The 55746-nt window shown below is 52.6% G+C and carries 41 protein-coding genes and 1 pseudogene (1 of these 42 cut by a window edge); 22 read left to right on the top strand and 20 right to left on the bottom strand.

Going from position 1 to position 55746, the window contains the following annotated elements:
• Nucleotides 1-341 (top strand): hypothetical protein (locus M3087_RS09320; RefSeq protein WP_249095228.1); only part of this gene is annotated, 341 nt, incomplete at its 5' end.
• Between the two features lie 358 nt (nucleotides 342-699).
• Here M3087_RS09320 and M3087_RS09315 read toward each other — a convergent pair.
• A pseudogene (locus tag M3087_RS09315) lies at nucleotides 700-987 on the bottom strand (transposase); the annotation flags it as partial.
• 341 nt (nucleotides 988-1328) lie between these two features.
• Between M3087_RS09315 and M3087_RS09310 the strand changes: the two are divergent.
• The gene (locus M3087_RS09310) at nucleotides 1329-2012 is read left to right on the top strand and encodes a tetratricopeptide repeat protein (RefSeq protein ID WP_249095222.1); all 684 of its coding nucleotides are present in this window, start codon (nucleotides 1329-1331) and stop codon (nucleotides 2010-2012) included.
• Between the two features lie 4 nt (nucleotides 2013-2016).
• Nucleotides 2017-2820: a hypothetical protein gene (locus M3087_RS09305; RefSeq protein ID WP_249095219.1), complete on the top strand. Its 804-nt coding sequence runs from the start codon at nucleotides 2017-2019 to the stop codon at nucleotides 2818-2820.
• Nucleotides 2821-2996: 176 nt separating this feature from the next.
• On the opposite strand, the gene M3087_RS09300 is transcribed toward M3087_RS09305, so the two are convergent.
• Entirely contained in the window at nucleotides 2997-3557 is a 561-nt protein-coding gene (locus M3087_RS09300; RefSeq protein WP_249095216.1) for a flavodoxin, read from the bottom strand.
• Between the two features lie 1387 nt (nucleotides 3558-4944).
• Here M3087_RS09300 and M3087_RS09295 point away from each other — a divergent pair.
• Genes M3087_RS09295 through M3087_RS09270 form a run of 6 tightly spaced genes read left to right on the top strand, consistent with a single transcriptional unit; the run spans nucleotide 4945 to nucleotide 17970 of the window.
• Complete coding sequence (locus M3087_RS09295) at nucleotides 4945-8070, top strand: SusC/RagA family TonB-linked outer membrane protein (RefSeq protein ID WP_249095213.1); 3126 nt, start codon at nucleotides 4945-4947, stop codon at nucleotides 8068-8070.
• Nucleotides 8071-8082: 12 nt separating this feature from the next.
• Nucleotides 8083-9984 (top strand): RagB/SusD family nutrient uptake outer membrane protein, encoded by a 1902-nt coding sequence (locus M3087_RS09290; RefSeq protein WP_249095209.1) that lies wholly within the window; start codon nucleotides 8083-8085, stop codon nucleotides 9982-9984.
• A gap of 34 nt (nucleotides 9985-10018) precedes the next feature.
• On the top strand, nucleotides 10019-12862 hold the full coding sequence (locus M3087_RS09285; protein WP_249095206.1) for a SusC/RagA family TonB-linked outer membrane protein: 2844 nt from the start codon (nucleotides 10019-10021) through the stop codon (nucleotides 12860-12862).
• Between the two features lie 20 nt (nucleotides 12863-12882).
• The gene (locus tag M3087_RS09280) at nucleotides 12883-14658 is read left to right on the top strand and encodes a RagB/SusD family nutrient uptake outer membrane protein (protein WP_249095204.1); all 1776 of its coding nucleotides are present in this window, start codon (nucleotides 12883-12885) and stop codon (nucleotides 14656-14658) included.
• A gap of 45 nt (nucleotides 14659-14703) precedes the next feature.
• Nucleotides 14704-15708, top strand: coding sequence for a DUF5627 domain-containing protein (locus tag M3087_RS09275; protein WP_106625736.1), 1005 nt, complete (start codon nucleotides 14704-14706; stop codon nucleotides 15706-15708).
• 39 nt (nucleotides 15709-15747) lie between these two features.
• Nucleotides 15748-17970: an endo-1,4-beta-xylanase gene (locus tag M3087_RS09270; RefSeq protein ID WP_249095202.1), complete on the top strand. Its 2223-nt coding sequence runs from the start codon at nucleotides 15748-15750 to the stop codon at nucleotides 17968-17970.
• Nucleotides 17971-18597: 627 nt separating this feature from the next.
• Here the strand turns inward: M3087_RS09270 and M3087_RS09265 are convergent.
• The 6 genes from M3087_RS09265 to fic form a co-directional block, all read right to left on the bottom strand.
• Nucleotides 18598-19041, bottom strand: a complete 444-nt coding sequence (locus tag M3087_RS09265) for a hypothetical protein (protein WP_022383690.1) — start codon at nucleotides 19039-19041, stop codon at nucleotides 18598-18600.
• An 87-nt stretch (nucleotides 19042-19128) separates the two neighbouring features.
• The gene (locus M3087_RS09260) at nucleotides 19129-20130 is read right to left on the bottom strand and encodes a DUF6340 family protein (protein WP_249095200.1); all 1002 of its coding nucleotides are present in this window, start codon (nucleotides 20128-20130) and stop codon (nucleotides 19129-19131) included.
• Nucleotides 20131-20259: 129 nt separating this feature from the next.
• Nucleotides 20260-23562 (bottom strand): preprotein translocase subunit SecA, encoded by a 3303-nt coding sequence (secA, locus tag M3087_RS09255; RefSeq protein WP_022383692.1) that lies wholly within the window; start codon nucleotides 23560-23562, stop codon nucleotides 20260-20262.
• Between the two features lie 126 nt (nucleotides 23563-23688).
• On the bottom strand, nucleotides 23689-25263 hold the full coding sequence (locus tag M3087_RS09250) for an alkaline phosphatase family protein (RefSeq protein ID WP_022383693.1): 1575 nt from the start codon (nucleotides 25261-25263) through the stop codon (nucleotides 23689-23691).
• Nucleotides 25260-26438: a DUF4105 domain-containing protein gene (locus M3087_RS09245; RefSeq protein ID WP_022383694.1), complete on the bottom strand. Its 1179-nt coding sequence runs from the start codon at nucleotides 26436-26438 to the stop codon at nucleotides 25260-25262. Before M3087_RS09245 ends, M3087_RS09250 begins: the two co-directional genes overlap by 4 nt.
• 93 nt (nucleotides 26439-26531) lie before the next feature.
• Nucleotides 26532-27086 carry a protein adenylyltransferase Fic gene (gene fic, locus M3087_RS09240; RefSeq protein WP_249095199.1) on the bottom strand — a complete coding sequence of 185 codons (555 nt, stop codon included), beginning with the start codon at nucleotides 27084-27086 and terminating at the stop codon, nucleotides 26532-26534.
• 891 nt (nucleotides 27087-27977) lie between these two features.
• On the opposite strand from fic, the gene M3087_RS09235 reads away from it, so the two are divergent.
• The 11 genes from M3087_RS09235 (at nucleotide 27978) to M3087_RS09185 (ending at nucleotide 38169) form a co-directional block, all read left to right on the top strand.
• A complete protein-coding gene (locus M3087_RS09235; RefSeq protein ID WP_249095198.1) occupies nucleotides 27978-28316 on the top strand; it encodes a hypothetical protein in 339 nt (112 codons plus the stop codon).
• A 149-nt stretch (nucleotides 28317-28465) separates the two neighbouring features.
• Nucleotides 28466-28687: a DUF3791 domain-containing protein gene (locus M3087_RS09230; protein WP_022383698.1), complete on the top strand. Its 222-nt coding sequence runs from the start codon at nucleotides 28466-28468 to the stop codon at nucleotides 28685-28687.
• 9 nt (nucleotides 28688-28696) lie between these two features.
• Nucleotides 28697-28927, top strand: coding sequence for a hypothetical protein (locus M3087_RS09225; protein WP_249095196.1), 231 nt, complete (start codon nucleotides 28697-28699; stop codon nucleotides 28925-28927).
• Nucleotides 28928-29094: 167 nt separating this feature from the next.
• The gene (locus M3087_RS09220) at nucleotides 29095-29643 is read left to right on the top strand and encodes an STM3941 family protein (protein ID WP_249095194.1); all 549 of its coding nucleotides are present in this window, start codon (nucleotides 29095-29097) and stop codon (nucleotides 29641-29643) included.
• A gap of 379 nt (nucleotides 29644-30022) precedes the next feature.
• Nucleotides 30023-30772: an Abi family protein gene (locus M3087_RS09215; RefSeq protein WP_249095193.1), complete on the top strand. Its 750-nt coding sequence runs from the start codon at nucleotides 30023-30025 to the stop codon at nucleotides 30770-30772.
• Nucleotides 30773-31154: 382 nt separating this feature from the next.
• Nucleotides 31155-31883: a type III pantothenate kinase gene (locus tag M3087_RS09210; protein WP_022383702.1), complete on the top strand. Its 729-nt coding sequence runs from the start codon at nucleotides 31155-31157 to the stop codon at nucleotides 31881-31883.
• Complete coding sequence (locus tag M3087_RS09205; protein WP_249095190.1) at nucleotides 31870-33207, top strand: hypothetical protein; 1338 nt, start codon at nucleotides 31870-31872, stop codon at nucleotides 33205-33207. Before M3087_RS09210 ends, M3087_RS09205 begins: the two co-directional genes overlap by 14 nt.
• A gap of 15 nt (nucleotides 33208-33222) precedes the next feature.
• Nucleotides 33223-33984, top strand: coding sequence for a hypothetical protein (locus M3087_RS09200; protein WP_249095188.1), 762 nt, complete (start codon nucleotides 33223-33225; stop codon nucleotides 33982-33984).
• A 26-nt stretch (nucleotides 33985-34010) separates the two neighbouring features.
• Complete coding sequence (gene lptC, locus M3087_RS09195; protein ID WP_410796988.1) at nucleotides 34011-34634, top strand: LPS export ABC transporter periplasmic protein LptC; 624 nt, start codon at nucleotides 34011-34013, stop codon at nucleotides 34632-34634.
• Between the two features lie 6 nt (nucleotides 34635-34640).
• Nucleotides 34641-35903, top strand: coding sequence for a hemolysin family protein (locus M3087_RS09190; protein WP_249095184.1), 1263 nt, complete (start codon nucleotides 34641-34643; stop codon nucleotides 35901-35903).
• Nucleotides 35904-36072: 169 nt separating this feature from the next.
• A complete protein-coding gene (locus M3087_RS09185) occupies nucleotides 36073-38169 on the top strand; it encodes a peptidylprolyl isomerase (RefSeq protein ID WP_249095182.1) in 2097 nt (698 codons plus the stop codon).
• Between the two features lie 121 nt (nucleotides 38170-38290).
• Here the strand turns inward: M3087_RS09185 and M3087_RS09180 are convergent, their stop codons facing one another.
• The 12 genes from M3087_RS09180 to M3087_RS09125 all read right to left on the bottom strand — a co-directional run bounded on the left by M3087_RS09180 (nucleotide 38291) and on the right by M3087_RS09125 (nucleotide 55312).
• Nucleotides 38291-39871, bottom strand: a complete 1581-nt coding sequence (locus M3087_RS09180; protein ID WP_249095180.1) for a hypothetical protein — start codon at nucleotides 39869-39871, stop codon at nucleotides 38291-38293.
• Nucleotides 39872-40382: 511 nt separating this feature from the next.
• A complete protein-coding gene (ric, locus tag M3087_RS09175; protein WP_022383709.1) occupies nucleotides 40383-41117 on the bottom strand; it encodes an iron-sulfur cluster repair di-iron protein in 735 nt (244 codons plus the stop codon).
• A gap of 131 nt (nucleotides 41118-41248) precedes the next feature.
• A complete protein-coding gene (locus M3087_RS09170; RefSeq protein WP_249095177.1) occupies nucleotides 41249-41983 on the bottom strand; it encodes an HAD-IA family hydrolase in 735 nt (244 codons plus the stop codon).
• Between the two features lie 21 nt (nucleotides 41984-42004).
• Nucleotides 42005-44041, bottom strand: coding sequence for a patatin-like phospholipase family protein (locus tag M3087_RS09165; protein WP_249095176.1), 2037 nt, complete (start codon nucleotides 44039-44041; stop codon nucleotides 42005-42007).
• Nucleotides 44042-44173: 132 nt separating this feature from the next.
• Nucleotides 44174-45520 (bottom strand): glucose-6-phosphate isomerase, encoded by a 1347-nt coding sequence (locus M3087_RS09160; RefSeq protein ID WP_249095173.1) that lies wholly within the window; start codon nucleotides 45518-45520, stop codon nucleotides 44174-44176.
• A gap of 13 nt (nucleotides 45521-45533) precedes the next feature.
• A complete protein-coding gene (locus M3087_RS09155) occupies nucleotides 45534-46535 on the bottom strand; it encodes an NAD(P)H-dependent glycerol-3-phosphate dehydrogenase (RefSeq protein WP_022383713.1) in 1002 nt (333 codons plus the stop codon).
• 10 nt (nucleotides 46536-46545) lie between these two features.
• The gene (gene lysS / locus M3087_RS09150) at nucleotides 46546-48273 is read right to left on the bottom strand and encodes a lysine--tRNA ligase (protein WP_022383714.1); all 1728 of its coding nucleotides are present in this window, start codon (nucleotides 48271-48273) and stop codon (nucleotides 46546-46548) included.
• A gap of 1571 nt (nucleotides 48274-49844) precedes the next feature.
• Complete coding sequence (locus M3087_RS09145; protein WP_022384774.1) at nucleotides 49845-51200, bottom strand: dipeptidase; 1356 nt, start codon at nucleotides 51198-51200, stop codon at nucleotides 49845-49847.
• Between the two features lie 125 nt (nucleotides 51201-51325).
• Entirely contained in the window at nucleotides 51326-52405 is a 1080-nt protein-coding gene (gene aroC / locus M3087_RS09140) for a chorismate synthase (protein ID WP_022384775.1), read from the bottom strand.
• 238 nt (nucleotides 52406-52643) lie between these two features.
• Nucleotides 52644-53408, bottom strand: a complete 765-nt coding sequence (locus M3087_RS09135) for a porin family protein (protein WP_249095172.1) — start codon at nucleotides 53406-53408, stop codon at nucleotides 52644-52646.
• Complete coding sequence (locus M3087_RS09130) at nucleotides 53405-54559, bottom strand: PCMD domain-containing protein (protein ID WP_106484385.1); 1155 nt, start codon at nucleotides 54557-54559, stop codon at nucleotides 53405-53407. Before M3087_RS09130 ends, M3087_RS09135 begins: the two co-directional genes overlap by 4 nt.
• A 132-nt stretch (nucleotides 54560-54691) precedes the next feature.
• Nucleotides 54692-55312: a peptidylprolyl isomerase gene (locus M3087_RS09125; protein WP_249095169.1), complete on the bottom strand. Its 621-nt coding sequence runs from the start codon at nucleotides 55310-55312 to the stop codon at nucleotides 54692-54694.
• 87 nt (nucleotides 55313-55399) lie between these two features.
• On the opposite strand from M3087_RS09125, the gene M3087_RS09120 reads away from it, so the two are divergent.
• Nucleotides 55400-55624 carry a hypothetical protein gene (locus M3087_RS09120; protein ID WP_249095167.1) on the top strand — a complete coding sequence of 75 codons (225 nt, stop codon included), beginning with the start codon at nucleotides 55400-55402 and terminating at the stop codon, nucleotides 55622-55624.
• Nucleotides 55625-55671: 47 nt separating this feature from the next.
• Nucleotides 55672-55746 carry the 5' portion of a hypothetical protein gene (locus M3087_RS09115; RefSeq protein ID WP_022384779.1) on the top strand. Its footprint extends 297 nt past the window's final position, so 75 of the gene's 372 nt are visible here — the first part of the coding sequence; the start codon lies at nucleotides 55672-55674; its stop codon lies off the right edge, out of view.

Below are 55746 nucleotides of genomic sequence, written 5' to 3'. Positions count from 1 at the left end.
TATATCTTAAGAAAATAAGGGAAAAGCGAATTAAAGCTATATGCAATGACAAGTGCAAAGATTTTGTATTGAAAGCATTATCTTTAGCTAAAGATGATATATTTCAAATATCTATTAAACCTAAGATTCGCAAAATAAATCCTGATGAAATTTATGTATCCCTCGGAGATTCAATTAAAAAATTTTCAGAATTAGCTCACGATAGTTTTACTGTTATGGAAGAACCATCTATATTCTGTTATTGGTATGTAAATTTAGAAAATGTGAAAGGAGATGATGATACAGATAAGTGTAAAAAAATTATAGATGAGATCAAAAATTACATACGAAATATTTTCTGATATGTAAATTCATATCATCCATTTCTATTTCAAATTATTTCTATACTTTTGTAATAGGAAATCGACTCCGCAAGATACTGCAAAATATTGCAAGAATCCGGTGGAGCAATAGCGGGAGATTACTTCTTTAGCTAAGAGATACATCAAAGATATTCAGCCACTTATCGTTAGATTACGATTCCTGGTGGCACCACTTTGAAAGAAACGCTAATCGCTTAGAATATAAGATGATTAGCGTTTTTCTTTTGTTCCAAGGGTTCCGAATTGGGGGCACAAACTGGGTTCAGTTTGTTTTCTATTACATTACCCAAATCTGTAATAAAAGGGCTCAGTTTGTTTTCCTGGGGATTTAACAATTTCAAGCAAAAAGTTTCGCCAGTCTAAAGAGGAAGAATTTAGTATCTGCCACCCCTCTAAATGTAGCTCTGAGCTGTTTGATTTTCGCGTTAAAAGCTTCAGCGGCTGCATTGGTCAGTCTCTCATCAAAGAAGTTCAATATTCTTTCATGGTGGTTGGAAAAAGTCTTGATGATGGTATTAAATTGTGGATATTCCCATTTCTCAACCTGGTTGAACCATAATGCCATTTTGACTCTTGCCACATCCTTTTCATACGGAGTAGAGTAAATTCTACCGAGCTGCAAGGAGAGGTAATAAAACGGATAACCGGATACATAAAGGGGATAAGGTAACCATCGGAGGAGATAACTTCAATGCGCAGAACGTAGACAACCGAACGGTTACAAATACCAGCAATACGACTATCAACAATATTAATAATATTGTAGACGAAGGTCGTAAGGTCGTGCAATGCGAGCTGTCCGGCAAAACGGTACAAATCATTGACACCGTAGTATGTCCCAAGTGTAAAAGACGTATTTCAAAAGAATACTATGTAGAAAATGCCTTGATGTGCCGTGAGTGTTACCAGAAAAGGATAAGTGAGGGACAGAAAGCAGGCATTCCTCCTTTGGCTCCGGGAAACAACATGACTTCTACTGAAACGACAGGCTCAACAAAAACGGCAGTAGAACCTATAGACCCCAATACCACATCCAAGCCCGTTAACAAAGGACTTCTCATTTACGGAGGTATTGCAGTTGGCGTAGCTTTAATAGCCGGATTGATATTTTGGGGAAATGGCAGAGATGATTCCAAGTCGGAACCGGACTTGAAGCCTGTGGAGATGCAGCAGACTCCCCCTCAAAAAGAGACGCCTCCTGCAACGACGGTCCAACCGAACCTGGAGACAACATCAAGGGGCGCAAGCAAGACAACGGAAAAGGCTGAAAAAACAGTGGAGACTCCCAAGCCAACACCCAGCCAACTGGAACTCGGACAGAAAGCTTATGCTGCAGGTGAATATACAAAGGCTTCACTCTATCTGGAGAAAGCCTTGCAGGGAGGAAAGGCGGAAGCTGCTTATTATCTGGGCATGATGTACAAGCAGGGGAAAGGAGTCACCAAGAATGTCAGAAAATCTTTTTCGTATATGAAACAGGCTGCGGAAGGTGGAGCTTCAGATGCCTTTTATGAGCTGGCTGAAATGTATCGTCTGGGACAGGGCACCGAGTCCAACCGTACCCTGGCTAAGAAATGGTATGAAGAAACGATAACCTCCAATGCCTTGAATGCAGATAAAGCAGAGAAGGCCTTAAGCAGATACAGATAAGGTTATGGGAAACTTCTTTAAAGATTTACTTCACCAGTCTTATGGAGAACGGATGCGGGACGAGCAAGTCAATCCGTTCTCTAATCCATTTTCTACAGAAGATGTGTTCAGTGTATCTGCTGAAGACCACTCTGACTGTTTGGCACAGGAAGGGGTATTCCAGTGTTCTTTGATTATTATCGAAGATTCACAATGGACAGACCGACGTGTGAAGGTAGACCCCCGAATTGATGAAAAATCAAAACTCATCCTGAAAACATTCAATGAGATGCTGGTGAAGATTTATCATCCGAATATGTCCCAGAATGTACGTTTGCTGTCATACGAAAAGAGAGAATCCTGCGATTGCTGGGATTTCTCGGCACTCATCAGCAGCTTGTCCAGAGTACTTGAAATCGAGCTGAATAATTCGATTGTACAGTGGATACGCCGCCAAAAAGGAATCGAAATGCCCCGCTATTATAATCGAGTCAAGCCAGGACATAATGCCAGGATTTCCGACAAGATTGATTTGAACGAAGCGGACAGGGAGCATAACAATGAACTCCGCACACAGACTCTCGGAAACATAAAGTTCCTGATGGAAGGTTTCCAAAAGCAAATGCCGGAGTCGTTGGCAGCCATCGCTTCCGGATTATGTAAAAAATGGGAGGAAATCCGGGAGGCACGCAACATGTCATCCCATACATCCGTTACGGATGAAAAGGCTTTTCTAAACTTCTACAAGGTATTTTGCATGATTATGGAAAGAGGATGGTTTACGACCTTGATGGACCTGAAGCTAGATTTGAGAGGAGATCATTCATGAGGTGTGACAATAAAGAGCTCTTACAACCTCATTTTCCCAACAGCGAGACGCACGCAAGTCCCTGTTCAGCCATGGCGCAGATGATTTTCACATCTCAATCAATATCCCCCAAAACAGTATTGCCACAGACTGACGACGGAACTTGACATGCGTCTCCATGCTTTCATCCGAAGCCGTCACTTCAGACTTTCCACCCACTGCTGGAGGGTGGCACGGTCTGCGCGGTTCAGCAACTTGCCGTCCTTCCAGTTCAGGTCGGGATAGCTCTGTTTCAGCTTAGCCACACTGTTGCCTATCCCGCTGCTGCCCGAAGTGGCAAAGGGGACCAGCGTCTTGCCCTTCAGGTCGTGACTCTCGATAAACGTGTTGATGACGCGTGGTGCCTGGTCCCACCAAATGGGATAACCGATAAACACCACCTCATAAGCCGAGAGGTCTGTCCCGGATGCTTTCAATGCCGGACGGGACTTCGGGTCATTCATTTCCACACTGCTGCGCGACTGCTGGTCGTGCCAGTCGAGGTCGGCAGACGTGTAAGCCTTCTCGGGAACAATCTCATGGAGCGTGCCGCCCGAGACCTCGGCAAGCGCCTTGGCAGCCCTGGCTGTCGTCCCTGTAGCCGAAAAATACGCTACCAATGTTTTACGTGTTTCCATAGACTGATTGTCTTTCTTTTGGGCGCAAGCGGTGAAGCCGAATGCCACGATTGCCGCAAGCGTCAGTAATAACTTGTTCATAGCTGTAGATTCTTGTTCGATAGCAAAGATAAATCCTTTCAAAAAATACGGACGTATCCAAATTACGGACATTCCTACCTTCTTTACAGATGAAGGCGGCACAACAGCTGCACACCATCCTTGAAACACACCGACGATGAAAATCAAAATGTCAAAGTGTCAAACGAATCGCCTGAGAGTACCCTTCCTCGCGTCCAAATACGAGTTGGAACGCAGAACAGGCATTCTCAGGCGATTCGCCAAACACACATTGACACCACTCTCCCATCCTCCCTACCCTATTGAGCGACATATCCCAATACATCCATCATTTGGAAGGCATATTCACCCCATAACATTCCAAAATAACACTTCCCGAATCACCATCTTCTGACGCTAACTAGGAGTAAATGAATGTTAAGCGGAAGAGGTATTTGTTAAATCAAAGAACAATCTTGACATTCAGGTGCCAAACACAAGTGTTTGACGAGTCAAACAATATTGTTTCACCCGCCAAACAATATTGTTTGGGAGTGTTAACGATATTGTTTGGGAGGTTGAGCACTTGTGTTTGAGTGCATAAATATGTATGTTTCCCCTTCAGAAGGAATATCCATGCAGTTCGTTTTGCATGGATATTCTTAAAAAAACCTGCTTTGCGCGTTTTTACAAAATAACGCGTTAGCCGAAATCCTCCTTTTTGATTGTTTTGTCAAGCAAAAGGAGAAATATTGCATCATTTTGTTCCGCAGAAGCCGGATGAAAAGCGGACGGGAACCTCCTCACGCCGACGATGTGCTCCTGAAGTGCTTCCGCCGAACAGCCTGGAGGTATACAAAAAGATGACAACAACCCCGGTGCCTGCCCCCGGAGAAAGAGGTTCTTTTCTGCCCCGTCACAGGTGCAAATTTTGACATTCCGACTTGTCACATCGCCCGTTGTTAAGAGTCTTCAGTCTTCTTTTCCTCTTTTTTCTTAAGAATATCCGTTATAAACATTCAACTATTTCTATAATAAATATTTACATAATTCTCATGTATCACAATCAAAGAATTTTGAAACATAGAGAAAGTATATAGTAATAAATATGTAACACTGGCGAAGTTTTACGTTACATGTTCTTTATCTTCTTTAACATCCAGTACGTAATTTTAGGGTCAGAAAGAGCGGCGTGGATGTAGTCTTCGAGACAAAACATACACGAAGCTCTACGTGCCTGTTTATGGCGCATTGAAAACATACTTGATTATTCACTCCTTAATAATCGCAACCATGAAAGCAAAAATCAACGACGACGGGTAGACACCTTCCTCACGGAAACATTCCTCGCTGCAAGAGGGAGGATTTGAGTAAATCAATCGGACACGGTTGAAATGAATTATTGGTTTAATCTCTAAACTAAAGATTAATGAAAAATGTTAGTAACAAACTGAAGAAATTTCCTGCCTTGTGCTTATCCCTGTTGTTTTGCAGCACAACAATGTGGGCGCAGCAACAACGAACGGTGAAGGGTACGATTTTGGACGATAACGGAGAACCCATCATCGGTGCTTCCATCATAGTAAAAGGCAACAATCAGATCGGAACTATTTCCGACATCGACGGTAACTTCACCCTGAAGGTTCCCGAAGACAACTCTCTCCTTGTCATTTCATTCATCGGCATGCAGTCGCAGGAACTGCGTATCCCGAAAAACGGTGTGATGAAAGTCGTGCTCAGCGACAACACCGAGCTCCTCGATGAAGTGGTCATCGTGGGTTACGGTCAGCAGAAGAAGGCTTCGGTCGTGGGTGCCATCACACAGACCAACGCCAAGGTCCTGGAACGTACGGGTGGTGTGTCCGACCTGGGTTCGGCATTGACCGGTAACCTGCCGGGCGTCATCACCATGTCCAGTACGGGTATGCCGGGTGAGGAAGACCCGCAAATCGTCATCCGCGGCATCAGTACGTGGAACAACTCTTCACCGCTGATTCTCGTCGATGGTGTGGAACGACCCATGAGCGGCATCGACGTGAACTCGGTCGAATCGATTTCCGTGCTGAAGGATGCATCGGCAACCGCCGTCTACGGTGTGAAGGGTGCCAACGGCGTCATCCTGATTACCACCAAGCGCGGACAGGAGGGCAAGGCAACCATTGACGCGTCGGTGAGCATGGCCATGAAGATGCCCTCGAAGCTCCCCAACAAGCTGGACTCGTATGATTCTTTCGACCTGCGCAACCGGGCTGTGGAACATGAGTTGGGACTGACGCCCGACTCCTGGCAGTACATGATGTCGCAGAGCGAGATGGACAAATACCGCCATCCTGCCAACCTTGCCGAGGCAGAGCGTTACCCCAACGTCGACTGGGCGGACTGGATGTTCAAGGATGTGGCCTATTCGGAGAACGCCAACGTGAGCATGAGCGGCGGTACGTCGTTCGTGAAGTATTATGCCTCCATCGACTACCAGCACGAGGGTGACTTGTTCAAGGAGTATGACAATGGACGGGGTTACCAGACGACCTACGGCTACGACCGTGTGAACATGCGCAGCAACCTCGACTTCCAGCTGACGAAGACGACCTTGCTGAAGACCAACCTCTTCGGTTCCTACGGCGTCAAGCAGGGTCCGCGCACGGACTATGAATACAACATCTGGGGCAGTGTGTACACCACGCCGCCCAACGCCATGATGCCGCAATACTCCGACGGTACCTGGGGCTACAGCCCGGACAACGACAACAACTCCGTGGCACAGCTTGCCCTGGCTCCGCAGAACACACGGACCACGACCCGACTGACCACCGACTTCATCCTGGAGCAGAAGCTCGACTTCATCCTGAAGGGACTGAGCGCCCGGGCATCCATCTCCTGGGACAACGTGTTCCTGGAGAGCAACCGTGGAGCCAACACGACAGACAAAGCCGACTACAAGTACATCAACCCGGATACGGGAGAAGAGAGTCATCAGAACACCGAGGGTACCCACAACTTCGACTTCTTCCCGACGAACAACTGGAAGGCTGAAGGCGGAACCGTGGACAACAACGCCACCGAGCGCCACCTTTATTATCAGGCTCAGCTCGACTGGGCGCGCCAGTTCGGCGACCACAACGTGACGGCGATGGGACTCTTCAGCCGTCAGGAGCGTACACGAGGCAGCATCGTGCCCCACTACCGCGAGGACTGGGCATTCCGTGTGACCTACAACTATGCCGACAAATACTTCTTCGAGTACAATGGCGCCTACAACGGTTCTGACAAGTTCTCCAGCGACCACCGCTTCGCCTTCTTCAACTCCGGCGCCATCGGCTGGATGATCAGCGAGGAGAAGTTCATGAAGCCGCTCAAGTTCATCGACCTGCTGAAGCTCCGCGCTTCTTACGGTGAAATCGGTAACGACGAAATCGGCAACGAGTGGGATGCCAACTACCGCTGGCTCTACATGACACAGTGGGAGACGGGCGGAAACATCCTCACGGGTCTCTACAACGCCGCCAGCCCCTATACGTTCTACCGCGAGAAGACCGTGGGCAACCCGGACATCCACTGGGAGGTAGTCCGCAAGTTCAACTTCGGTATCGACTACTCGTTCTTCGGCGGCCTGCTTGCCGGTAACGTCGAAATCTTCCGCGACCGGCGCACCGACGTCCTGCTCCAGGGTGCCAACCGTGCCACTCCGTCGTTCTTCGGCGGCATCACGCAGGCTCCGTGGGCAAACCTGGGAACCATCGACAACAAGGGTTACGAATTGGAGCTGCGCATCAACAAGACCTTGCGCAACGGACTCCACCTCTGGGGTAACTTCAACATGACCCACGCCATCAGCGAGGTTGTCGACGGCGACGACGCACTCTACAAGCCGTACTATCAGAAGAAGGAGGGCAAGCCTGTCAACCAGACCTACACCTATGTGGACCATGGCTACACGCAGACCATCGACGACCTCTACGGCAGCACCGCCTTCGAAGCGCTCGATGACCAGAAGTTGCCGGGCATGTACCAGATTATCGACTACAACGGCGACGGTGTCATCAACAACGAGGACAACATCCCCTACGGCTTCTCCAGCAACCCGCAGAACACCTACAGCGGTTCAGTCGGCTTTGACTACAAGGGATGGAGCTTCTTCATGCAGTTCTACGGCGTGACGAACGTGACCCGTCAGGTGGTGTTCAGCACGTTCGACCAGAAACGCCTGATTGCCTACGACGAGGGTTCCATCTGGTCAAAGGACAACCCGCATCCCGACGTGCCTACGCCCCGCTTCGGCTCCTCGGTCAACAGCTACTTCCATGGCAGTCGTTACTTCTACGACGGTTCGTTCATCCGTCTGAAGAACATCGAGCTGGCATATACGTTCACCGACGGCTGGATCCGCCATCTGGGTCTGTCGAGCCTGAAGCTCTATGTCAACGGCAACAACCTCTGGGTACACACCAAGATGCCGGATGACCGCGAATCGAACTTTGCCGGAACGGGCTGGGCTTCGCAAGGCGCTTACCCGACGGTGAAGCGTGTGAACTTTGGTCTTAAATTCACCTTATAAACTAGAGACACCATGACGATAAAGAATCACTTACGTACCTTATTATATACAGGGCTCCTGACTGCGTCCTTCGGTCTGACTTCGTGTGAAGACTACCTGGAGAAGACCCACGAGAGCACTGTTTCGGAAGAAGATGCCTTCAAGACCTTCCGCACCTTCCAGGGTTTCACGGAAGAGCTGTACTACTGCCTCCCCGACCATGCACACTGCTACTGGCAGAACTCCTTCAACTGGGGCGAGGACGAAATCATCTCCTTCGGTAAAGACTATTTCATGGGCTACAAGATCGACTTGGGCGACTTCTGGGGCTGGCAGTCGGGTTTCGACGGCTGGGGCTGCTGCTGGATGGATGGCAGCGATGTTTCGTCGACCTCGACCAACCGTATGCAGAAGAAGTTCTGGCCACTCGCCTGGTATGGCATCCGCAAGACGAACGTCGGCCTGGCAAACCTTGACAAGCTCATCAACGCCACCGACGAGGAGCGCAACCTCATCGAGGGACAGCTCTACTTCTTCCGTGGCTGGTTCCACCTGATGCTCATCGAGTACTTCGGCGGCATGCCTTACATCGACACCGTGCTGTCGGCATCCGAACCGCTGAGCAACCCGCGTCTCAGCTACCAAGAGTGTGCTGACCGCATTGCCAAAGACCTGCGTCGGGCAGCCGACCTGCTCCCCATCGACTGGGACAAAACGACCGCCGGAGCTGCCACGTTGGGCAACAACCAGCAACGCATCAACAAAATCATGGCACTGGCATTCCTCGGCAAGAACTACCTCTGGGCAGGCAGTCCGCTGATGAACTACGCGTCCCAGGGCAGCCGCACCTACAACGCCGACTACTGCAAGAAGGCAGCCGACACCTTTGCCGAGTTGCTGAAGCTGGTGGAGAGCGGACAGACACAGTACGCCCTCGTAGACTTCGACCACTACTCGGACATCTTCTATACCTATCAGCAGAACGCCATGAACCCCGGTTCGACGGAAGCCATCTTCCAGAGCCCGATGTACGACTGGTGGATGGGTTCGGGCTGGAGCCTCGGTCCTCAGTTTGTCGGTTCCAACCAGTCGGGAGAAACGAACTCCACGCTGTTCACGCCGACCGCCAACTATGTGAACTACTTCGGTATGGCTAACGGACTTCCGCTCGACGACCCCGACTCGGGCTTCGACCCTGAATATCCGTGGCGTGACCGCGACCCCCGCTTCTACAACGACTTCATCTATGACGGCGTGCAGACCATCGAGAACCTGAGTGCCCTGAGTGCCGACCAGCGCGACAACCAGAAAATCCAGTATGCCAACCTCTACACCGGAGGCAACTACCGCGACGAGGTGAACGAGAGCCGTACGGGCTATCTGTTGCGCAAGTTCACTCCGCTTGCAGTCAACTACTACGACCAGGGTATCCGTGACTACGGCGACGCCCTGACCATCCAAATCAGCTGGATGCGTCTGGCAGACGTCTACCTGATGTACGCCGAAGCTGCCGCCAACGGCTACGGTTCGGCAACCAGCTCGGCTCCGGGCTTCAGCCTGACAGCAGTCGACGCCATCAACCGCATCCGCGAACGTGCCGGCGTGGCTGACGTCAACAGCAAGTACACCGGCAACCTCGACGACTTCAACAGCGAAGTCCGCCGCGAACGTGCCGTGGAACTCGCCTACGAGGGCTTCCGCTTCAACGACCTGCGCCGCTGGCTGCTCCTCACCGTCTACCCCTACAACATCAAGACCTCACAGGAGTTCGACCGTGTAGAGCTGAACACCGACGACCCGACGCAAAGCCGCGTAGCCAACTGGCGCGAGGAAGAAATCCTGCGACGCAACCTCTCGGAGAAGCACTACTGGATGCCTCTGAAGACCAACGACGTGACCATCTATCCCGAGTTCTACCAGAACCCCGGATGGTAATCGGTGAGTATGAACGACTAAAAACACAAAGAAGATGAAACACATACAAATAAGACCTGTTTTATGTATGACCTTTGCCGCCGCCTTCATGTACGCGCAGGCTCAGGAAGCCGAGACCGCCGCACCGGTCGCCCAGCTCGACTCACTGACCGCCAACGCCGAAGGTGAGCAGGTGCAAGTGGCCTATCGAAAAGTCAATCAGAACGACTTGCTGGGAGGTGTCTCGTTCGTCAACGTGGAGAAGCTGATGGAGAAGAACTACATCGGCAGCTACAGCTTGACAGACATGCAGAGCTACGTCAGCGGATGGAACGGCAGCAACCTCTGGGGCATGGACAGCTATCTCGTGCTGGTGGACGGTGTACCCCGTGACGCCAACAACGTGTTGCCGTCTGAAATCGCACAAATCTCCTTCCTCAAAGGTGCACAGGCTGTGGTCCTCTACGGAAGCCGTGCCGCCGACGGTGTGATCTACATCACCACCAAACGGGGACAGGCAGGCAAGACCCGCATCGATGTGCGGGGCAACACGGGCTTCCACGTGCCCATCAGCTATCCGGAGTACCTGGGTGCAGCCGAATACATGACACTCTACAACGAGGCACGCCTCAACGACGGACTGGACCCGACCTACACGGACACCCAGATCTATCACACGGCGAACAAGACCAATCCTTTCCGTTACCCGGACGTGAACCTCTACTCGGACGAGTACCTGAAGAAGGCCTACAACGAGTCGGACGTGACGGCGGAAATCTCCGGCGGCTCGCAACGCGCCCGCTTCTACACGAACATCAACTTCTACAACATCGGTTCGCTGGTGAAGTTCGGCGAGGCGGACAACGACCATACTACCCGCTTCAGCGTCCGTGGTAACATCGATGTTGACCTGGGCGAATACGTACAGGCTTACGCCGACGCCAACGCCACATTCTATGACGGACAGGGCGCACGCGGCAACTTCTGGACGGCAGCCGGCTCGCTCCGCCCCAACCGCATCACCCCGCTCATCCCCATTGACATGCTGATGCCCAACGACAAGACGGCATGGGACTATGTCAACTCATCGATGTACCTCATCGACGGCAAGTACCTCCTGGGTGGTACGTCGCTCGACCAGACCAACGAGCTTGCCAACCTCCTCGTGGCTGGAACGAACACCTACACCAGCCGTCAGTACCAGTTCGACCTGGGTGTGAACGTCGACCTCTCGATGGTGCTGAAGGGACTTTCGTTCAAGACGATGTACGCCATCGACTACGCCACGACCTACAACCACTACTACGGCAACAGCTACGCCACCTACGAGCCGCAGTGGGGTAACGTCAACGGCAAGGATGTCATCATCGGACTGACCCAGTACGGACAGGACACCCACGACGGAACGCAGCACGTCGCTGACAGCTACGACCGCCAGACGATGACCTTCTCGGCACAGTTCGACTACCAGAACCGCTTCGGCGACAACCACAACGTGGCTGCCAGCCTCATCGCAGCCGGATGGCAACGGGGCGAGACTGCCGTCTATCACAAGACCAGCAATGTCAACCTCGGTCTCCAGCTCGACTATAACTACCAGAACAAGTACTACGCCAGCTTCGGCGGCGCACTGGTGCACTCCGCCCGTCTGCCGAAAAACAACCGCAACGCCTTCTCGCCCTCGCTCACCCTGGGTTGGCGTCTGTCAAAGGAGAACTTCCTGAACGACTCGCCCGTGGTGGACGACCTGATGCTGACGGCTTCCGCCTCCATCCTGAACACCGACCTGGACCTCACCGATTACTACATGTATGAGTCAACCTACGACTCGTCCAACGGTTCCTGGTGGACATGGGCTGACGGTAACCAAAGCCAGGCTACCGAATCACGCCGCGGTGCCAACCCGAACCTGGACTTCATCCAACGGAAGGAGGTCAGCGTCGGTCTGCGCGGCTCGCTGTGGAACAAGATGGTGTCGTTCGACGCATCGTTCTTCATGAACAGCGTGGAAGGTCTGCCCGTACAGGCACGCAACGCCTTCCCCAACTACTTCTTCTCCTACTGGCCTGAGAATACTACGCTGATTCCCTATGTCAACTACAACAACAACTCGCGCACCGGTTTCGACTTTGCCGTCAACTACAACAAGAAGTTCGGTGAGGTGGACCTGAGCGTCGGCCTGACGGGAACCTACTACACCAGCGAAAACACCAAGGTCGATGAGATGTATGAAGAGGCTTACCGCTACCGCGAGGGCAAACCGACCGACGGTATCTGGGGCTACGTGACCGACGGCTTCTACAAGGACGAAGCCGACATCGCCAACTCCCCCGAATCGACCTTTGGCGAAGTGAAGCCGGGTGACCTGAAGTATGTCGACCAGAACGACGACGGCGTCATCGATGACAAGGACGAAGTCTACCTGGGCGAAGTGTGGGGCTCCCCCTTCACCTTGGGTCTCAACTTTACCGTGAAATGGAAGAACTTCACCCTCTTCGCAGCCGGCAGCGGCTATTTCGGCGCAGCAGCCATGAAGAGCAGCGAATACTACTGGGTATATGGTGACCGCAAGTACTCCGAAGTGGTGCGTGGACGCTGGACACCGGAAACGGCATCGACAGCCACCTATCCGCGCCTGACCACCCAGAACAACACGCACAACTTCCGCAACTCGGACTTCTGGATGTACAAGAACGACCGCTTCAACCTCTCGAAGCTCCAGCTGACCTATGACCTGCCCAGCTCGCTCTTCCAGGGCTCGGTGGTACGCAGCCTGTCGGTCTATGCATACGCCAGCAACGTGTTCACCATTGCCAAGGAACGCAAGCTCTTGGAACTGAACACGAGTGCCGCCCCGCAGAACCGCTTCTACAACATCGGTTTCAAAATTGGTTTTTAACTGATTAATCACTTAGATTCATGAAAAAGACATTATTCATATGCTTGGCGGTTGCCGCCCTGACAGCCGGATGCGACGATCTGTTCACCCCTGCCGTTGAGAACATCAAGCAACTGGAAGACGGACGGACAGACCCTCAGTTTGCCGAGGGTATCCTGGCCAATGCCTATACGCGCAACCCCTACAACGCACAATCGTTCAATGACGTCGCTACCGACGATGCCGTGACCAACCAGACGGACAATACCTACCTGCTGATGGCGACCGGCTCATGGACGGCGAACAACAACCCCGTGAACCAGTGGGACGGCTGCAAGGCTGCCATCCAGTACATCAACATGTTCCTGAGCGAAGTGGAACAAACCAGCTTTGCCAAGGACTCCACCATAAACCGCCTGTTCCGCAACCGCCTCAAGGGAGAAGCCTACGGTCTGCGCGCCATGAACATGTTCTACCTCCTCCAGGCACATGCCGGCTGGACTGACGACGGACGTCTGCTGGGCGTCCCCTTAGTCAACGAGATGGAGACTGCCACGAGCGACTTCAACCGCCCGCGCAACACCTTCGACGAATGTATCCAGGCCATCTATGACGACGTTGCCGCCGCCGTAGAAATCCTGCCGCTCGACTATCAGACCCTGTCGTCTGACGAAGAGATGCCGGAGTACTATCAGAAGATGGGTGTCTCGTTCTATGACTTCAACCGTGTCTTCGGCAACGAGTTCAAGACCCGCATGAGCGGACGCATCGCCATGGCATTCCGTGCCAAGGCTGCCCTGCTGGCTGCCAGCCCTGCCTTCGCCTCGGGCACAACCGTAACCTGGGCAGACGCCGCACGCTACAACGGCGAACTGCTCAACCTCATCGGTGGCGTGTCGGGACTGTCGGCAACCGGTAACACCTGGTACAAGAACAGTTCGGAAATCGACGGACTGGGTGCGGGTGAAAATCCGCAGGAGATGCTCTGGCGTCAGGGCAAAGTCACCAATGACTACAGCCTGGAGCTTAACCAGTTCCCGCCCAGCATCCTGGGAGGCGGACAAATCAACCCGACGCAGAACCTCGTGGATGCCTTCCCCATGGCGAACGGCTACCCCATCGACGACCCCAACAGCGGCTATGACGACCAAAACCCGTACGCGAACCGCGACCCTCGTCTGAGCCTCTACATCGTGTACAACGGCAGCACCATGGGCAACAACAACACTGTCATCGACACCAGCGTCGACAACACCTCGAACAACGACGGTCTGAACCGCGAACAGGGTCACTCCACCCGTACCGGATACTACCTCCGCAAGCACCTGCGTGAAGATGTCGTGCTCAACGCCAGCGGTAGCCACAACGGCCAGACACACTACGTGCCCCGCATCCGCTACACCGAAATCTTCCTCAACTATGCCGAAGCCGCCAACGAGGCATACGGTCCGCAGGGAACCGGTGAATACGGCTTCTCCGCTTACGATGTCGTGAAGGCCATCCGTCAGCGTGCCGGCGTGGGAACCGACAACGGCGATGCCTACCTGGAGAGCATCAAGGGCGACAAGGACAAGATGCGTGAGCTCATCCGCAACGAACGCCGCCTGGAGCTCTGCTTCGAGGGCTTCCGCTTCTGGGACGTACGCCGCTGGCAGCTCGACATCAACGAGCCCGCCATGGGTATCCGCATCAGCCGCGGTGTCTACACTCCGTTTGAAGTCGAGGCACGCAGCTACCGTGACTACATGAACTTTGGTCCCATCCCCTACTCCGAGACGCTGAAGTACGACGCACTGGAGCAGAACAAGGGCTGGTAACACAGAAACGTTGAACTAACACATCAAACTTAACTCATGAAGATTATGAAAAGACTGACATCTATACTTGCTTTGGCAGCACTGACCCTCTTCCCGGCGTGTGAGAACGGAGACTGGTCGTTCCCCGACTACGACTACTCTACCGTCTACTTCGCCTACCAGTTCCCGGTACGTACCCTGACACTGGGCAACGATGAGGAGTATAACAACGACCTCGACAACGAGCACAAGTGTAAAATCAAGGCTGTCCTGGGCGGTGTGTATGAGAACGGAGCCAACCGCATCATCGACATCGAGGTGGACAACTCGCTCTGCGACGACCTCTACTTCAGCACGGGCGAAAAAGTGGAGCCGATGCCTGCCGGCTACTACCAGCTGGCAGCCGACCAGATTGTCATCCCCAAGGGTGAAATCAGCGGCGGCGTGGAGGTGCAGTTCACCGACGCCTTCTTCGCCGACCCGAAGTCGCTCCTGACCAACTACGTCATCCCCTTGCGCATGACCGACGTGCAGAACGCCGACTCCATCCTGCAGGGACAGCCCAACGTGGACAATCCTGACCCGCGCATCACGTCCGACTGGGTAGAGCAACCCAAGAACTTCGTGCTCTACGCCGTGAAGTACGTCAACCCGTGGGACGGCATCCTGCTGCGCCGCGGCGTCGACCAGATTACCGCCGACGGAACCACCACGACCGTGGTACGTCATGGAGCAACAGTCGTGGACGACCAGACCGTGGAGTTCACCACCCGCTCGCTCACCGAAGCCGCATGGTCACTGGGACTGGGCAACAAGACCTGCAACCTCATCCTGAAGTTTGACGAGAACAACAAGTGTACGCTCAGCACCGACACCGAGGGATGCACCGTCAGCGGTACCGGCGAATATGTGCCTCACGGAGAAAAGAACTCGTTCAACAACAGAGACCGCGACGTCATCTACCTCGACTACACCGTCGACCTGGGAGACACGAAGTATGCCACCCGGGATACCCTCGTGATGCGCGACCGTCAGGTGAAGGGCGAGTGGTTCACCGTGACCAAACAATAGGAACTCAAGTAATGGAACTTACCAAGCAGAAAACAGACTATGAAACGATACATCAAATTATTTCCAACACTTGCCCTGGCGGCTGCCGTGACAGCGTGTGCGGACTACAAGCTGGAGCCGTTCGACGTGGCAAAGCCGGAGAGTGTGGCTCAATACGAGTATCTGAATAACTACGAACCGCTGAAGACGTACATCGACCGCGCTGCACACCCCAACTTCCACCTGGGAGGCGCCATCGCTGCCACCGACTTCAACAAGAAGGGCGTAGTCTACGAACTCATCACCTCCAACTTCGACGAGATGACCGCCGGCAACGAGATGAAGTACGCCTCCTGTGTCTCCGATGACGGAACGATGAACTTCACCACCGTGGGCGACTTTGTCGAGAATGCACGCGAAGCCGGCATCACCATCTACGGACACACGCTCGCCTGGCACTCGCAGCAGAACAACAAGTACCTCAACAGCCTGATTGCCTCGACCATCATCCCGGCTCCCCCGGTAGAACCCGTCGAGGAGGAAGTGAAATACGAGGACTACTCGACCTACACCTCCTTCCCCTTCTACGTGATGGGATACACGCCCGAGTTTGACGGCGAGTCGCTCATCAGCCGCTATCCGGGTGAATGGTACCAATACTTCGTTGCCGACGGCATCACCGCCGTACCGGGCGACGACTACAGCGTGACCATCTGCGTCAAGGGCAGCAGCGAGGGCACCATGAACGTACAGTTCGGAAACTGGGGAGCCTTGCAGGACAAGCAGGTCAGCTTCGGCGAAGACTGGTCGGAAGTCACCATCGAGTACCCCGGCTGTCCCGACATCACTTCAGCCTTCGTCGTCTTCCAACCGGGAACGTATGAAGGTGAAATCCGCCTGAAGTGGCTGAAGGTAACACACTCATACACTCCTGAAGTTGCCAGCGACGGCGGACACTGTCTCATCATGAGCAATCCGACGATGAAGGACAACAACTACAATGCACAGGTGTTCTACAAGATTGCCACTCCTTTCCAGACCGGCGTGACCTACAACTTCAAGGCGATGGCAAAGGCAACGGAAGCCTACACCCTGTCTCCCTTCATCCAGTCGAGCACCACAAGCGACCAGCAATATCCCGCAGGCTGGAATGTAGGAACGGAGTGGACCTCCATCTCGGGTTCCTTCACCGTGGACAAGGACAACACCTACGACAAGTTCACCTTCAACATCGGTACGATTGTGGGTGACATCTACTTGGACGACGTGAGCATCATGGCAGAAGGCTCGACGACCAACCTCATCAACGGAGGTGATTTCGAAGACGGCCTTGATGCCGGCTGGCAGATATTCGAAGGCGACCACTCGTTCCGTCTCTCCGACGACGGACAGGGATACGGCGGCACGGGCGACCAGATTGTCGAGATGACTCCTGAAGAGAAAAAAGATACCCTCACCTGGGCTATGGACAACTGGATCAACGGCATGATGGAAGCCACCGGCGGATACGTCACCGCTTGGGAGGCTGTCAACGAAGCCATCTCCGGTGCCGACTATGACGGCGACGGCATCTACGACCTGCAGTCGGCAAGCAACGTGTCGGCAAGCGACGCAGCCAACAACTTCTACTGGCAGGACTACCTGGGCGACATCGACTACGTCCGTACCGTTGTCCGCCTGGCACGTGAACACTTTGCCGAACACGGAGGCAACGCCGCTGACCTGAAGCTCTTCATCAACGACTACAACCTGGAGTCCGACTGGGACGACAACGCCAAGGTGAAGAGCCTCGTCGAGTGGATCAACCGTTGGGAAGCCGACGGCGTCACCAAGATCGACGGCATCGGTTCGCAGATGCACGTGAGCTGCTACCTGGACGAGAACACCCAGCGCAGCAAGGAAGAGCATGTGGTGAAGATGTTTGAAATCATGGCAGCCTCGGGCAAGCTCGTGAAGATTTCCGAGCTCGACATGGGACTGGTCGGACTGGACGGACAGGACATCCCGACCGAAGAGGTCACCTACGAACAGGCACTGCGCATGGCAGACTACTACCAGTTCATCATCGAGAAGTATTTCGAGATTATTCCCGTTTCTCAACAATACGGCATCACCCAGTGGTGTATGACCGACAGTCCTGCCAATTCGGGTTGGCGTGCCAACTCACCGGTAGGTCTGTGGGACCTCAACTACAACCGCAAACCGGCATACGGAGGCTTTGCCAACGGCCTTGCCGGGGAGGTAATTGTGGTTCCTTACGCTCCGGGAGAAGCCGCAGAGTGATCTTCTGAGTATGTTTCTTGAGAGGGAGCCGGATACCGTTCCGGTTCCCTTTCTTTTTGCCTTTCAGCGGACGGAAGGCATCCCGTCCCCCGACACAGACAGCTTCAGCCTGTCTCTTTTCCATGAAAAGCCCTCCGGGCATTCGCGTTTGACCGGGCAAACACAAGTCTTCGACCGGATAAACACAAGCGTTTGACCTGCCAAAGTAATTAGTTTGATATATCTAAGTATTATACTTTGTCTATCTAAGTATTATACTTTGCCTACCTAAGTATTATACTTTGCCTACCTAAGTATTATACTTTGCCTACCTAAGTATTATTCTTTGCCTACCTAAGTATTATACTTTAGTCTATCAAACTACTATGTTTGTCAGGTTAAACGCTTGTGTTTAGTGAGTCAAACTAATGCATTTGACAAATCGAACTCTTGTGTTCCATCCGTCGGACAACGATGTTTGCCTGGACAAAGCCCTGATAACGGAAGGAGCAACAGGTTTGTAAACACACAGGATTAGACACGCCTTCAAACAAAAATGGCGCGGAACATGCAAGCATCGTGCTGCATCGTCCGCGCCATCGGCATATTTGAAAGAATAAGCAATAATCAGCTGAGAGCCTGGGCAGTCTATTTTTCCAGCAGGTCCTTCAGGAAGGCATCCAGCTCGGCATCCAGGCCTTTCAACAGTTCGTCGTCATTGAGCAACAGCGTGTCGTCATCGACCAGCAACAGCTCGGCAACGGTCTCCTTGTCACCATCGACCAAGGTGAACGAATAGGGCTTCATCAGTGCCACCTCGTCCAGCGCACCTTTCTCCTTCAGGCGCTTCAAGACGTTGCGCAGGGGCGCCTCCGCCTCTTCATACGACCCGTCTTCCGACCATTCACCGACCTCGGTGCATGCCAGGCGGTTGTCATCATCGTCCATGATGACGAGCTCCCCCGTGTCAAAGTTGGGTTGCAGGTGAATGTCCGTGATTGCCGACTGCCCGTCGCCGGCAGCCCGGTAGCGCGACAAGGCAGCCTTGATGGCTTCTTCGACGTTGTTTTGTGACTGTGAACTGAGTTTCATGACGTTATTGATTTGATGATTGCTAAAAGCACTCAAAAGTACAAAAAACAATCATTCCGACCACCATGAAGCATGAATTTTTACATTCTACTCGTTGAAACGCTTCATCTGCAGGTCAAGTTTCTGCCGCGCCAAGGCTGCACGACGCAGTTCGTCGGCGTATGCCTCTATCAGCCGTCTGTCTTCCGATGTCCGGTAGTCCGTCCCCTCCTTCTTGCCGCGCAAGGCGTTGCGGGCTTCGTCGAGGTAGCGCAGGGCAGCCGGAAGGTCGCCTTTCATTTCGCTGTAGAGTGCCAGGTTGAAGGCTGCACGCATCTTCGCCTTTCCCTTGCGCAGGTCGAAGTCGAGCTTCCAGCTCTCGGCGGCCAGGTCCCAGTCTCCTTCCTGCAGGCAGACGGCGGCATCTCGCATGTTGACGCTTCCTCCCCGGTAGAAGTACCGGTTCACTGTCTGCCACAGGGGGACGAGGTGACCCACGGGGCGTCCTGCCAGGTGCCGTGTGGCGTCTTCCTCGATTTGCTGACGGGTCAGTCCGTCCAACTCCCAGTAGAGCGTGTCACGGTCGATGAAGCGCTGGAACGGACGGTCGCGTCCCGGCAGGTATACACGTGTCTCCAGGGAGAGTGCTCCCGTGAAGACAGCGACCCGTTCCTCCTCGCTGTACGGAGTATACATCTCGGTCGCACCGGGCACCAGCGAGGCGTCATCGACCGTCAGCAGCAGGTCCACCTGCAGGTCGGACGTCAGCTGTTCCACTTCCCGGGGCGAGAAGAGTACCTGTCCTTCCGGTTTTGCCGGACGGAAGAGCGAGTCACTGATCATCACCGTCTCAAAATACCCGGCGTTGGCGAGCTGCCCGGCCAGTTCCTCGGCAAGCACCTTGCCGTCGAGCGGCACCGGGGTGTTCAGCGGAAGCTTACCGTCTGCCGGAGCCTCCGCAGGAAACATGTTGTTGAGCACCGCCACCCGTCTCACACCGGGTGCAAAACTCACGTCGGAGGGCATCAGGGTGTCGACCGACATCACATCTATGCTGGCGCAGGCACTGAAGCCCACACATGCCAGAAGTCCCAGGAGTAAATGTTTCATTGATACTGAAGAGATTTATTTGCCAACGAGGGGACAAGTGAACAAGGAGACAAGGAGCGTGTCTGTCACATTCTCCTTGTCCACTTGTCTGCTTGTCCCCTCGTCATGTATTATCGACTCGTCACCGGATTATTGGTACAAGTTCCGCCCGTGGCAGTTCTTGTACTTCTTGCCGCTGCCACAGGGGCAGGGATCGTTCCGTCCGATGGTCTGCTCGTTGCGGATCGGCTCGCGTTTGACCTCGCGGGTATCACGGGCGGCTGCAGCCTGCTGATTGGGGTCGCTCAGGTCCTGCTTGGTCTCGGTGTAACGCGGACGTTGCTGAGGCAGCGGGTCGGGAGCAGCCTCACGCACCTGTTCCGGTTCGCGTACCGGGATTTGTGCACGCATCAGGACGGAGATGGTCTGGTCGTTGATTTTCTTCACCATGCTGTCAAAGAGGTTGACCGACTCCAGCTTGAAGATGAGCAACGGGTCTTTCTGCTCGTAGCTGGCATTCTGTACGGAGTGCTTCAGTTCGTCGAGGTCACGCAGGTTCTCCTTCCATGCCTCGTCGATGGTGTGGAGCAGGATAGCCTTCTCGAATGCCTTCACGATTTCGCGGCACTCGCTCTCGTAAGCCGCCTTGAGGTTGCAGGATATGTTGTAGACGCGCTTGCCGTCGGTGATGGGCACGAGGATGTTCTCATACATGTGCCCTTGTGCCTCGTAGACTTCCTTGATGACCGGCATAGCCACCTGTGCCATACGCTCGGTCTTGCGCTTGAAGTTTGCCATGGCAGCATCGAAGAGCTTCGTCTCGATGACTTCGGGCTTCTCGCGACGGAACTCCTCTTCGGTCACCGGCATCTCGATGGCGAAGTTGTGGAGCACCTCCATCTTGGCATCTTCATACTCCTTGCCTTCCACGGCACTGATGCAGCACTCTTCCACCATGTTCACGATGTCCATGCCGATGCGTTCACCCATGAGGGCGTGGCGACGCTTGGTGTAGACCACCACACGCTGCTTGTTCATCACGTCGTCGTATTCCAACAGACGCTTACGGATACCGAAGTTGTTCTCCTCGACCTTCTTCTGTGCACGCTCGATGGAGTTGGAAATCATCTTTGCCTCGATCATCTCGCCTTCCTTGAAGCCCAGCTTGTCCATCACCTTGGCGATACGCTCGGAGGCGAACAGACGCATCAGGTTATCTTCCAGCGAAACGAAGAAGACTGACGAACCCGGGTCTCCCTGACGTCCGGCACGACCACGCAACTGACGGTCCACACGGCGCGACTCGTGACGTTCGGTACCGATGATGGCAAGACCGCCCGCAGCCTTCACTTCGGGGCTGAGCTTGATGTCCGTACCACGACCCGCCATGTTGGTGGCGATGGTCACCGTACCGCTCAGACCTGCCTTTGCCACGATTTCGGCTTCCTTCTGGTGCAGCTTCGCGTTCAACACGTTATGCTGAATCTTCCGCATGGTGAGCATCTTGCTCAGCATCTCGGAGATTTCCACCGACGTCGTACCTACGAGGACCGGACGTCCGGCATTCACCATCTTCTCGATTTCCTCGATGACTGCCTTGTATTTCTCACGCTTGGTCTTGTAGACGCGGTCGTTCATATCGATACGCGCAATGGGGCGGTTGGTCGGGATGACCACCACATCGAGCTTGTAGATGTCCCAGAACTCGCCTGCTTCCGTCTCAGCCGTACCGGTCATACCGGAGAGCTTGTGGTACATACGGAAGTAGTTCTGCAGGGTGATGGTGGCGAAGGTCTGCGTGGCAGCTTCCACCTTCACGCGCTCCTTGGCCTCAATGGCCTGATGGAGTCCGTCAGAGTAACGGCGACCCTCCATGATACGTCCCGTCTGCTCGTCGACGATTTTCACCTGTCCGTCGATGACCACATACTGGTCGTCCTTCTCGAACATGGCGTATGCCTTGAGGAGCTGGTTGATGGTGTGTACACGCTCCGACTTGATGGCATAGTCAGTGAGCAGCGCATCCTTCTTGGCGAGCTTCTCTTCGTCGCTCAGTCCGGTCTCTGCCTCCAGTGCAGACAGTTCGGAAGCGATGTCAGGCAGCACGAAGAGGTTCGGGTCGGACGAGTTGCCGGTAATGAGGTCGATACCCTTGTCGGTCAGGTCGACGCTGTTGAGCTTCTCGTCGATGACGAAGTAGAGGGGTTCCACCGCCTCGGGCATGCGCTTGTTGTTCTGCTCCATGTAGATTTCCTCGGTAGCCTGCATGCCGGCCTTGATGCCCGGTTCACTCAGGTACTTGATGAGGGGCTTGCTCTTGGGGAGCGCCTTATGGCAACGGAAGAGGGCGAGGAAGCCTTCTTCACGCTCTTTCTTGTCTTCGGAAGGGATGAGGCGTTTGGCTTCGGTGAGGAACTGGGTAGCCAGCTTGCGCTGTGCTTCGACCAGACGTTCCACCATCGGGCAGAGCTGTTCGAAGAGCTGCTCCTCTCCCTTGGGCACGGGACCGGAGATAATCAACGGCGTACGGGCATCGTCGATCAACACCGAGTCGACCTCATCGACGATGGCATAGTTATGCTGGCGTTGCACGAGGTCACGCGGACTGTTTGCCATGTTGTCGCGCAGGTAGTCGAAACCGAACTCGTTGTTCGTACCGAAGGTGATGTCTGCCATGTATGCCTTGCGGCGGGCGTCGGAGTTGGGCTGATGCTTGTCGATACAGTCCACACTCAGACCGTGGAACTCATAGAGCGGTCCCATCCACTCGGAGTCACGCTTGGACAGATAGTCGTTGACCGTCACCACGTGTACACCGTTTCCGGTCAGGGCATTGAGGAACACCGGAAGGGTAGCCACCAGGGTCTTACCTTCACCGGTCGCCATCTCGGCAATCTTGCCTTTGTGCAGCACGACACCACCGAAGAGCTGTACGTCATAGTGCACCATGTTCCACGTGATTTCGGAACCTCCCGCCATCCAGTGGTTCTGATAGATTGCCTTGTCACCCTCGATGCGGACGAAGTCTTTTGTGGCAGCCAGTTCACGGTCGAAGTCGGTTGCCGTCACCTCGATTTCAGCATTCTCGGCAAAGCGGCGTGCCGTATCCTTCACGATGGCGAAAGCTTGCGGCAGGATTTCGTCGAGCGCCTTCTCATAGCGGTCGAGCACCTCCTTCTCCAGCTTGTCAATCTGGGCGAAAAGCCCCTCACGCTGTTCCAGCTCGGTCTCCTCGACCTTGGACTTCAGCTCATCGATTTTCTCACGCAGGTCGGTGGCAGAGTCCTTGACGAACTTCTGCAATTCCTTTGTCTTCGCACGCAGCTCGTCGTTGCTCAGCTTGTTGATGTCCGGATAGGCTGCTTTCACCTTCTCCACCCAAGGCACGATTTCCTTCATGTCGCGAGTAGCCTTGTTACCAAACAGCTTACTCAAAAATTCATTAAATCCCATTATCGTATTGTTTTTATTATTTGCTTATGTGAGTATAGAATAAGTGTGTTGACACGCCGTCCGCCAACAGCGTGCAAAGTTAATTGAAAGAGCCGACTTTACGGCAATTTTCAGACGGTAAAAGATTTAGCGGATTCCGCCCAGAAGGGTTGAGCGGCATGCGTTGGGGGCACGGATGCGCACGAAGTGTGTCACCGTGGGTGCAATGCAGTCCACTGTGGCAGGCACCGGGATAATCTCCGGCTTCACGGAATGACCGAAGAATATGATGGGGAAATTAATCAGAGATGCGGACGTGTAGTGGCTGTCGACCAGCGGGTCCTCGCTCACGTGTTTCCAGCCGGGGGCAAGCTCCAGCAGGATGTCACCGGACGCGTCGATGTTGAACGCGTTGCGCAGCAGAAGCCGTTCGGGCGTATTGGCATTGAGTGCCAGCTGATGGGCAGTGTAGGCAGCCTTCACGCCACTGACCTGCACGAGAAACTCGGCAGACTTGTTGAGCACCTCGGGCAGACTCAGCTGCTTCTGCTCGATGAGCTTGTGGTCGAAATAGATGTTCAGCCCGTTGTACGCCTGCACGTATTTTCCCTGTCCGTAGGTTGCCATGAGGTACATGTTGAGCAGGGCGGTGCAACGGTCCATATAGAAGTCGCCCGTAGGGATGCGATAGGCAGCCAGGTCCATCTTCTCGGGGTCGTTGTACCCCGTCGAAGTGATGAAGAAGAGGGCGTTGCGCAGCCCCACCCGCTTGTCGACCATGTCGATGAGGTTGCCTATCTCACGGTCGAGACGGACGTACGTGTCCTGAATCTCCACGGGATATTCCGTGGTCGACTTGTGTTCATAGTTCCCGGCATAGTAGGTCACCGAGAGGAGGTCGGGCACATCGTCCATGCCGAGGGTCGTGCTCTGCAGGCAACGCTCCACCAGGCGGTTGACTTCCTCATTGACCAGACCGGAGGTCTTGAACTGACGATATTTCTTGTAATCTGAAAAGGAATGTTTGAACCCGCGGGGCTGCTCGGGCGAGAAGTAGGTGTAGAGCGCCCGGTTCTGCAACGTCTCCCAGTCCAGCCCGGAGATGCGCGAGTCGAGTGCCTGACGGTCGTTGTAGGACATCACCCATGTCGGGAACGAACCATAGAACGTAGAGCCTGCCCACTTCCCGGTGTCGTCATTAATCCAGAAGGCACCGTCGCCGGCATGTCCTGCGCCGAAAATGGCTGCATCGCGGAAAGGACTGATGGCGTACACCAGGGCTTTTCCCTGGGTAGCAACCTTCAGCTCATCGGCTATGGTCGAAGAGAGCAGCTTGCGCGGCGAAGAGTTCTCGGCGGTGTACATGCCCATGAAGTCCTTGTCGTCGACCGATGCCATCACACGCAGGGTTTCGCGGTCCAGCCAGCTGTTGGCAATGATGCCATTATAATAAGGTGTAGTGCCGGAATAGATGGCTGCGACAGCCGACGAACGGTCGACAGGCTTGAAAGTGTATCCGCCGTTGGTGTAGACACGCCCCTCCTTGAGCAGACGCTTGAAGCCCTTCTCGCCGTAGAGTGCAGAGAACGCCTCCATGTAGTCCGTACGGAACTGGTCGATGGTGATACCGACCACCAACTTCGGAGCCGAAGAGAGGGTCTGCGCCTGCAAACTTGCCAGCGCCAATGCCGCCACTAGTGAGGTTAATATGCGTCCTTTCATGCTTTCTTACTTGTTACGAGGAGTCGTGTCACGGAACGTACCAACAAACTCAGCGCCAAAGGTACGATTACTAACGTTATTTTTTGGGGTATAAGCCACCAGAACACTATAAAAAGTGTTAATATAACAGCATTTCCTACGTGATAGAGGTCTTTTCGCCCCTTAACGGACTTATAAATCATCCACGGCAGGTAGACCAGCGGAATGGGATTAAGGATGGCCAGCAACCAGTTCGACCCCACCGTGGGGTGCAGTGAGAAGAAGAACAGGAACGCCACGATGCAGCCTGCCAACCCCTGGAAGGCGAACAGTACCGCGTCAAACAGCCACAGCCGCACCCCCTTTTTCCACTCCATCCATGAGAGGACGAGCGTCAGTGCCAGCACCAGCAGCGAGCAGGCAAGAGGTGACAACGGGAATCCCTTTTCCGGTTGAAGTGGCTCAGGGTCGACCACACGGACGGTCGACTTCACCAACCGACGCTCGCTGCCGTCCGCTGAACGGATCACGGCTCCTTCCGCCTCATCCATCATGACAAACGGGGCGAACATCTGGGCACGGGTATCGATGGCGCGGTCAGCTTCAGCCCCCAGACAGAGGTCGATGCCGAACTCGTCCCACGCATGTCCGTCGGTGAAACGGTGGACAATCTGACGGAAGGTCGCGGCATCGCGTGCCACGGGATAGACCACCTTGCCACGGATGCTCTCTTCAATCTTGTCGCGGGCACGGGTGGTGCAGTTGTCGTAGAAATAGTTGTAACGGTAGGTACGGTTCTCGGGGAGGTAGTTCGTTTCCAGTATTTCCACCAGACGCGCCTTCTCGTCCGGCAGGAGATTCAGTTCCTGCTGCACGACGTAGGACCCACGTCCGGCATATTCCGCCTCAAAATAAGGATAAGGGATGATGCCCAGCTGATAGTCGGTCTCTCCCGTGACGAAGCGCAGGATGAAGTTGGGCGTATTGAAGCTGAACATACCATAATTATATACCCAGTCAATCTTCCGGGAAGGCACTTCCACCCGGATTGCCGTATGACCGAAGAGGGCATAAATCTCACTACCGGGAGAGCAGGTCATCAGGCTGATGCGCACGGAGTCTGCCTCGGCAGCACGCACCGGTGTCATCTGTGTCATCCCCAGCAGGAGGACAAGGAGGATATATAGCTTTTTCATTTCTGTGGTTTCCGGTTCTTGGATGGACGGTGCAAAGGTAAGGGTTTTGGAGGAAATACCGTACCATCATCGACACAGTTACTCATTAAAAGTTCATTTTTCCTTCTCATACCCCTCATAATAATAGCTCTGCTCAATACCCTGGAATATCACTTCACGGTTCTCCGTGTCAGAAGTCAGGTTCTGCGAGAGCAGATAGCGTATTTCGAGATCGTTTATTGGAGAACGCTCCATAGCCGAGAGATATTGGTCCTTGTCCACATACTGCCAGTTGACGACTTTGCCGAGTGAGCGTTTCAGCATCATGTCCAGCCAGATACGCATGGAACGTCCGTTGCCTTCCATGAAAGGATGACATACGTTCATCTCGACATATTTCCCGATAATCTGCTCAAAGGTGTCTTCGGGCAGCTTCTCTACTGCCGCGAGAGCCGCCTTGAGATAGAGCGAATTGGCAAAGCGGAAACCTCCTTTGGCAATATTCTTGTCCCGGATAATGCCGGCAAAAGGATATAAACCGTCAAACAGATAGCGGTGTATCTGCTGGAGTCCTGCCGTCGTACCAACCGGTATCGTGTTTATATCGCCTGATTCAAAAAGGCGATGTGCCTTTGTCAAAGACTGTTCGTCTATTTCTTTTGTTGTCATACGGGTGTCACTTACCTGGCTCTTCCTTGATGGGAACAAGCAGTTTGCCTTTGTTTATCGTTTTATTTGAAGACAAAGGTAACGATAAAAGATTAATAGTAAAACTCGTTTTGCGTATCTGCACAGACACGGCAGCCCCCATCGGGACAGAACAGGCAACAACCCCTCTCCTCACCCATTGACAATCTGATAGGCAAACAAGCCGTTTCCCTGACACAATTTCCCGATTCGTCGTTTTCAGCTAACGCGTACTTTTGAAAAACTCCTCCTTCCAGCGGGCAAAAGCTAAATCCGATTAACAGGAAACTCCTACAACGCCTATTCGTTTCATATTTATTAACCCCCAACACATCTTTTTCATGCGCGAAACAATATTGTTTGAGCTTCCAAACACAAGTGTTTGACTCGTGAAACAATATTGTTTGACCGATGAAACAATATTGTTTCGTCCGTCGATGTAAAGAAAAGAGAACAGCAAAGAAAAATTCCAGACATCTGCGTTCCAGAAGAAGCGCGGACGCTTCATTTTTAGAACTATTATTTTGCACAGTTTATTCATCTCTGCTTTGACAGTACACCTTCCCAAGCACCACAAATACCTCAAAAACAACATCCGACAGCCCTATTTTCAAGCAAAGTGTATTTTGCAAATCGCTTGAGAAAGCCATTTTCACGCACAAACTCGCCGTCGGGTGCAACGAAGGGCATTCTCAGGCGATTCGTTTGACGTTTTGACACTTTGTCATTTCATCCATTGACAGGAGAAAACCGGAAGACCTGCAATCGCTTCAGGCATCGAAAACTGTTTGTCGTCCATCATCGAAAATATATTCGTAAATCATTGATTTATAAAATAAATATATATACCTTGCAGACGTCAAAAAGTAGAGAATGAGAAAAATCATAACACATATCATCTATTTGCTTTTCCTCACCGTCACACCGGCTATGGGACAAGTCGTCGAAGGAATCGTACTGAACTCGACAGATTCAACAGCCATCGAGCATGTTTTCGTACGGATAGAGGGAGGCGACAGTCCGTTTGCCCTTACAGATAAAAATGGACACTTCAGATTGGACAGCATTTCATGGAAAAGCAATTCCAGACTTTCCTTTAGCCACGTCTCCTTCAAACCTCTCCACGTAGCACTCCAGAAAACAAATGGTTCATACTATATGGAGCCCAGACGTGAGTTCGGGATAATAGTAAAACAAAGTCAATTGTTTTGATTGCTCGATTGTGTATCCTCATGCTGCCGAACAGCGAGACTTGCGTCCATTCATCTCCATAAGAATACAGATTGCAATTTCCCAAGTAAAACATTTGGAGATTCGATAATTCCTGGTTATTTTTGCAATAGACTAAACATCAGCCATCTATGTCAAGAGACAAGTATAACATGTTGCAATACACCGTAGCCTTGGTGTCGGAGTTCTCCGCGCATTTTGGCATCAGTCAGCAGCAGGCACTCAACTACCTTGTGCGCTTCAAGGGGTTGGCGCATCTGGAGGAGTTCTACAATATCCTGCATACACATTCTTTCAACGACAGCATCGACGCACTCGCAAAGGTTTGCAGAAATAACGGAGGGCGGCTATGATAACGCTCTATGAAACTGACCCGCCCACAAATAGAATCGATGCAGGAAGACATGACATCCGACCTGCTTACCCTGCTGATGGAAGACCGTGGAATGACGATGGAAGCTGCTATGAATCTGTTATACAATTCGGATACTTTCGAGCGACTGCTAGACCCTCGAAGCGGATTGTACTATCAATCTTCCGGCTATGTGCTGGACAGCCTCGACAATGAACTGACAACAGGAAAAAGTAAATGATAGTTTTTGAGGAATAAGGGCTGTGTCGAGGTTGCCTAAGGTATACAGAACAGACTCTACTTGTCTGCGCTTGACTGTAGTGTAGTAAGTAATTCTCAAAAATACTTCGTAATATTGCAGACTCGGGGTGACAGCTCGACAACAGAGACCAAAATAAATCACCATTTATGATAGAAACTGAGCAAACGAAGATGACGGAGATACGGATTTATCAATGCTTGTGGAAAAACATGCTTTTGGTCGTCCTCTGTTTTACTCTTGCAGCAGGTGGGTACCAGACGATTCAAAAAATGCATGCAGGTTGGGTTACGAAAGTGTTTGGCGGTTGGTTGGGTATACTATTCTTCGGTGGTGGCGGATTGTTTCTCTTTCTCCAGACACTCTATAACCGGATTCGCCATATTCCGCTTTTGATAATCCATGAAGACAGAGTGGATTTCTACAGTCAGTTGAAGGGCACTTATCACACGATCCATTTTGCTGATGTGAAGCGTTTCCGATTAATTAGAATTTACAGTACAAAACTGATAGCCGTGGACCATAAGGCAAAGCCCTTGACGCATAAGTTGAAGACATCACCCGGTCTTGTACAGCGTGTAATGGCATTCAATCTCAAGGTGGCTGGCTCAATCGAAAGCTTTCCTGCCTATAATCTGACCATGAAAGGAAAAGAGATCTGTGAACTGTTAAATGGACGCTTGAATAAAAGTGCATGAAGATACCTCATATTTGATGTGTCAATACGACATGTAAAATAAGGCATCTGTTATTTATCAATGTCCGATGCCGTAGTCAAACATAAACAGGTTAAAGAAATTTGCTTTCATGCGTTTTTTTCCTGGAAAGTTTGTACCATCAATAGTTATTCGTACCTTTGTCGCAACAGAATCCGCCACGCTTCCCATTTGAACAGCGAACCAGGGCGGGTCTTTTGCTTTTTATGGGTACACTAAAATTATATACTAAACAGGCCCTTTCTATTTCGGAACAAATAGAACTACTAAAAAGTAGAGGCTTACATATAACTGATTCATTCAAGGCACAAAATTCCTTGGGGAAGTAAGTTATTTTCGTATCATTCAGTACCTTCGTCCTATGGAGGCCGACAAAACAACACATCAATTCAAGCCTGCCAGCCGATTTGAAGATGCCGTAGCTCTCTATAACTTTGATATAGAGTTGAGAGATTTGATGTTCAAGGCAATCCAGCGATTAGAGATTGCCTTACGCACAAAGATCATACAAGAGTTTTCTTTGGAGCATGGTCCGTTTTGGTTCTTTGATACAAACCTTGCTGACGATGAACATAAGTTTATTGAGAATATGAACTCCATAGACAGAGAACTTCAGCGTAGCAAGGAAGACTTTATTAAAGAGCATAGGCTCAACTATAATAAACCGATTTTTCCTCCTGCATGGAAAACACTCGAATTGGCATCGTTCGGAACACTATCAAAACTCTATTACAATTTCAGTAACAAAAAGTTAAAAAAGCGTGTTGCTCGTCAGTTCAATCTTCCACAGCATGAGGTGTTAGAAAGTTGGATGCGTAGCGTCACCGTTCTGAGAAATTATTGCGCGCACCACTCACGACTTTGGAACCGCTATCTTTCTAACGCGCCACAAATAAATGCCTCTTTGCGTGGTGCGTGGGTGAATATAGAAGGCGTCGACGCAAACAAAGTATATGCTATAGCTTGCTGTATTGCATATTGGCTTGATTCCATGGGATATGGATTGGACTTCAAAAATAAGCTAAAGTCCTTGTTGCTCTCTTATCCACAGGTGGATCCAACAGCAATGGGCTTTCCGGTAAATTGGAATTCCGAGCCTCTATGGAGATAACTTATGGACAAAAACAAGGTAATTCTGTCGGCGGTGAACATTCTTCACTACCGATAAGATTTCTTCTTAATTCTCTGGTAATCTAGGGAAAGCAGAAATTAAAGAAATTAAATCTCATTCTTTTCGTATTTATGCGTCCTCATGCCCAATTTGGGCTGTAAACATACCCCGGCACACCCTATGCACAAAATCTGCCCCAATACACGATTGGGATGAAAAGGTACAAGCTAACTCTCCGTAAATACACCACACTCGAAGTTGACAGCACGAAAAAATGACGAAATTATTGCAGACGGGATGTAGAAAAAAACGGCCATTTCTTCACACTCCCATAGATTTTCTATTACTTTGCAGCCTCAAATCAAGAAATGAGAAAATAAACGTGAACCTTATTATAGATATAGGAAACTCTGCTGCCAAGCTGGCTGTCTTTCATCAAAACGAGATGATAGACATGGTCTACGACACCAACCATGCGCTTGAAAAGCTGGACAATATCTGTGAGCGATATGCCATCCGCAAAGGAATCCTCTCGTCGGTCATACACATGAACGACATCATCAGCTCACAACTCAAACGACTGGATTTTCCCCTCCTCAAGCTGGACTACAAGACTCCCCTGCCCATCACCAACCTCTACCGGACACCCAAGACGCTCGGTTCAGACCGCATCGCAGCCGTCGTCGGTGCATACACTCGCTTTCCCGGAAGAGACATACTCGTGGTGGATGCCGGCACCGCACTGACGTATGAATTCATCGACCACAACGGATGCTATCACGGCGGCAACATCTCGCTGGGAAAATATACACGCATCAAGGCGCTGAGTGCCTATTGCGACAAACTGCCGGTCATCAACCCCGACGGCGACATCCCCGAATTCGGCTACAGCACCGAGACTGCCATCCGTGCCGGAGTCATACACGGCATTGAACTGGAGATTACGGGATACATCCTGCAGATGCAGAAGAAATATCCTGACCTTTTGGTTTTTTTAACCGGAGGCGATGAATTTTCTTTTGATACAAACCTAAAAAATATCATCTTTGCAGATAAATTTTTAGTTCTAAAAGGCTTAAACAGAATACTAGACTACAATGATAAGATGTGAAAAGATAATCTTTGCGCTGTTGTTCTTGATGATAGGAGGCGTTGCCCTGGCGCAAAACGGAGTAAACTCACCTTATACGCGATACGGTTTCGGACTACTCTCTGACCAGAGTACCACAGCCAACCGCGGTATGGGAGGCATATCCTACGGTCTGCGAAACAAACTCATCAACGTGGGAAATCCGGCATCCTATTCTGCCATCGACTCCATCACATTCCTGTTTGATGCCGGCATCAGTCTGCAAAACGCCAACTTCAGCAACGGCGACCTCAGCATGAATGCCAAGAACTCCAGCCTCGACTACATCGCCCTGCAATTCCGCCTGCGCAAGCACATCGGAATCACCGTGGGGCTTCTCCCTTTCTCAAACATCAACTACAGCTTCAGCAGCGACGGACGTGAGGTGCCCAACACCGACGGTGGACAGACCGGCACGAGCACGACCTCCTACGAGAGTTTCTCGGGCGACGGCGGACTGCATCAGGCATTCATCGGTGTCGGCGTGGAGCTGTTCAAGAACTTCTCCATCGGTGCCAACTTCTCCTACCTCTACGGAGACTACACGCACACCATCACCAACACCTACAGCAACAGCTCGGCATGGAGCAACGTCCGCAACTACCAGGCAGACATCAACAGCTACAAGCTGGACTTCGGTGTACAGTACTCGTTCAACCTGAAGGAGAAACATGCCCTCACGCTGGGCGCCACCTATTCGTTGGGACACGAAATAGGCAGCAGTGCCTACAAGATACAGCAGATGACCAGCTCGTCGACGGTGATGCAGCAACACATCGACACCATCGGCAGCGCGTTCGAACTGCCGCAGAAAATCGGTGTGGGTCTGACCTATGTCTATGACAACCGACTGACCATCGGCGCCGACTACAGCCTGCAACAGTGGAGCGGTGTGAAGTTCCCCCACTTCCAGACCCAGCAAAACAGCGAGTTCGATACCGGGAACAGCGAGAACGACTACGAACAGTGGAAGTTCAACAACCTCTCGCACATCTCTGTCGGAGCGGAATATGTGCCCAACCCTGTGGGACGAGGCTTCTTCCAGCGTTTGCGTTACCGTGTGGGAGCCTACTACTCCACCCCCTACATCCAGGTGAAGAACTCCGACATGCGCGAGTTCGGTGTGGAAGGCGGTGTGGCAATCCCCATCATGAACCACTACAACAACCGCTCGTTGCTGTCCATCACGGCACAATACATCAACGTCAGCCCGAAAGGCAGCAGCCTTATCAAGGAAAACTACCTGCGCATCAACATAGGATTCACCTTCAACGAAGACTGGTTCCGCAAGATGCTCGTACAATAAAACACAGAGAACACTATGCGACGCACGGCGCTCATCACCCTCGGTTTGTTGCTGTCGCTCCTGGTCCTCCCGGCTTTCGCCCAACAGAACACCGGCGGAAGTTCGCGGTTCGGTCATGGCAAAGACAGCATCAAGTGCCTTCTCAACGTGGGCATCATGAGGGAACATGTGCGCAAGGGTGAATACCGGAAGGCCTATACGCCGTGGAAGGAGGCATTCACACTCTCTCCCAGTTCGCAAGCCTGCCTCTACAGCGACGGGGTGAAAATCCTGCATGAACTGCTCCGGAACGAACGGAACACCAAACGTCACAGCCTGTATCTGGAAGAACTCATGCACCTCTACGACCAGGGTGTCGTATACCGGGACCAATTGCAACACTTCGTGCGGACCACCGTGCGCAAAGACCATCTGCTGGCAGCCAAAGCCTATGACTATGCCAACTATGCGGGCGACGCCCTCGACCTGCAGACGGCTTACCGGCTGGTACAGGAGGCTGTGGCAAGTGTGGAGGACACCCCCTCGTGCTACCTGCTGCTGACATGGATGGATGTCAACCTGAAAATCCTCCGGAACAACCCGACGTTCAAACCGACTTTCATCAACGATTATCATAAAGCTGTAAAGCTCATCCGGGAGAGTTCTGCCATCGCATGCGACATCAACCGTCCGATATGGGACGAGACACTAGCACGTGTGAACGAGACATTCCGCGCCGGCGGTGTGGATGATTATGAACCCATCGTACAGACGACCGGAGTCACCCTGCATCCCTGACCTTCTCTCCCCGACGTTCCCAATCAATGATTATGACGAAAACGACACATAGCACCCTTTTAAATAGCGGACTCTCCCTGGTGGCAGGCCTCGTGCTCGCCGCCTGTTTTTTTGCGGCATGCTCCAACGGCGAGAAGGCACTGGCTCCCGCCGTCAACGACTCCATCGTGCGTCCGATGATGACCAGCACAGGCGTTTCGACCCTCATCTCAGACTCCGGCGTCATCCGATACAAAATCATTGCCGAGCAATGGGATGTGTACGACAGGCTCGACACCAGCAAATGGGCGTTCGAGAAGGGTGTCTACCTGGAGAAATATGACAACCTGATGCGCATCGATGCCAAGGTAAAGGCAGACACCGCCTACTATTACGACAAGCTCAAGCTGTGGGACCTGCGCGGACATGTGGACATCATGAACATCAAAGGCGAGAAGTTCAACACCGAACAGCTGTTCTGGGACCAGGCGAAGGAGCAGGTCTACTCCGACCGCTTCATCCGTATCCAGCAGATAGACAAAATCCTGACGGGCTACGGCTTCACTTCCAACCAGCAGTTCACCGACTACATCATCCACAACACCGCCGGTATCTTCCCCGTGGAAGACGCTCCGCAAGACTCGGTGCGCACAGACTCCATCCATTCCTGACCGCTCATGTATACCATCTATCTCCATATCCTGACGGCAATGGTGTTCGCGGCATTCTTTTCCGGCGTAGAGACGGCGTTCGCCTCGGCCAGCAAGATGCGCTTTCAGCTCGACACACACAGACAGGGCCTCATCAGCAAGCTGCTTGCCTTGTACTACCGTCACCCTGACGACTTCGTCACGGCACTGCTCACCGGCTACAACCTCTCGCTGGTCGTCTACGGCATCCTTGTGGCACAAGCTGTCGAAAGCTGGCTGCCGGCGACGGTCACGGCATATCCCGGTATCCTCCTGCTCATCGAAATCGTGATAGCGGCATGTGTCATGCTCATCACCGGGGAGTTCCTTCCCAAGACAGTGTTCCGCATCAACCCCAACCGGACCATGACCGTCTTCGCCCTTCCGATGTTCCTGCTCTACGTGGTGCTCTATCCCCTAGCCAAGGTACTGTCGCTGCTCGGACGCGGACTGCTCCGGCTGACAGGTAACCGCATTGACCGGACGGCAACCCGCAACGCACTGGGCAAGACCGACCTCGACTATTTCATCCAGTCAAGCCTTCCGGCGAACGAAGATGAAGAGAATCTGGACCCGGAAGTGCGCATCTTCCAGAATGCACTCGACTTCTCGAACATCAAGATACGCGACTGCATCGTCCCCCGCACGGAGATACAGGCAGTCGACACCTCGACAAGTCTCGACGACCTCAAGCTGCACTTCATCGAGTCGGGACACTCGAAACTAATTGTCTACCAGGGGAACATCGACAACATCGTGGGTTACATCCATTCGTCGGAACTGTTCCGTCATCCCGAGGACTGGACCTCCCACGTCCGGCAGGTTCCCATCGTCCCCGAGACCATGGCAGCCCAGAAGCTGATGGAAATCTTCATGCAGCAGAAAAAGAGCCTGGCAGTGGTAGTCGACGAGTTCGGAGGCACATCGGGCATCGTCTCCCTGGAGGACCTGGTGGAAGAAATCTTCGGAGACATCGAGGACGAACACGACACGACTTCCTACATCGCCAAGCAGCTCAACGAGCAGGAATACATCCTCTCGGCACGCCTGGAGATTGAGAAAGTCAACGAGATGTTCGAGCTTTCCCTGCCTGAGGATGAAGACTATCTCACCATCGGCGGACTGATACTCCACGTCTACCAAAGCTTCCCCAAGCTCAACGAAACGGTCAACGTCGGGAAGTATCAGTTCAAAATCATCAAGCGGACAACAACCAAAATCGAACTGGTACGCCTGAAAGTCGTTGAGTAGCACAATTTTTTACGTATTTGATGGCTATGTATCGTCCTTTTTTGTATCTTCGTGCGCTAAATTAACAACCTTAAACCCGGGGTGTGCCCCTCGTCATGCCGTACGGGGAAAAGGTTCGTCCGACCATTGAACGGAAGCAAATGAATAATAAACAATAAAATAAAAGCAAATGGCAACATTACAAAAGATCAGAAGCAAAGGACCCCTGTTGGTCATTGTCATCGGCCTTGCACTCTTCGCCTTCATTGCCGGAGATGCTTGGAAGATTTTCCAGCCGCACCAGAATCAGCGTGATGCCGGTGTGGTAGACGGAGAGAAAATCTCCGCACAAGAGTTTCAGGACATGGTGGAAGAGTACACCCGCGTACAAGAACTCTTGACAAACAACCATATCTCAGACGACGCGCTGACCCAGATACGCGACGGGGTATGGCAATCCTACGTGACCTACAAACTCATCGAAACGGAAGCCGACAAACTGGGTCTGACCGTTACCGATGATGAAATCAAGCAGATGCTTCAGGACGGTACCAGCCCCTTGCTCAACAGCACCCCGTTCGTCAACCCGCAGACCGGCATGTTCGACAAAGGCATCATGGAGGCTTTTGCCACACAAGGCAATCCCGAACAGGTGTCACTCATCATGAACTTCGTCGAGAAGAACCTGAAGCAGAGCCTGCTCGTCAGCAAATACCAGGCACTGGTCATGAAGTCCCTCATCTCCAACCCTGTTTCGGCACAAATGTCGTTCGACGGACGTGTCAATGAGACGGACCTCCAGCTTGCCATCCTCCCCTACTCTTCGATTGCTGACTCGACCATCAACATCTCTGACTCTGAAATCAAGGAGTTGTATAACCAGAAGAAGGAGCAGTTCAGAAACCTCGCCGAGACCCGCAACATCCAGTACATCGACTACGTGGTTACTCCGAGCGAGAGCGACCGCAAGGCTACGGAAGCTGAAGTGACCGAAAGCAGCAACGAACTGGCAAAAGCCGCTGCCAACGAATATTCTTCCATCGTACGTTCCTCGAAGTCAACGGTTCCTTTCACGGACGTGCTTCTGAGCAAGCGTGCATTCCCCACCGACGTTGCCAACCGCCTGGATTCCGCATCGGTCGGTGAAGTCTATGGTCCCTACTACAGCCAGACGGACGACTCCTACAATACCTTCAAAATCCTCAGCAAGCAGGCTGCTCCCGACTCTGTGGAGTTCCGCCAGCTGCAAGTTGTGGGTGCTACCATCGATGCCACCAAGAAGTTGGCTGACAGCATCACGACCGCGCTGAAGAACGGTGCAGACTTTGCAGAACTCGCCAAGAAGTACAACCAGACCGGCGAATCGCAATGGATCAGCTCGCAGATGTATGAAGGACAGATGCTCGACCTCAACACGACCAAACTCATCAATGCCCTGAACACACTCGGCGTAAATGGAGTGGAGAACATCGACCTCGGACAGTTCAACGCCGTAGTTCAGGTGGTCAACCGCAAAGCCATGACTGACAAATACAAGGTGGCTGTCGTGAAAGTTCCCGTGAAGTTCAGCAACGAGACCTACAACGAGGCTTACAACAAAATCAACCAGTTCCTTGCCGGCAACCAGGATTACGATGACTTCGTGAAGAATGCCGAAGACAATGGCTACCGTCTGTTGAGCCGTGAAGGCTTCAGAAGCGATGAACATGTCGTAGGCGGTGTTCCGGGAAGTACGGAAGCACTGCGCTGGGTATTCGATGCCGACAAGCACTCTGTTTCCCCGCTGTACAACTGCGGACGTGAGAACGAACACCTCATGGTCGTTGCACTCTCCGGTGTGAACAAGGCAGGCTACCTCCCCGTGTCACAGGTACAGGGCGAGCTGCGTGCTGAAATCATGCGCGACAAGAAGGCGGAGCAACTCACCGCGAAACTGGCGTCCGTAAAGACCTTTGATGAAGCCAAGGCTATCGCCGACATCCGCACCGACTCTGTGAAACACGTATCGTTCGCTGCTCCGGCATTCGTATCCATCACACGCAGCAACGAACCGACCTTGGGCGCAGCTGCTGCCAAAGTGGCTGTAGGTCAGCTCAGCAAACCGGTGAAGGGCAATGGCGGTGTCTACATCTTCCAACCCTACAACAAGACCAAGCTGGAAGAGACCTATGACGAGAAGAGCGAAGCCAACTCACTGGCAACCATGAACCAGAACATGGCAAGCCGCTTCATCAACGACCTCTATCAGAAAGCTGACGTGAAAGACCTCCGTTACCGGTTCTTCTAACCGATTCCGGAACGCACATAGTACACAAAAAAACTCCCCGGTGCAACGCGCATCGGGGAGTTTTTTTGTGTGTGCTGCGGAAAGAGACAGCCTTTCAAATCAGATGAACCACGGACCGGTATCAACGTACAGGATCCGTAGTCAACACAATCGTGTATTTCTTGTTCGGTTCGAAGCCGGGCTTATAGACCAGAAGGAAATTCTCGTCGACTGCCGCCTGCCAGTTCTGACCTTCAGCCAGACGCGGATTGCGCAGACGTTTCGGGAAGAAGAAGCTGAAAGGCAGTTCGCCTACGTGCTGTGAACGGAAATCCGAACCACGCAGACGCTCTTCGCTGTAGTTGGGACCGGTCTTGATGGTCACCACACACTCCTCGGACTTCACCTTGCAACTCACTTCATAGTCGTTCGGATTGGGTTGTTCTGCCAGACGGACGTCCCAGGCAGGGTCGCCATAGAGTGCCACGACATCACGGTCATAGAAGAACCCGAAGGCATCGGTCGTAATCTTTCCACCGTTCATCTTTGCCACTGCCGCATATTCACGCTCCACATGCATCGGGTCATCGCCGGCAAAGGGGAACGGTTTGTTCACCAAGTCGGGAGCCATCTGACGGAGCTGGAACATCATGTCCTGCTGGTTGAGGTAGAACGCCTCCGGAATAGTATAACGTCCGGGATTGTTCATGAAGTAGCACAAGCCGCCCCACCCGTTCCGTCCGTACCAGGTTTCCACGACATAACCTCCGGCAAGCATACCCACGTGTGCACTGTTCATGAAGGCGACCGCCATGCTGTTCTTCGTATTGTCGATGTTACCCATGAGGCAGTTACCTACCGGAAGATAAACACGTGTCTTGCCCGACTCCGTGAGGTCCGTCGGTGCATCGGGAAAGTCGGCATAGAGCTTGCCGTCACGACACATCAGGTTACCGCTGGAGAAAGGCATCTCCAGATTCTTCTCCGTGGCATGCGATGCCGTGATAATCACATCGGGGTCATACTTTGCATAGTAGTCGCAGAACCGCTTCAGCAAGTTCGGCTTGCTCACCGAGAAGTCTTTCGGCAGACGGAGTTGCTTGCCGGACTCCTGCGCCTTGCGTATCATGTCGCGGAACATGCGGTTATCGATGCTGTCGGTTACCAGGGTCTCGGTGAGCTTCGTCTGTCCCTTCTCACGCTCACCCACCAGACCGGGACGCGCATCAGAAATATAAGCAAAGCTGTCGAACCAATGTCCGTCGCCCAATACACTCACCGTGCTCAGTGCTGTCCGGAGCACTTTCGGCTCTTCCGTATCGTTCACCAGACGTAACGCCGCCTGTGCGTCATATCCCGTAATAATGCCACACAGGAAGTCAGCATAGATGTCATCGTCCACTTCCCGGCTCATGCGGTTGAGGTCGACCACAAAGTCACGCCCGATCTGTTCGGGTTTCTCCACCACTGCCACGTAGCGCGGATTGTACCAGCGCAAGTTGCCCAGAGCCTCACGGGGCGACTCTTTGTAATAGCAGACTTCCGCCCCCTTGTGTTTCTTTTTCAAAGCCTCGATGACGTCTCTCCACTCCGGGTCATTTGACACACGGTAGGAAGCCACAATTACATACTCAGGACGCCGGGGCGCCTCATACGCCTGCACCTGTACGGGGAAATTCAACCCACTGCCCAACAAGAGGGCGCACAATAGCCATTTCTTCATGTACATCATAAATGTTTATTAATTCATTAGTCGGCTCCCGCATGCTCACGGTTCGGTTGGCAAGTTAACGGGCACATGCGGAGCTTTCCTTCTTCAGACCCCGATAGCATCAGAATCCGAAGAGATTGATTGGAGTTAAAATGTGCGACAAATATACGGATATTGCCCTGCAATCACAAGCATCTCACCTTCCGTCTGTCGTTCTTTTTCATCAACAGTTACCGACGGGGATTACTGACTTACCTGTGATAAACGCGATACTTACCCGTGATAGACGTGATACATACCAGGGATAGATAGACCAAAGTATTATACTTAGCCTACCTAAGTATTATACTTTGACCCCCTAAGTATTATACTTAGGTCTGTCAAAGGCAGGCTCCTGATTGACACAGGGCACATGTCTACCACGCCAAAGGCACGTGCCTCCAGTCCCCGGATACAAACACAGCGCGTCGGCTTTTACCCCGACGCGCTGCCCAATTTACATCTCTAACCCAAGCATTCATCTTCACCAAGCCACGCAGCGTGCCTCCAGTTCGACACTGCGGGGGAAGATGATATTGTTTTCTATATGAATGTGTTCGTGAAGTGCCTGTTCAAAGTCACGCAGACGTTCCAGCACCAGCCGATAGCTTCCGCAGGCATCTTCAGGTGCAGTATAGTTGTTGGTCAGTTCGGCAATGCGTGCGTGACGCACACCTTCGCCCTCATGTTCCATCTTCATCACACGGATGGGGTTTGCCACCGTTCCGCAGTGCATCGGAGCCTGACGGTGTCCTGCTTCGGAAGCCTCGAACAGTTCGAGCACATAGGGGAACAACACTTCTTCTTCCTTACCCAGATGGGCATCCAGTTCACCAAGTGATTCGGCAAAGAGTGCACGCACTTCATGCAGTTCCGGGTGACGGTCACCGTGTGCCTTCACCACCTTGTCGAGGAGATCAAGCGTCTGCGGACCCTCCCGACGGATGGTACGGTGATGAATTTTCAGCACATAGTCAATCAGCAGGTCAAGCGGCCAGGCATTGAAGTTTGGCGCGGCGCTTCCGCAACCACAACTACCGCCTTCACCTGCTTCGAGAGCTTTGATTACGTCTTCGGGTGATACCCCGGCTGCCCGACAGGCTTCCGTGAACTTCACTTCGCCGTGACAGCAGAAGTCGATGCCGAAACGACGGAATACTTCAGCCGTCGCAAAGTCGGCGGCAACGATTTGTCCTACGCTTTTCTGTGTATAATCCATATCCTTTTTCCTTTCCTTTGGTTAATTACGAAGGCAAAGATAGGATACAGCTCCCGGGAAAAATGTCACATACGTTACACGGGCGCATTTTTTATTCTGCCATGTCATTCAGTAAGCCCTGGACTTCCACCTTATTCTTCCCCCAGCTCTTTATAAAGTTCCTCCCACTGTTCGCTGAGTGCCAGCATGGAAGGAAGTAACAGATTCGCCCCCTCGTCAAGCAAAACTTGGTCAGGGAGCGGACCGGTATTCACGGCAACCGTAAAGATGCCCGCTGCAACCCCGGCATGCACCCCCATCGGAGCATTTTCCACGACAATCGCTTCATTGGGATGAAGTCTCGCCTTCTCTAAAGCCATCAGATAGGGTTCGGGACTGGGCTTTCCATGTTTTACATCGTATGCGGTCACCATGAGTTCCTGACGGAAGGTGTCGGGGAAGTTCCGGTTGAGACGCTCCAGCAGAGAAGCCTGCCCGGAACCGGTAACAACCATGATGGTCAGTCCGTCGGCCTTCATCTGGCGGATGGCTTCCCAGGCTCCCGGCATGCGTTCAGCCTTGGGATATGAATTGAAGATTTCGGTTTTGGTATGATAGATGCGTTCGATTTCTTCCGGTGTGGCATCGTGTCCCCGTTCGCGTTGGCTGACGATGTTGATGGTGGATGCACCGGTCCGTCCTTCATGCAGGTAGGCTTCCTCACAGGAGAGATGCATCCCGTAGTGTTTCATCGCCTCGTTCCACGCACGGGCATGGTTGGGCATGGAGTTGAACAGGACACCGTCCATGTCGAAGAGGACGGCTTTCAGATGGATGTGATGGTAGGAATGTTGTTTCAGATAGTTCTCGATAGCGTTTGTATACATAATGTCAAGTGATTATTCTCATTAGAACTCATACCCCAGGCTGACGTACGTACCCACTTTATGGGTGACATTGGAATAGTTGAAGGTAATCTCAATCGGCCCCAGGAAGGTGTCGTAGCCATAGGAAAGGCCGCCTCCCCACATCATCCCGCGGAACAGGTGTTGCCATTCGTCGTTTTGTACACCGGTATTTCCCGTCAGGGTGACATAGTGGTTCGAGCCCATACGCTGACGGAAACGGATGCCGGCAGTGAAAAGCTTGGAACCGGCCAGCTGCATGTAGTCGACACCGACAAAGGGAAGTTGCTGCGGGACATAGCGCCCGGGATTGTTACCTCCCATCATGTTGGCAATGGCAAAGCTGTAGGTCCGGTTCAGGATGGCACGTCCGCCAATCCATGGCAGGATGGTGAAACGGTTGCGCACCCGGAAAGCTCCCTCCCAGAAGGCACTGATGACGGGACACAGACGCCCCTCGTCGAAGTTGACGCCGTTGGTCGTATAGATTTCAGCGAGGACATTCCATTTGATTCCCTTGGTCGGGTAGGTCCGGCGGTTGAAGCTGTCAAACTGCATGTGCCCGTAATAGGTGATGAGATGCTGGTTCTGCAAGTCGAGCGTACCGTCGTCAAAACCGGAAGGCAACAGGACGTGCTTGTAGTTGAAGTACTCATAACGTCCGCCCAACGAACAGCGGATGCTGTTCCAGCTGCGCGAGATGTTGACCTGGGAAAGGTGGTGCAGGTAAGAGTAGGTGCTGAACTGACTCCCGTCGTTATAGAGGTCCATATCATTGTCATCCAGCTGATAGCTGAGGGTGACGTACCATTTCGGGTCAAACGGATGGGCCGTATAGTCGAGCCGTCCGGACATCTGCTGACCGAGACGTACGGTGAGCGATGCCTGGTGGGTCTTTTTCTTGTTCAGGCTGACGTTCGTATTCAGTATCAGTGCCGCCTGTGACTCATTGTCGAAGTGGACACCCACACTGATGGTGTTCTCAGGCATTTCGCCCGGGTCTATTTCGGAGACCACATCAATCTTCTCCTGTGCCCGTCGTGAACGGCTGACGAAGGGACCATGCGGTTTGGGCACGAAGTTCGGTGCGATGCCAATCTGGCGTTTCAAGTCGAGGAGGCTCTCCCAGTTGCGCCGTGCTGCCAGTTCGCCCCGCTCCAGAAGCACCTGTATGGCCTGCTCGTTGAAGCTGGCAGACGAATAGCCTTTCACGTTGACATGGATGTGGACATCGCTGTTCTGTACGTTCTCATTGTACTTCTCCACCCCCATCAGGTTGATGATTTGCCCCGTGATGTCGGCCAGTGTGTTGAGCTTGTCGGCACCGACCAGCCCTTCTTGCACATCGACACCGATGATGATGTCGGCACCCATCTGTCTGGCAACGTCCACCGGATAGTTGTTGATCATGCCGCCGTCGACCAGCACCATTCCTTTCCATTTCACCGGCTCGAACACGCCGGGAATGGACATGCTGGAGCGCATGGCAAGGGCAAGCTTGCCGCTGTGGAACACATACTCCTTGCCGTCGACAAGGTCTTCGGCGACGCAGGCAAACGGGACAGGAAGTTTGTTGAAGTCGATGGAGTCGTGATAGCCCACCGTCAGTTCGGAGAAGAGACGGGCAATGTTGCGTCCGGAGATGATGCCTCCCTTGAGCGCGTCCTTGGGCTTGTTCTTGAAGGGAACGGTGAGTGTATACTGTTCAGAGCGTTGTTTCTTGATGAGCAGTTCTTCATTGCGGTTCACGGCGTCGGAGAGGATGAAGCTCCAGTCCTGCATCCGCACGAGGCTGTCCATCTGAGCCGGTGTATAGCCGATGGCATACAGTCCGCCGATGATGGACCCCATGCTGGTGCCGACCACATAGTCGATGGGGATTCCTGCCTCCTCGATGACCTTCAGCGCGCCGATATGTGCCACTCCCTTGGCTCCCCCTCCGCTCAGGACAACTGCCACCTTCTTGCGGGGCGGCTGGGCTGCCTGTGTGGTGAGGATGCCTGCCAGCAACAGCAGGAGCAAGTAACATAGCTTTTTCATGAATCTGCACTCGTTTGATTTGAGCCCGAAGTTACAAAATAAGTCGTTAATCCGGCATAACAAATACACGAATTAACGACTTATGGAATATTCTTTAGCTATTACAGACCGCCGACGAGGCAGCCGGAAGCATCAGAGACGGGCACGGATGGCCTTTGACTCTTCTTCGTAACCCGGCTTGTTGAGCAGGGCGAACATGTTCTTCTTGTAGGCTTCCACACCCGGCTGGTTGAACGGATTGACACCCAGGATGTAGCCACTGATACCGCAAGCCTTCTCGAAGAAGTAGATGAGTTGTCCCAGGTAGAACTCGTTCAGCTCGGGAACGGCAACGCGCATGTTGGGCACTCCACCATCCACGTGTGCAAGCTGTGTACCCAGCTCAGCCATCTTGTTCACTTCATCGACCCGTTTGCCGGCGAGGAAGTTCAGGCCGTCCAGGTTCTCGGCGTCGCTCGGGATTTCGAGATGGCATGCCGGTTGCTCGACGGAGATGACCGTTTCGAAGATGATGCGCTCACCTTCCTGAATCCATTGGCCCATGGAGTGAAGGTCGGTCGAGAAGTCCACGGCTGCGGGGAAGATTCCTTTGTGGTCCTTGCCTTCCGACTCGCCGTAAAGCTGCTTCCACCATTCGCTGACATAGTGCAACTTCGGATGGTAGTTGACGAGGATTTCAATCTTCTTGCCATTCTGTGCATACAGGGCATTGCGCACTGCTGCATACACAGCCGACGGGTTCTCCATGAAAGGCACGTCAGAGGCAGTCAGCTTCTCCATCGAGGCAGCTCCCTCCACCAGTTTTTCGATGTCATAACCGGCAGTGGCGATGGGAAGCAGACCCACCGGAGTCAGTACGGAGAAGCGTCCGCCTACGTTGTCGGGGATGATGAATGACTTGTAGCCTTCCTTGTCGGCTGTCACGCGGGCGGCGCCCTTCTTGGCATCCGTGATGGCAACAATGACCTTACGTGCCATCTCCTTGCCGCGTTGGCGTTCACATTGCTCTTTCAGCAGACGGAATGCCAGAGCCGTCTCGGTAGTCGTTCCCGACTTGGAGATATTGATGATACCGAACTTCTTATCCTTCAAGTATTCGGTCAGTTCGTACAAATAGTCTTCGCTGATGTTGTGCCCGGCATGAATCATCACCGGACCGTTGTGGTTGGTCTGCAACCACTGGAAGCTGTTGGAGAGAGCTTCATTGACAGCGCGGGCTCCCAAGTAGCTGCCGCCGATGCCTGCCACAATCACCACTTCGCAGTTCTCGCGAAGCACTTGTGCCGTAGCTTTCAGGTCGTCAAGGTGCTCTTTGCTGATGGTCGACGGAAGGTGGAGCCATCCCAAGAAATCGTTACCCAGTCCTGTTCCTTCTTCGAGCGTCTTCATGGCGGCTTTCACCTGAGGCTCGTAAGCGGCAATTCCCTCCTTGGAGACGAACTTCGCCACTTTGTCGATGTTTAAGCAGATGTTCTTCATACTATAAATGTTTTTATCTAAACGAATCGGTTAAGAGTTTGATTTCCGTCATCGGGGGGACGCGCTTGTAGAGAATGTTGTAGACCGCGTCCAAGATGGGCGTATTGACATGGAAGTGTTCGTTGATTTCCTTCATGCACTTTGTCCCGTAGTATCCTTCAGCCACCATTGCCATTTCAATCTGGGCGGTCTTGACGGAGTATCCCCGTCCGATCATCGTACCGAAGACCCGGTTCCGGCTGAAGTTGGAATAGCCGGTGACGAGCAGGTCGCCCAGATAGACCGACTTGTCAATGTCACGCGGGATGGGGTGGATGACCGACAGGAAACGTTCCATCTCCTGAATGGCATTCGACAGCAGGACCGCCTGGAAGTTGTCGCCGTATTTCAGCCCCGTGCAGATGCCGGCAGCGATGGCATAGACATTCTTCAGGACGGACGCATACTCGATGCCGTCGACGTCGTTGCTGACGGAAGTCTTGATGTAGAATGTGTTCAACTTCTTGGCAAACAGCTCCGCTTTCTCTTCGTCCCGACAGCCGATGGTGAGATAAGACAGACGTTCGAGTGCCACCTCCTCGGCATGACACGGACCGGACACGACGGCGATGTTTTCCATCGGTACGTCGAGCACCCGGTTGAAATAGGTGGAGATGATCATGTTCTCGTCGGGCACGATGCCTTTGATGGCAATGACCACGAACTTGTTGGCGAGCTTGGTCTTCAGTTTCTTCAGCTGAGCCTTCAGGTAGGGTGACGGCGTGACGAAGATGAGGATGTCCGACTCGCGCGTGACCTTGTTGATGTCCGATGAAAACTGGATGTGACTCACGTCAAAATGCACCCCCGTGAGGTACGAAGGATTGTGTCCCAGCCGCTTGAAGTCCTCTATCTGGTCGGTACGTCGGATGTACCAGTTGATGGAGTCTTCATGGGTGAGCACAATCTTGGCGAGCGCCGTAGCCCAGCTGCCCCCGCCAATGATTGCTATTTTACCGGTTGGAAGTTCTGACATTTCTCTATCGTTATTCAATCTTGCCAATCCACTCTGCCACGTTGTCGACGGACGGGTTGGTGAGATTGAGTTTGAATTTCTTGTTGATGCCGCAAATGTCCTGGTGGAGCTTCTGCGGATTGACATCCTTCATGTCGGCAACGAGGTTGTAGCCGGCCTTCTGGATCAACGGTACCCACTCTTCAGGCACACCGAGTGCCACGTACTTGGCAGCCGGGTCTTTGGGGGCTTTCTTTTCCGGACGCATCTGCGGGAAGAAGAGGACTTCCTGGATGGTGCTCTGTCCGGTCATCAGCATCACGAGACGGTCCATACCGATGCCCATGCCCGAAGTCGGAGGCATGCCGTACTCCAGGGCACGTACGAAATCCTGGTCGATGATCATCGCCTCGTCGTCGCCCTTCTCACTCAGACGCATCTGTTCCTCGAAGCGCTCCAGCTGGTCGATGGGGTCGTTCAGCTCGGAATAGGCATTGCAGAGTTCCTTTCCGTTGACCATCAGCTCGAACCGCTCGGTCAGCTCGGGGTTGTTCCGGTGACGCTTGGTGAGCGGAGACATCTCAATGGGATAGTCGGTGATGAACGTCGGCTGGATGTAGTTGCCCTCGCAGAACTCGCCGAAGATTTCATCGATGAGCTTGCCCTTGCCCATGGTGTCGTCGATTTCCATGTTCAGCTTCAGGCAGATTTCGCGGATTTCATCCTCCGTCTTGCCCGTCAGGTCATAGCCGGTGAACTCCTTGATGGAGTCGAGCATGGTGACACGTTTGAACGGAGCCTTGAAGCTGATGGTGTTTTCGCCCACCTGCACGTCGGTCGTTCCGTTGACATCCAGACAGATTTTCTCAATCATCTTCTCGGTGAACTCCATCATCCAGTTGTAGTCCTTGTATGCCACATAAATCTCCATGCAGGTGAACTCGGGGTTGTGTGTACGGTCCATGCCTTCGTTACGGAAGTTCTTGCCGATTTCATACACACCTTCGAATCCACCGACGATGAGGCGTTTCAGGTACAGCTCGCTGGCGATACGCATATATAAAGGTATGTCGAGTGCATTGTGGTGGGTGATGAACGGACGGGCTGCCGCACCACCGGGGATGGATTGCAGGATGGGTGTCTCCACCTCCACATATCCCTTGGAGTTGAAATATTCGCGCATGGAGTTGAACACCTTGCTGCGTTTCAGGAAGATGTCCTTCACGCCGTCATTCACCACCAGGTCCACATAGCGCTGACGGTAACGGAGCTCGGGGTCTTCGAATTTGTCATAAGCCACCCCGTCCTTGTACTTCACGATGGGAAGAGGCTTGATGCTCTTCGACAGGACGGTCAGCTTCTGTGCATGCACGCTGATTTCGCCCATCTGGGTACGGAACACGAAGCCCTCGATACCGATGAAGTCGCCCAGGTCGAGCAGACGTTTGAAGACGGTAGTATATAAATCCTTGTTCTCACCCGGACAGATGTCATCGCGGGTGATGTATACTTGAATACGGCCCTTGGAATCCTGCAACTCGATGAACGAAGCTTTTCCCATGACGCGGCGGGTCATCATACGTCCGGCGATGGACACCTTGCGCGGCTCGGCGTTGTCGTCAAAGTTCTCTTTGATTTCCGTCGAGTAGGCATTGACCACATATTCTGCGGCGGGATAAGGCTCGATGCCCATGGCTCTCAGCTCATTCAGACTGTTGCGTCTGTTAATCTCTTGTTCGCTTAGTTCTAAAATATTCATCTTTCTTGTCTGTCAATGATTTAAGTTTCGCTTACACCCATCCAGCCCACCGACGAGGGCGGTCTGCCGACTGCCTGTCCGCTGCAGCTTGGGTTTGCGAAAGCTGAATTAATAGCTGTTTGGGGCAAAAATACGAATTTATTTGGCATAAGCGAACAAAAAAAGCATCGAAAACGGATGTTTACGATGCTTTTCCAACACAAAAACTAAACTAGACTTAACTAAACTATTCTATTCTCGGGAATTTCACAATCCCCTTTGTCTTTGGTGCAAATATAGAGATAGTTTTATTACGCACAAACATTTTATGCAGTTTTTTAAGTTCCGGCTATCATTTCATTGCATTCTTGAAGCAATTGATTATCAGTTCGTGTATGAAATCCGGGAATTGTCTCACAAATAGTCCAAAGCCGAACGTTTGAATCTTTTTGACAGCCAAAGAGTGGATACTGACGGAATCCATCGTCTTGTCCAGCTACAATTCATTCCATTGCAAAAGCTTTCCATCGGAAAGACTTTGCAACAAACGAGCAAAGATATCCTCATATATTTCATTACAGGTGAAATGAGCTTCGAAGAGGAGGTATAATGTAGGAGTTGATTTTATCAATAACAGACCTCTCCTTAAAAATAAGCAGAAAACACTCATATACAACCAATTACACAAATACATTTCGAAATATTCACTCTAAATACGAGTATTTGCACGTCTCCAAATACGAGTAAATGCACATTCAAAGGCTTTATTGAGATAGTCAATCACGACGAACATTCGTTCACAATGTCGGGGTTGAGCCAACTTTAAAGAGGTACAACCCCGAATTATCCTTCTGACAAAATGTCAAACGAAGCCCTCCACAGTGCCCTTCCTCGCACCAAAATACAGTTTGGTGGATTCGAAGGCCCTTCTCAGGCGATTCGCAAAATACACTTTGCTACGGATTCAACGAAAAGGGTATCCATATCACACATTGGAATTGGATAGGTTTGCATCCGGATACGCCAGCCCTCTTGACCAATGCTTTTTATTACCTTCCGATTTGTTGACACGGCACATCTTCTGGAGAGTGAAACCCGGTGTTTTTGCGTTTCATTTTCCAAAGATTTGACTTCCGAGCACGAAACAATAGTGTTTGGCAGGTGAAACTATATTGTTTGACGCCTCAAACTATATTGTTTGGCTCGCGAAACAATATTGTTCCGGGCACGTTTTGTCTATATTCCGAAAATGAAATGTATAGTTTTCTAAAATCAAAGGCTTCTTTCAGACATTCCGTTTGTAATCATTCACGTTTCGTCTCCAGATTATCGGATTTCCGAAAAGTGCGAGTTAGCACAAAAGGTGTTTTTGGATAAATTCGTCAAGCGGATGAGAGGAATCGGTTTCTTTTTGACAGAAGGCTTGGCTTAAGATGAAAGGAAGAAGAGGCGGTTGAGGAAACGCAGTCTTCAGCATCAGCTAAAAAAAAAACGGAAGCACGAAGGGGCGGAAGGCAGGGAAAGGAAAGACCTCTCCCCTGTCGGCTCCGTGTCCTTGTGCCTCCGTTTGACGGGTGGAAAAATGAAGAGCATCAGAAACCTTGACGGTGGAATTCCACGACGGCTTCGATGCCCTTGCGGATGATGTCCAAGGGGATGTTTTCATTCGGCGAATGGATGGCGTTGCTCTCCAAGCCGAAGCCCATCAGGACGGTCTTGACACCGAGAATCTGCTCGAAATCCGAAATGATGGGGATGCTTCCACCCCGACGCACTGCCAGCGGTTGCTTGCCGAAAGCCTTGGCAAACCCTTTCTCGGCTGCCTTGTAGGCAGGGAGGTCGATGGGGCAGACGTATCCCTCGCCGCCATGCATCGGGGTCACTTTTACCTTGACGGAACGTGGGGCGATGGACTGGATGTAGTCTGCAAACAACCGGGAGATTTCTTCGTGCTGCTGATGCGGAACGAGCCGACAGGACACCTTGGCATAGGCCTTCGAGGGAAGGACGGTCTTCGACCCTTCGCCTGTGTAGCCGCCCCAGATGCCGCAGATGTCGAACGACGGACGGCAGCTGTTGCGTTCCAAGGTGGAGTAGCCTTTTTCGCCCTGCAACTCGTCAACGCCGATGGCGGCCTTGTAACGTTCCTCGTCAAAAGGTATCTGGGCAATCATGCGACGTTCGGCGTCGGGCACCTCCTCCACTCGGTCATAGAAGTGGGGGACGGTGATGCGTCCGTCGGCATCGACCACCTGAGAGAGCATGGAACAGAGCACGTTGATGGGATTGGCAACGGCTCCACCGAAGTGTCCCGAGTGAAGGTCTCGGTTAGGTCCAGTGACCTCGATTTCCCAGTAGGCAAGTCCGCGCAGTCCGGTGGTGAGCGAGGGCAGGTCAGCACCCAGCATGCTGGTATCCGACACAAGGATGACGTCCGCCTTCAGCAGTTCCTTGTGCTCCTTCAGGAAGGCATTCAGACTCGGCGAGCCTATCTCCTCCTCCCCTTCGAAGATGAACTTCACGTTGTGTTTCAACGCTCCCTCGCGCACCATGTACTCGAACGCCTTCACCTGGATGAACGACTGTCCCTTGTCATCGTCGGCACCGCGTGCGAAGAGGTGTCCGTCACGGATTTCCGGTTCGAAAGGCTGGCTCTTCCAGAGCTCCAGTGGTTCGGGCGGCATGACGTCATAGTGGGCATAGATGAGCACGGTGGGTGCGTCGGGTGAGACACGTTTTTCGGCATAGACCAGAGGGTTGCCCTGTGAGGGCATCACCATCGCCTCGTCAGCTCCGGCAGCGAGCAGGAGTTCCCGCCAGCGTTGGGCACAGGCGAGCATGTCGTCCTTGTGCTCCGGCTGGGCACTGATGCTGGGGATGCGGATGAGGCTGAACAACTCGTCCATGAACCGGGGTTCGTTTTCCCGGATGTAGTCTTTAACTTCCATAAGCTTGATGTTTATAGGCAGAGCCGCAGGGCTGTCCGTCGGATGTGGGACGACAGTCCCCGCAAGCTCCCGCTGAGGTTTGAAATATCTGTTGAGTGCACACCTGGCTGCCCGTCGTCCGTGTTCTACAGACGCGTCGCCTTGTCCATCAGGTAATGGTCAAGCAGGGTCAGGGCAGTCATGGCTTCGACCACGGGTACGGCACGGGGCAGGACGCAGGCATCGTGTCGTCCGCGTGCCGTGACGCGGGTATCGTTTCCGTTGACGTCGACGGTCTCCTGCTCCATGAGGATGGTGGCGACGGGTTTGAAGGCAACACGGAAGTAGATGTCCTGTCCGTTGCTGATGCCTCCCTGGATGCCTCCCGAGTGGTTGGTACGGGTGTCGATGCGTCCGTCGTTGTTGTAGAAGATATCGTTCTGCTGGGAGCCGAGGAGATCCATGCCGCCGAAGCCTTCGCCGTACTCAAATCCCTTCACGGCATTGATGCCAAGCATGGCAGCACCCAGCGCGGCATGCAGTTTGCCGAAGACCGGTTGTCCCAGTCCGACGGGACAGCCCTTCACCACACAGGTGATGACTCCCCCGACGGTGTTCCCCTTGCCTTTCACACGGGCAATCAGGTCCTCCATCTCCTTCGCTTTCTCCGGGTCGGGACAGCGCACCATGTTCTGCTCGATGAGGCTGAAGTCGTAGTGTGTGTAGGGATGTTCGAGGGCAATGGTGCCCACTTGCGAAGTGTATGCGGTGATGCGCACGCCCAGCTGTCGCAGGGCAAGTTTGGCAAGTGCTCCGCCCACACAGCGGGAGATGGTTTCCCGTGCCGACGAGCGTCCGCCTCCGCGATGGTCACGGATGCCGTATTTGCAGCTGTAGGTGTAGTCGGCATGTGAGGGGCGGTAGAGGTTGCGCAGGTTCTCGTAGTCTGATGAATGTTGATTTGTATTCCGGACGATGAATCCGATGGGGCAACCTGTGGAGCGTCCTTCGAAGATGCCCGAAAGGAATTCCACCTCGTCGGGCTCCTTTCGTGGGGTTGTGATGCGGCTTTGTCCCGGACGGCGTCGGTTCAGTTCCGCCTGTACGAAGTCGGTGTCAATCTCGATGCCTGCGGGAAATCCGTCGAGGACTCCCCCCACGGCAGGGCCGTGCGATTCTCCGAAGGAGGTCAGGCGCAGCAGGTTCCCAAATGTACTGTTGAACATAATGCGTTTGTATTAGTTACGTAAGCTTCGCAGGCATTCCACCGGACCGGCTGGTTTCTTGTCAACCCGACGCGAGCCTGCGAAAGTCGAATGAGTCAGGTGCTGAATTTATAAGCGTGCCAAATATAGCGTGAATAGTTGGAAGTATCAACAGCAAGAGGCACGAAGGCGCAGAGTTTTTTGTCTGACTCTGCATCTCCGTGCCTCTTGTCTGTCGGGCTGACCCTGGGCATGTGTCTCAGAACACGTATCCGAAGCCCAGGTTCAGGTAAATGTTGTACATGCTGAACGTGATGGTCTCGAAGTCCTTCTCGAAGATGTCGTTCAACCCCCACTGGAGGTCGGCATTGAGCCGGAAGTGGCGGTTGACTCTCCAGGAACCTCCTGCCTGGAGTCCCCACTGGAACTTGCGCAGGTTGTCCGAGAAGTCATAGGTGGCGGTGGCATCGCCGGTGAAAGGCACCTTCTGTCCGGTCGGGTCATTCTCGCGCAGGTATCCGTCAGAGACGTGTCCGGAGAACTTGCCGTCCATAAGGTATGCCACATAAGGACCGAAGCGCAAGTTCCAGACGGAGCTGAGCTTGTAAGCTGCCATGACGGGCACGGTGAGGTAGGAATTGGTGACGTCGGTCTGCACCAGTCCGGTCCAGTTGCCCTTGATGCGTCCGCCTCCGTCAATCAGCTCCATGCTGTAGTTCTTCACACGTGCCTCGGTACTCATTTTCTTGTTGTCGAACGAGATGCCGCTGCTGAAGCCCCATTGGTTGTCAAACCACTTGGTCACCTGGATACCCAACGACAGCGCCAGCCCCGGGTTGTAACTCTCGATGGAGCGGATTTCCTCCGGCAGAGGAAGGGGTGAAGTGCCGCCGATGCTGAATCCGGCCTTGACTTCAAAGTCGATGTGATGTTCCTTCAGGTTGTAGTGGAACAACTGTTGTGCCTTGGTCTGTCCCAGGCAGAGCAACAAGGCGATGGCTGTAAGGATGAATTGCTTTTTCATTGGTTACCCTCCTCTTCTTCATAGTGCAGTTTGACATCGTCGACATAGAGCGTACTGCCTTCGGCTCCGTTGAAGTAGGCTCCTTCCTCGCTCGAACTCATGACGATGGCCAGGTTATAATCTCCGTTCTTCATTTTCGCCTCGTCGAATGCCGTTCCGCCCTCAAACGGTTGGAACTCGATGAAGAAGTGAGTCCAGTCGTCGGCTTCGTGACGTTCTTCACGCGGAAGGTGAGCCAGCAGTACGATGCTCGGGTCACTCAGGATGTTATAGCCATCCAGGTAGGAATTGGTCGCCTTGGTGGCATCGTAGAGCACGGCGTAGATGTCCCACATGTCGGTGTCGTGCTTATGCTGTTCGGGAGTACCCACGGTCATGGTTGCCCCCGCCTTGTACTTGAAATAACCTTCGAGGCTGATGGGTCTGTAGGGGAACACTTCACCGGCACCAAAGTGGGTGCAGACGGCAGGTTCATTGATGTTTTCCAGTACGAACTTTCCGGTAAACAGGTTTCCGGCAGCAATCGGTGCCAACGCTACGGCAGCACTGGCCTTCGGTCTGCAGGTGACCAGCTTGACACATTTGCCGGTACGTCCCTCGTCCCAGGAACAGGTCGGGAACACCGTCGGGTCGTCGGGCAGACCGTCCAGCTTGGCAGCCAGGACAAAGCCGCTGTTTCCACTGGCCCATACCAGGGTCGTCGAACCTTGCGAGTCAACCTCTTCGATCTGATGATAGTGATAAGGATAGCTTCCGGGATTCTCTACCCGGACAAGGCTTACCCCTTCAAAGTCGTAATCGGACAGGATGCTCCGGTCTTGCTGTACGGTGACGGTATAGGTCTTTTTCCATTTCTTGTCTTCCGAGGTCACCGTGTAAGTCTGGGGAAAGGTGAAGTTGCGTGCCGTCCCGCTGGGCGGTTCGATGGTGGCACCCGGTGTCAGTTCAAATTGAGGAGCGAGATTGGCGGCATTCACGCCTACAGAGACCACGAGGGTCACTTTGTCATTCTCGATGAGAGGCGGACGTTTCAGCACATTGCCATCGAGCACACAGCTCACAATGTCGGCTTCAGCGTTCGGAGCTTCGTCTTGGATACAAGACACGAAGAAGAACATGCTCAGCAATAAGAGTAAAGGAAACTTTTTCATTGTGCTTGGTTTTGTTACGAGGTATAAAAAAGAATCTTCGGAAGGACTGTACCTCGAAAGATGGGGCAGAACCTTCCGAAGATTCCATAGATGGTTCCTGTTCAGTTGTTCAGGACAAATGTCTTCGTTTCATCAGGAGTGGCAGCCACATCCGCAACCGTCATGGTGGTGTCCGTGCTCACCGCAGCCGCAATCGTCGCCACAGTCATCGCTGCCACAGCCTCCGCCGCAGCAGTCGCAGCCACCGCCACAACCTTCACCGGCAAACATATTGATCACTTCCTGGATTTCAGCATTCGTTGCCGGACGGGATTCTGTCACGGTACCTACAAAGTGGAGGTCCTTGCCGGCAAACGGATGGTTGAAGTCCATCACGACTACATTGTCCTTCACCTCCACGACAGTCCCGTTCAGGCGGTTGCCGTCGCTGTTGAGCATCGGAAGGACGTTGCCGGCAAACACACGCTCAGAGTCAAATTTGCCGTCCACTACGAAGAAGTCCTTCGGCAGTTCGAGGATGTGTTCGGGGTCGATTTCACCATAAGCTTCAGCCACGGGGATGACAAAGTCGAATGCATCGCCCTGGGCGAGCTTGGCTATGTTGGCTTCAAAACTCTCCAGTGTGATGCCCATGCCCGAAATAAATTGGAAAGGATGCTCCACCGGAGCTTTTTCCATCATGACTTCTTTACCGTCATTGTCCACATACAACTCGTAGGACACGGTAATGTATTTGTTTGCGTTATTCTCCATATACTTATATATATGCAATTAATAAATAGGATTGGTTAAATAGATAATACTAATGGTGGGCAAAGATACATAAATCTCCAGCGATATATGGAAGAAAAGAAGCTAATTTTGCAAAGGATGCTTGCTTTTTACCCGATATTCTTACATATATTTGCAGAATCGACCATTTTTATGATAGATTCTCTTGATATAAATCAAATAAGTGACGATTTAGATTTACATTTACGTTTATTAACACCAAAAGGATTGGAAGTGGTGAAAAGCTATATATCTTTGCAGTGTCAAAATGATAGAGAAAAGAGAAAAATTTAGGTAATTAGTTTTTAGGAATAACATTTAAGGTAAAAAGGAGAAAGATTATGAAAAGGATTACATTACTTTTTGTAGCGTCTCTATTTGTTGGCGCTACAAGCTTTGCAGGAGAAAGAATCGCG

This window comes from Mediterranea sp. ET5, from assembly GCF_023337025.1.
Classification (GTDB): Bacteria; Bacteroidota; Bacteroidia; order Bacteroidales; family Bacteroidaceae; genus Phocaeicola_A.
The sequence above is the reverse complement of the archived record's forward strand: the minus strand, read 5'-3'. Positions and strand labels throughout refer to the sequence as shown.

What these genes read in the sequence shown, in the direction of transcription:
- M3087_RS09125 (WP_249095169.1), bottom strand. Translation starts at nt 55,312, where the DNA reads ATGGAGAATAACGCAAACAAATACATTACCGTGTCCTACGAGTTGTAT.
- M3087_RS09165 (WP_249095176.1), bottom strand. Translation starts at nt 44,041, where the DNA reads ATGAAAAAGCTATGTTACTTGCTCCTGCTGTTGCTGGCAGGCATCCTC.
- M3087_RS09185 (WP_249095182.1), top strand. Translation starts at nt 36,073, where the DNA reads ATGGCAACATTACAAAAGATCAGAAGCAAAGGACCCCTGTTGGTCATT.
- M3087_RS09190 (WP_249095184.1), top strand. Translation starts at nt 34,641, where the DNA reads ATGTATACCATCTATCTCCATATCCTGACGGCAATGGTGTTCGCGGCA.
- aroC (WP_022384775.1), bottom strand. Translation starts at nt 52,405, where the DNA reads ATGTTCAACAGTACATTTGGGAACCTGCTGCGCCTGACCTCCTTCGGA.
- M3087_RS09155 (WP_022383713.1), bottom strand. Translation starts at nt 46,535, where the DNA reads ATGTCAGAACTTCCAACCGGTAAAATAGCAATCATTGGCGGGGGCAGC.
- lysS (WP_022383714.1), bottom strand. Translation starts at nt 48,273, where the DNA reads ATGAATATTTTAGAACTAAGCGAACAAGAGATTAACAGACGCAACAGT.
- M3087_RS09270 (WP_249095202.1), top strand. Translation starts at nt 15,748, where the DNA reads ATGAAACGATACATCAAATTATTTCCAACACTTGCCCTGGCGGCTGCC.
- M3087_RS09290 (WP_249095209.1), top strand. Translation starts at nt 8,083, where the DNA reads ATGACGATAAAGAATCACTTACGTACCTTATTATATACAGGGCTCCTG.
- M3087_RS09170 (WP_249095177.1), bottom strand. Translation starts at nt 41,983, where the DNA reads ATGTATACAAACGCTATCGAGAACTATCTGAAACAACATTCCTACCAT.
- M3087_RS09275 (WP_106625736.1), top strand. Translation starts at nt 14,704, where the DNA reads ATGAAAAGACTGACATCTATACTTGCTTTGGCAGCACTGACCCTCTTC.
- M3087_RS09235 (WP_249095198.1), top strand. Translation starts at nt 27,978, where the DNA reads ATGAGAAAAATCATAACACATATCATCTATTTGCTTTTCCTCACCGTC.
- M3087_RS09295 (WP_249095213.1), top strand. Translation starts at nt 4,945, where the DNA reads ATGAAAAATGTTAGTAACAAACTGAAGAAATTTCCTGCCTTGTGCTTA.
- secA (WP_022383692.1), bottom strand. Translation starts at nt 23,562, where the DNA reads ATGGGATTTAATGAATTTTTGAGTAAGCTGTTTGGTAACAAGGCTACT.
- M3087_RS09225 (WP_249095196.1), top strand. Translation starts at nt 28,697, where the DNA reads ATGAAACTGACCCGCCCACAAATAGAATCGATGCAGGAAGACATGACA.
- fic (WP_249095199.1), bottom strand. Translation starts at nt 27,086, where the DNA reads ATGACAACAAAAGAAATAGACGAACAGTCTTTGACAAAGGCACATCGC.
- M3087_RS09265 (WP_022383690.1), bottom strand. Translation starts at nt 19,041, where the DNA reads ATGAAACTCAGTTCACAGTCACAAAACAACGTCGAAGAAGCCATCAAG.
- M3087_RS09310 (WP_249095222.1), top strand. Translation starts at nt 1,329, where the DNA reads ATGACTTCTACTGAAACGACAGGCTCAACAAAAACGGCAGTAGAACCT.
- M3087_RS09300 (WP_249095216.1), bottom strand. Translation starts at nt 3,557, where the DNA reads ATGAACAAGTTATTACTGACGCTTGCGGCAATCGTGGCATTCGGCTTC.
- M3087_RS09245 (WP_022383694.1), bottom strand. Translation starts at nt 26,438, where the DNA reads ATGAAAAAGCTATATATCCTCCTTGTCCTCCTGCTGGGGATGACACAG.
- M3087_RS09305 (WP_249095219.1), top strand. Translation starts at nt 2,017, where the DNA reads ATGGGAAACTTCTTTAAAGATTTACTTCACCAGTCTTATGGAGAACGG.
- M3087_RS09135 (WP_249095172.1), bottom strand. Translation starts at nt 53,408, where the DNA reads ATGAAAAAGCAATTCATCCTTACAGCCATCGCCTTGTTGCTCTGCCTG.
- M3087_RS09220 (WP_249095194.1), top strand. Translation starts at nt 29,095, where the DNA reads ATGATAGAAACTGAGCAAACGAAGATGACGGAGATACGGATTTATCAA.
- lptC (WP_410796988.1), top strand. Translation starts at nt 34,011, where the DNA reads ATGATTATGACGAAAACGACACATAGCACCCTTTTAAATAGCGGACTC.
- M3087_RS09230 (WP_022383698.1), top strand. Translation starts at nt 28,466, where the DNA reads ATGTCAAGAGACAAGTATAACATGTTGCAATACACCGTAGCCTTGGTG.
- M3087_RS09160 (WP_249095173.1), bottom strand. Translation starts at nt 45,520, where the DNA reads ATGAAGAACATCTGCTTAAACATCGACAAAGTGGCGAAGTTCGTCTCC.
- M3087_RS09250 (WP_022383693.1), bottom strand. Translation starts at nt 25,263, where the DNA reads ATGAAAGGACGCATATTAACCTCACTAGTGGCGGCATTGGCGCTGGCA.
- M3087_RS09130 (WP_106484385.1), bottom strand. Translation starts at nt 54,559, where the DNA reads ATGAAAAAGTTTCCTTTACTCTTATTGCTGAGCATGTTCTTCTTCGTG.
- M3087_RS09200 (WP_249095188.1), top strand. Translation starts at nt 33,223, where the DNA reads ATGCGACGCACGGCGCTCATCACCCTCGGTTTGTTGCTGTCGCTCCTG.
- M3087_RS09145 (WP_022384774.1), bottom strand. Translation starts at nt 51,200, where the DNA reads ATGGAAGTTAAAGACTACATCCGGGAAAACGAACCCCGGTTCATGGAC.
- ric (WP_022383709.1), bottom strand. Translation starts at nt 41,117, where the DNA reads ATGGATTATACACAGAAAAGCGTAGGACAAATCGTTGCCGCCGACTTT.
- M3087_RS09280 (WP_249095204.1), top strand. Translation starts at nt 12,883, where the DNA reads ATGAAAAAGACATTATTCATATGCTTGGCGGTTGCCGCCCTGACAGCC.
- M3087_RS09215 (WP_249095193.1), top strand. Translation starts at nt 30,023, where the DNA reads ATGGAGGCCGACAAAACAACACATCAATTCAAGCCTGCCAGCCGATTT.
- M3087_RS09285 (WP_249095206.1), top strand. Translation starts at nt 10,019, where the DNA reads ATGAAACACATACAAATAAGACCTGTTTTATGTATGACCTTTGCCGCC.
- M3087_RS09205 (WP_249095190.1), top strand. Translation starts at nt 31,870, where the DNA reads ATGATAAGATGTGAAAAGATAATCTTTGCGCTGTTGTTCTTGATGATA.
- M3087_RS09260 (WP_249095200.1), bottom strand. Translation starts at nt 20,130, where the DNA reads ATGAAACATTTACTCCTGGGACTTCTGGCATGTGTGGGCTTCAGTGCC.
- M3087_RS09120 (WP_249095167.1), top strand. Translation starts at nt 55,400, where the DNA reads ATGGAAGAAAAGAAGCTAATTTTGCAAAGGATGCTTGCTTTTTACCCG.
- M3087_RS09180 (WP_249095180.1), bottom strand. Translation starts at nt 39,871, where the DNA reads ATGAAGAAATGGCTATTGTGCGCCCTCTTGTTGGGCAGTGGGTTGAAT.